The sequence below is a fragment of the Paraburkholderia podalyriae genome (assembly GCF_014397785.1).
In the GTDB taxonomy this organism is placed as follows: Bacteria; Pseudomonadota; Gammaproteobacteria; order Burkholderiales; family Burkholderiaceae; genus Paraburkholderia; species Paraburkholderia podalyriae.
Map to the genome: position 1 here is coordinate 1 of NZ_VZQQ01000044.1, position 49,682 is coordinate 49,682.

General features: G+C 62.1%; 31 protein-coding genes and 9 pseudogenes. 23 read left to right on the forward strand and 17 right to left on the reverse strand.

All coding sequences use genetic code 11. The features are described 5' to 3' along the window. The first annotated feature begins 790 nt into the window (after positions 1-790). Entirely contained in the window at positions 791-1,216 is a 426-nt protein-coding gene (locus tag F6X42_RS31630) for an OmpW/AlkL family protein (RefSeq protein WP_187637960.1), read from the forward strand. Positions 1,217-1,349: 133 nt separating this feature from the next. Here F6X42_RS31630 and F6X42_RS31635 read toward each other — a convergent pair whose 3' ends face one another. After that, a complete protein-coding gene (locus F6X42_RS31635) occupies positions 1,350-2,627 on the reverse strand; it encodes an ATP-binding protein (protein WP_187637961.1) in 1,278 nt (425 codons plus the stop codon). Further along, entirely contained in the window at positions 2,611-3,369 is a 759-nt protein-coding gene (locus F6X42_RS31640; protein WP_187637983.1) for a response regulator, read from the reverse strand. Before F6X42_RS31640 ends, F6X42_RS31635 begins: the two co-directional genes overlap by 17 nt. Positions 3,370-3,688: 319 nt before the next feature. On the opposite strand from F6X42_RS31640, the gene F6X42_RS31645 reads away from it, so the two are divergent. From F6X42_RS31645 to F6X42_RS31655, 3 genes are read left to right on the forward strand one after another with little or no spacing between them, the layout of a single operon-like run. After that, complete coding sequence (locus F6X42_RS31645; RefSeq protein WP_187637984.1) at positions 3,689-4,954, forward strand: efflux RND transporter periplasmic adaptor subunit; 1,266 nt, start codon at positions 3,689-3,691, stop codon at positions 4,952-4,954. Positions 4,955-4,966: 12 nt separating this feature from the next. Further along, positions 4,967-8,182 carry an efflux RND transporter permease subunit gene (locus F6X42_RS31650; protein WP_187637962.1) on the forward strand — a complete coding sequence of 1,072 codons (3,216 nt, stop codon included), beginning with the start codon at positions 4,967-4,969 and terminating at the stop codon, positions 8,180-8,182. Next, positions 8,179-9,606, forward strand: a complete 1,428-nt coding sequence (locus F6X42_RS31655) for an efflux transporter outer membrane subunit (protein WP_187637963.1) — start codon at positions 8,179-8,181, stop codon at positions 9,604-9,606. The genes F6X42_RS31650 and F6X42_RS31655 overlap by 4 nt, the downstream gene beginning before the upstream one ends. A gap of 196 nt (positions 9,607-9,802) precedes the next feature. On the opposite strand, the pseudogene F6X42_RS31660 reads toward F6X42_RS31655, so the two are convergent. After that, positions 9,803-10,741, reverse strand: a pseudogene (locus F6X42_RS31660) (IS1595 family transposase); the annotation flags it as partial. Positions 10,742-10,797: 56 nt separating this feature from the next. On the opposite strand from F6X42_RS31660, the pseudogene F6X42_RS31665 reads away from it, so the two are divergent. Further along, positions 10,798-11,673: pseudogene (locus F6X42_RS31665) on the forward strand (IS91 family transposase); the annotation flags it as partial. On the opposite strand, the gene F6X42_RS31670 reads toward F6X42_RS31665, so the two are convergent. Together F6X42_RS31670 and F6X42_RS31675 are read right to left on the reverse strand one after the other, a co-directional pair. Then, positions 11,626-12,741, reverse strand: a complete 1,116-nt coding sequence (locus tag F6X42_RS31670; protein ID WP_187637985.1) for a histidine kinase dimerization/phospho-acceptor domain-containing protein — start codon at positions 12,739-12,741, stop codon at positions 11,626-11,628. The pseudogene F6X42_RS31665 and the gene F6X42_RS31670 sit on opposite strands and share 48 nt — an antisense overlap. Beyond that, the gene (locus tag F6X42_RS31675; protein ID WP_187637983.1) at positions 12,725-13,483 is read right to left on the reverse strand and encodes a response regulator; all 759 of its coding nucleotides are present in this window, start codon (positions 13,481-13,483) and stop codon (positions 12,725-12,727) included. The genes F6X42_RS31670 and F6X42_RS31675 overlap by 17 nt, the downstream gene beginning before the upstream one ends. 264 nt (positions 13,484-13,747) lie before the next feature. Here F6X42_RS31675 and F6X42_RS31680 point away from each other — a divergent pair, with 264 nt between their 5' ends. The 4 genes from F6X42_RS31680 to F6X42_RS31695 are packed head-to-tail and all read left to right on the forward strand — an operon-like array spanning position 13,748 to position 22,855. Next, on the forward strand, positions 13,748-14,944 hold the full coding sequence (locus tag F6X42_RS31680) for an efflux RND transporter periplasmic adaptor subunit (protein ID WP_187637964.1): 1,197 nt from the start codon (positions 13,748-13,750) through the stop codon (positions 14,942-14,944). Then, positions 14,941-18,051: an efflux RND transporter permease subunit gene (locus F6X42_RS31685; RefSeq protein WP_187637965.1), complete on the forward strand. Its 3,111-nt coding sequence runs from the start codon at positions 14,941-14,943 to the stop codon at positions 18,049-18,051. The genes F6X42_RS31680 and F6X42_RS31685 overlap by 4 nt, the downstream gene beginning before the upstream one ends. Further along, on the forward strand, positions 18,048-21,353 hold the full coding sequence (locus F6X42_RS31690) for an efflux RND transporter permease subunit (RefSeq protein ID WP_187637966.1): 3,306 nt from the start codon (positions 18,048-18,050) through the stop codon (positions 21,351-21,353). Before F6X42_RS31685 ends, F6X42_RS31690 begins: the two co-directional genes overlap by 4 nt. Beyond that, complete coding sequence (locus F6X42_RS31695) at positions 21,350-22,855, forward strand: efflux transporter outer membrane subunit (RefSeq protein ID WP_246530312.1); 1,506 nt, start codon at positions 21,350-21,352, stop codon at positions 22,853-22,855. Before F6X42_RS31690 ends, F6X42_RS31695 begins: the two co-directional genes overlap by 4 nt. Here F6X42_RS31695 and F6X42_RS44375 read toward each other — a convergent pair. The 3 pseudogenes from F6X42_RS44375 to F6X42_RS31705 form a co-directional block, all read right to left on the reverse strand. After that, positions 22,818-22,994 (reverse strand): annotated as a pseudogene (locus tag F6X42_RS44375) (3-hydroxybutyrate oligomer hydrolase family protein); the annotation flags it as partial. The gene F6X42_RS31695 and the pseudogene F6X42_RS44375 overlap by 38 nt on opposite strands. Before the next feature lie 357 nt (positions 22,995-23,351). Then, positions 23,352-23,480 (reverse strand): annotated as a pseudogene (locus tag F6X42_RS46030) (zincin-like metallopeptidase domain-containing protein); the annotation flags it as partial. A 133-nt stretch (positions 23,481-23,613) separates the two neighbouring features. Then, positions 23,614-23,764 (reverse strand): annotated as a pseudogene (locus F6X42_RS31705) (TetR/AcrR family transcriptional regulator); the annotation flags it as partial. A gap of 214 nt (positions 23,765-23,978) precedes the next feature. Between F6X42_RS31705 and F6X42_RS31710 the strand changes: the two are divergent. Together F6X42_RS31710 and F6X42_RS31715 are read left to right on the forward strand one after the other, a co-directional pair. Beyond that, positions 23,979-25,271: an NAD(P)/FAD-dependent oxidoreductase gene (locus tag F6X42_RS31710; protein WP_187637968.1), complete on the forward strand. Its 1,293-nt coding sequence runs from the start codon at positions 23,979-23,981 to the stop codon at positions 25,269-25,271. A gap of 31 nt (positions 25,272-25,302) precedes the next feature. Then, positions 25,303-25,707 (forward strand): DUF3331 domain-containing protein, encoded by a 405-nt coding sequence (locus tag F6X42_RS31715; RefSeq protein ID WP_222945793.1) that lies wholly within the window; start codon positions 25,303-25,305, stop codon positions 25,705-25,707. A gap of 76 nt (positions 25,708-25,783) precedes the next feature. Here F6X42_RS31715 and F6X42_RS44380 read toward each other — a convergent pair whose 3' ends face one another. Further along, positions 25,784-26,128, reverse strand: a complete 345-nt coding sequence (locus F6X42_RS44380; RefSeq protein ID WP_246530313.1) for a hypothetical protein — start codon at positions 26,126-26,128, stop codon at positions 25,784-25,786. Continuing rightward, complete coding sequence (locus F6X42_RS31725; protein ID WP_187637969.1) at positions 26,125-27,318, reverse strand: tyrosine-type recombinase/integrase; 1,194 nt, start codon at positions 27,316-27,318, stop codon at positions 26,125-26,127. The genes F6X42_RS44380 and F6X42_RS31725 overlap by 4 nt, the downstream gene beginning before the upstream one ends. A 179-nt stretch (positions 27,319-27,497) precedes the next feature. On the opposite strand from F6X42_RS31725, the gene F6X42_RS31730 reads away from it, so the two are divergent. Then, positions 27,498-28,451, forward strand: a complete 954-nt coding sequence (locus tag F6X42_RS31730; RefSeq protein ID WP_187637970.1) for a DNA-binding protein — start codon at positions 27,498-27,500, stop codon at positions 28,449-28,451. A gap of 400 nt (positions 28,452-28,851) precedes the next feature. Here the strand turns inward: F6X42_RS31730 and F6X42_RS31735 are convergent, their stop codons facing one another. After that, positions 28,852-30,234, reverse strand: a complete 1,383-nt coding sequence (locus F6X42_RS31735) for a tetratricopeptide repeat protein (RefSeq protein ID WP_187637971.1) — start codon at positions 30,232-30,234, stop codon at positions 28,852-28,854. Between the two features lie 1,112 nt (positions 30,235-31,346). Between F6X42_RS31735 and F6X42_RS31740 the strand changes: the two genes are divergently transcribed. The 4 genes and pseudogenes from F6X42_RS31740 to F6X42_RS31760 all read left to right on the forward strand — a co-directional run bounded on the left by F6X42_RS31740 (position 31,347) and on the right by F6X42_RS31760 (position 36,371). Next, positions 31,347-34,217, forward strand: coding sequence for a Tn3 family transposase (locus tag F6X42_RS31740; RefSeq protein ID WP_187637972.1), 2,871 nt, complete (start codon positions 31,347-31,349; stop codon positions 34,215-34,217). Between the two features lie 130 nt (positions 34,218-34,347). Beyond that, positions 34,348-34,890: pseudogene (locus F6X42_RS31745) on the forward strand (IS30 family transposase); the annotation flags it as partial. 4 nt (positions 34,891-34,894) lie between these two features. After that, a pseudogene (locus tag F6X42_RS31750) lies at positions 34,895-35,185 on the forward strand (IS3 family transposase); the annotation flags it as partial. Between the two features lie 76 nt (positions 35,186-35,261). Beyond that, positions 35,262-36,371 (forward strand): ISAs1 family transposase, encoded by a 1,110-nt coding sequence (locus F6X42_RS31760; protein WP_222945794.1) that lies wholly within the window; start codon positions 35,262-35,264, stop codon positions 36,369-36,371. A gap of 563 nt (positions 36,372-36,934) precedes the next feature. Here F6X42_RS31760 and F6X42_RS31765 read toward each other — a convergent pair. From F6X42_RS31765 to F6X42_RS45355, 6 genes are all read right to left on the reverse strand, one after another. Then, positions 36,935-37,675, reverse strand: coding sequence for a FadR/GntR family transcriptional regulator (locus tag F6X42_RS31765; protein WP_187637973.1), 741 nt, complete (start codon positions 37,673-37,675; stop codon positions 36,935-36,937). A gap of 96 nt (positions 37,676-37,771) precedes the next feature. Then, positions 37,772-39,205 (reverse strand): NAD-dependent succinate-semialdehyde dehydrogenase, encoded by a 1,434-nt coding sequence (locus tag F6X42_RS31770; protein WP_187637974.1) that lies wholly within the window; start codon positions 39,203-39,205, stop codon positions 37,772-37,774. A gap of 65 nt (positions 39,206-39,270) precedes the next feature. Continuing rightward, on the reverse strand, positions 39,271-40,395 hold the full coding sequence (locus tag F6X42_RS31775) for a thiolase C-terminal domain-containing protein (RefSeq protein ID WP_187637975.1): 1,125 nt from the start codon (positions 40,393-40,395) through the stop codon (positions 39,271-39,273). Between the two features lies 1 nt (position 40,396). Continuing rightward, positions 40,397-41,170: an enoyl-CoA hydratase/isomerase family protein gene (locus tag F6X42_RS31780; protein WP_187637976.1), complete on the reverse strand. Its 774-nt coding sequence runs from the start codon at positions 41,168-41,170 to the stop codon at positions 40,397-40,399. A gap of 22 nt (positions 41,171-41,192) precedes the next feature. Next, positions 41,193-42,395, reverse strand: a complete 1,203-nt coding sequence (locus F6X42_RS31785) for a CaiB/BaiF CoA transferase family protein (RefSeq protein WP_187637977.1) — start codon at positions 42,393-42,395, stop codon at positions 41,193-41,195. 160 nt (positions 42,396-42,555) lie between these two features. Continuing rightward, on the reverse strand, positions 42,556-42,930 hold the full coding sequence (locus F6X42_RS45355) for a Zn-ribbon domain-containing OB-fold protein (RefSeq protein WP_187637978.1): 375 nt from the start codon (positions 42,928-42,930) through the stop codon (positions 42,556-42,558). Between the two features lie 313 nt (positions 42,931-43,243). Here F6X42_RS45355 and F6X42_RS31795 point away from each other — a divergent pair, with 313 nt between their 5' ends. The 7 genes and pseudogenes from F6X42_RS31795 to phaP all read left to right on the forward strand — a co-directional run bounded on the left by F6X42_RS31795 (position 43,244) and on the right by phaP (position 49,400). Next, positions 43,244-44,590 carry an MFS transporter gene (locus F6X42_RS31795; protein WP_187637979.1) on the forward strand — a complete coding sequence of 449 codons (1,347 nt, stop codon included), beginning with the start codon at positions 43,244-43,246 and terminating at the stop codon, positions 44,588-44,590. Between the two features lie 77 nt (positions 44,591-44,667). After that, on the forward strand, positions 44,668-45,849 hold the full coding sequence (locus F6X42_RS31800) for an LLM class flavin-dependent oxidoreductase (RefSeq protein ID WP_187637980.1): 1,182 nt from the start codon (positions 44,668-44,670) through the stop codon (positions 45,847-45,849). Positions 45,850-45,885: 36 nt separating this feature from the next. Next, positions 45,886-46,500, forward strand: a complete 615-nt coding sequence (locus F6X42_RS31805; RefSeq protein ID WP_246530314.1) for an NADPH-dependent FMN reductase — start codon at positions 45,886-45,888, stop codon at positions 46,498-46,500. A gap of 31 nt (positions 46,501-46,531) precedes the next feature. Next, positions 46,532-47,251 carry a 3,4-dihydroxy-2-butanone-4-phosphate synthase gene (ribB, locus tag F6X42_RS31810; RefSeq protein ID WP_187637981.1) on the forward strand — a complete coding sequence of 240 codons (720 nt, stop codon included), beginning with the start codon at positions 46,532-46,534 and terminating at the stop codon, positions 47,249-47,251. Positions 47,252-47,526: 275 nt separating this feature from the next. Next, positions 47,527-47,843 (forward strand): annotated as a pseudogene (locus F6X42_RS44390) (IS110 family transposase); the annotation flags it as partial. Positions 47,844-47,885: 42 nt separating this feature from the next. Then, positions 47,886-48,636 (forward strand): annotated as a pseudogene (locus F6X42_RS31815) (transposase); the annotation flags it as partial. A 248-nt stretch (positions 48,637-48,884) separates the two neighbouring features. Beyond that, positions 48,885-49,400 (forward strand): TIGR01841 family phasin, encoded by a 516-nt coding sequence (phaP, locus tag F6X42_RS31820; RefSeq protein ID WP_187637982.1) that lies wholly within the window; start codon positions 48,885-48,887, stop codon positions 49,398-49,400. The last annotated feature ends 282 nt before the right edge of the window (positions 49,401-49,682 follow it).

Genomic DNA, 49,682 nt, shown 5'->3' on the forward strand with positions numbered 1-49,682 from the left:
AACGAATCGTTCATCCGCGAAGGCGAACGCTTTTCAAAGGAGCGACGGTTGCCAGAATCTCTCCGTCCTGACCGAGAATTTGACCTGCGACAAATCCGGCATTCCCGGCCACACTCATGATGTAGTCGGGGTACGGGGAGTAACGGAACAGAAAACCCCTTTAAGCCTTCCAGTTATGTAGAAGCCTAAGAACATACCATCGGAGTGTGCTCGTCATCCATCCGGTCGAGAGTCATGCCCGATCGGCTCGTGTCCTTACATTGGGGTCTCCGTGATTTTGATGCCGTTTACCGGGCTACGCCGCTTCAAGCCCGACAAGGCATTGCGAGGCGGCCCCATTTAAATGACCATAAAAATCAGAGAGTTGCTGTTTGCCATGCCGGGGCGAGCCAGCGCCGAGAGCGCGTCGCGGACATCGGGCCGCGTCGGGCGAAAAGCCACGCTGCACAAGGCTTTGCGCCCGGTGGCACTGGTCCGGCGTGAACCGGAGCGGGCCGCTCGCACCAGCCTCGTCACGAGATTCGCATCCGGCGGGCAGGAATAGCGCACGATTCTCACGGCTAGAAAACCACTTTCCAGCCGGTTACCGGAGGGCGATCGGGGAGAAATGCCCTTATCACCGCGAAATGGCCCCGGTTCCGGCCTGCGCCGGGGCCGTCACATGGCTGCCGAAAAGCAAACAGGAAATCGATGATTTGGTTGAAGATTATTTAGGGGACAGAACGATGGGCCTTATCGCGCCTAGCTCCGACTACCCTTGTAAACGGCATCAAAATCACGGGGACCCCTGATGGGGGACAATTCGTTAGCGCAGTACGGAGTCGTCGGAAAATCGAAGCCACTCTCACCCGTGCTGGAACTCAGATACCACTTCATGCGCCCCGATGCCCGCTTCCGGCCGTTTGTGGGAATGGGCATCAACTACACGTGGTTCGTGGACACGCACATTACGAACCGGCAGTTTCTTGACGACTCGTGCGGGCCTGGCTGCACGACCGACTCGTCGCTCAGTCCGTCGTGGAACCCAACTTTCAAGGCAGGGTTCAACTTTGCGCTCAACAAACACCTGGGCATCAATGCATCGGTGACCTACATCCCGATGTCGAGCACGCTCACGACGGACGCAAGAACCGCCGCCGGCTCGCACATCGTGACGAAACTTCGCATCCATCCAGATCCGCTTATTACACAGCCGGACCTTGCCTACACGTTTTGAAGGTGCCCCACGACCGTCATCCGGACTCGAGCAGCATGCTCGCTGGATGACGCGAAACGCCCGGTGCTTTCCTAGCCGGCCCACCGTAGCGTCGTCCTGTTGGCACGAGGCGATGAGACGCGCATAGGGTGCTTCAACGTGTGGGGCTGCGCCTCGGAAACATCATCGCGACGACGAGGCCGCCATCGGACGCGTTGGAGATTTGAAGTGTGCCGCCGTGATGGCGAACGAGACGGCGCACGATGGCGAGACCGAGGCCGCTATGCGCGGTGCCACCGCGCGCGGGATCGAGCCGCACGAAAGGGCGCAGCACGCGGTCGAGGTCGGGCGCGGGCACGCCGGCACCATGGTCGCGCACCACGAGTTCGTAATGCTCCTCATGCGCTCGCGTGGATATCTCGACGGGCGGCTCGCCGTAGGTCAGCGCATTCTCGACGAGGTTCGACAGAATGCGGTCGACATCGACGATGGGCAGCATGAAGTCCGGCCCCGCGCGCAGGTCGAGCGTGACGAGCGCGTCTGCGTCCTGTTCGCCGCCAGGACTCAGCGGGTCCGCGTAATCGCAGCGGCAGTGCGCGTCCACGCTGATCTGCGGCGAGCCTTCGGGGCTCTCCCTGGCAAAGTCGAGGAACTGCGTGATGACGCGCGACATGGATTCGGCATCGCGCAGGAAACCATCGCGATCGCCCGGATCGGCAAGCAGGTCCGCACGCACCTGCATGCGCGTGATCGGCGTGCGCAGATCGTGCGCGATGCTCGCGAGCATCACGGCGCGCTCGCGCTCGACCTCGGCCAGTTCGCGCGTCATGTCGTTGAAGTCGCCGATCAGCTCGCGGAGCTCGCGCGGCCCGCGCTTGCGCACGTGGCTCAAGTGATGGCCCGTACGATGCTCGCGCGCGGCTGCGGCGAGGTCGCGGATCGGCCGGTTGAGTTGCCAGGCAAGCACGACAGCGACCACGATGGCGAACACCAGCGTGAGCGCCAGCACGCCGGTGAAACGGCTCAGCGGCACCTCCGCCTGCGGCAGCACGATGCCGCGCGAGCTGCCCGCGGGCAGGACGCGGAGCGTGCCTTCGCTGTCCAGCGCGACGTGGCTGCCTGCGGGCAGGACGCGCCTCAGACGCTGCTCGAGCGGCCCTATCGTGTCGTTGAGGAAACGCTGACCGTCGGCGGGCGGGAGCCCGTGAATGTCCACCAGAGAAATGCCGAGGATGTCCGCCACGGAACGTTCGTGCCCGGTGTCCTGCTGGCTCATTTGTGCACCGGCCTCCACAACGCGCGAGATATGGGACGCGGCGAGGCTCGCCCGTGTGCGGTCGATCAGCAGCAGCGACGTGAGGTGCACGAGTAGGAGCAGGCCAACCGTGGTGACCACGAGCCGGCCAAACACCGTATCAAGCGGATTCTTCATCGGCCGGGTTGTCGGGAATGAACATGTAGCCGACGCCGCGCATGGTTTGCAGCCGGCGGGGATTGGACGGGTCGTCCTCGATCAGCCGGCGCAGGCGCCACACCGGTACGTCGATGCCGCGTTCCGTGACTTCGGCATCCGGGCCGTGGAGCAGCTCGATGAGGCGCGTACGCGAAAGCGTTTCCATGGGGTGCGAGGCGAGCACTTCGAGCAGCGCGTATTCGCCGCCCGTGAGCTTCACGGGTTCGCCGTCGCACAGGAGCGTGCGCGTCGAGAAATCGAGTTCGAAACGTCCGAACCGGCACGGCGCGCGCTTCTCCGGCGCCGCCGTGGTCTGCGGCTGGCCCTGCCGGCGCAGCACCGCGTGGATGCGCGCGAGCAGTTCCTGCGGCATGAAGGGCTTGCCGAGATAGTCGTCCGCGCCGAGTTCGAGCCCGAGCACACGGTCCACGCCTTCAGCGCGGGCCGTGAGCATGACGACCGGAATCGTGTCGCCGCTGGCTCGCAGCTGCTTGAGCGCCGTGAGGCCATCCACGCCCGGCATCATGAGGTCCAGCACGATGACGGATGGGCGCTCGCGTTCCAGCCGCCGCGCCAGATTCGTGGCGTCGTGCAATACGGAGAACGCGATGCCGCGCTGCTGGAAGAACTTGCGCAGCAGATCGCGCAGTTCGGCGTCGTCGTCGACGAGCAGGACTTGCAGGGCGGAATCGGGCGTGGAAGGTGCGTGCACTTCAGGCATTCGGGGCGGCATGAGGACGGGGTTATCGTAGCCCGGAAAGGGCACGATTGGCTTTCGGAATATTACTGAGATCTGCGGTCGCTAACGCAAAGGCCGCGTCGTCCCGCGTTTCGTGCGCCGAACGCCCGAATCTCTTTCGCCGGTCTTGATGCGTCACTGGACAGTAAGTTTCCGTAAGCACGAAAACATGCGGCATCGGTAGCTTTACGCCTTGCCCAGCACCCGGTCCAGCTACGGCTTCCATTAAGGCTCCCGCCACGGCGCCCGGTGCGGTCCCGTTCTCGCGTCGCGAGGCATTGCGATGTCCAACAGGTCAAAGATGAAGACGCCAACCACCCTGATCCACGATGCGCACCACCGCCTGCACCGCCTGCGTTGGAGGCCGCGTCGGCTGTTTGCAGCACTCTCGATGCTCGCGATACTGGGCACCGCCGGCTGCAACAGGCAAGCAGGCCCACCCGCCGGCTTTCCCCCGCAAACCGCCCAAGTGGGCGTACTCACGCTCGCACCGCAGCGGATCGTAGAGACCGCCGAGCTCTCCGGCCGGCTTTCCTCGCAGAAGGTCTCCGACGTCCGCCCGCAGGTGAGCGGCATCATCCTCAAGCGGCTCTTCGTGGAAGGAAGCGACGTGAAGGCGGGCCAGGTGCTCTACCAGATCGATCCCGCCACCTACCAGGCCGCCTACGACCAGGCACGCGGCACGCTCGAGAAAGCGCGCGCCACGCTCGCCTCCGCGAAGACGAAGGCGGACCGCTACACGGACCTCGTGAAGATCAACGCCGTGAGCAAGCAGGACTACGACGATGCGGTTGCCGCCGTTCGCGAGGATGCCGCGGATGTCACCGCCGACGAGGCATCGCTCGAATCCGCGCGCGTGAACCTCGAATACACGCGCGTGCGGGCGCCCATTTCAGGCCGCATCGGCGCATCGACCGTGACCGAGGGTGCGCTCGTCACCTCGGACCAGACCACCGCGCTCGCCACGATCCAGGCGTTCGACCAGATGTATCTCGACGTCACGCGCCCCAGCACGGAATGGCTGAAGCTGCGCAAAGCGTTCGCCTCCGGGCGCCTGAAGAAGACCGGCAGCGACAGCGCCGTCGTCACGCTTGTGATGGAAGACGGCACGGAATACGCACACCCCGGCGCGCTGCAGTTCTCCGGCGTCACGGTGGACGCCACCACGGGTTCGGTCACGTTGCGCAGCACGTTCCCGAATCCCGAACGCGAATTGCTGCCCGGCATGTTCGTGCGCGCGAGCCTGGAAGAAGGCGAGAACGACAACGCGATACTCGTGCCGCAGATGGCAGTAACACGCGCGTCGGACGGCAAGGCAAGCATCTACGTCGTGGACGCGTCCGGCAAGGCCCAGCAGGCGACCGTGGTCGCCGACAACGCGTTCGGCGACCAATGGATCGTGACCTCGGGCCTGCACGCCGGTGACCGCGTGATCGTGAGCGGTTTGCAGAGCGAGCATGCGGGGGCGCCGGTCAAGGTGGTCGCCGATACGTCGCAGACGGGATCGAATGCACCATCGGATGCGTCAGCAGCAAGCGCGGCCCCGGCCGTGTCCGCGCAACGCTAGGCGGAGAACGACATGGCAGAGTTCTTCATCAAGCGTCCGATTCTCGCGTGGGTCGCCGCCATCGTCATCATGCTGGTGGGTGCCGCCGCGGTCACGAGCCTTCCCGTCGAGCAGTACCCCACCATCGCGCCACCCTCGGTACAGGTCACGGCGACCTACCCCGGCGCCTCAGCCGAGACCGTGGCGGCAACCGTCACCCAGGTAATCGAGCAGAAGCTGAGCGGCATCGACAACGTGCTGTACATGTCCTCCACGAGCAGTTCCGCGGGGCAGGGCACCATCACGTTGACGTTCAATCCCGGCACGAACCCCGACATTGCGCAGGTGCAAGTCCAGAACAAGGTGACGCAGGCCACGCCCACCTTGCCCCAGACCGTGCAGGAACAAGGCGTGCAGGTGGCGAAGGCATCGACGAACTACCTCATGATCGTCGCGCTCTCATCGCCGGGCGGCACCTGGAATTCAGTGGATCTCGGCAACATCATCGCCACCCAGATCGAAGATCCGCTCTCGCAGCTCAACGGCGTGGGCGACGTCACGCTGTTCGGCGCGCAGCACGCCATGCGCATCTGGCTCAATCCGGTGAAGCTGCGCAGCTACGGCCTCACGGCCTCGGACGTCACCACGGCGATCACCAATCAGAACGTCGAGCTCACCACCGGCCAAGTCGGCGGCGCGCCCGCAACGGACTCGCAGGCCATCAACGCGACCATCCGCTCATCGAGCCTGCTCACCACCGCCGACCAGTTCGCCAACATTCTGCTGCGCGTGAACAGCGACGGCTCCCGTGTGCTGATCAAGGATGTCGCGCGGGTCGAGGTGGGCGGCGACAGCTACGAGACCTCGGCGCGCCTGAACGGCAAGCCCGCGGCGGCACTTGCCATCAAGCTCGCCACCGGCGCCAACGCGCTGCAGGTCGCAAACGCGGTTCGTGCGAAGCTTGCCGAACTCCAGCCGCAGTTGCCGAAGGACGTGGCGTTCAGGTATCCGTACGACACCACGCCGTTCGTACGCATCTCGATCGAAGAGGTCGTGAAGACGCTGTGCGAAGCCGTCGTGCTCGTGTTCCTCGTGATGTACCTGTTCCTGCAGAACGTGCGCGCCACGCTGATTCCCACCATCGTGGTGCCGGTGGCGCTGCTCGGCACGTTCGGCGTGATGTCGATGATCGGCTTTTCGATCAACGTGCTTTCGATGTTCGCCATGGTGCTCGCCATCGGCCTGCTCGTGGACGACGCGATCGTCGTGGTGGAAAACGTCGAACGCATCATGATCGAGGAGAAGCTCGAACCGAAGGAAGCCACGCACAAGGCGATGGGCCAGATCACGGGCGCGCTGATCGGCGTGACCACGGTGCTCACCGCGGTGTTCATCCCGATGGCGTTCTTCTCGGGCTCCACCGGCGCGATCTACCGGCAGTTCTCCATCACGATCGTCTCCGCGATGCTGCTTTCGGTGATGCTCGCGCTCACGCTCACGCCGGCCTTGTGCGCCACGCTGCTCAAGCGTGCCGACGTGGAACATCACGAGAAGCGCGGCTTCTTCGGCTGGTTCAACCGCTGGTTCGCCAAAAGCAATGCGGGCTACAGCAGCAGCTCGCTCGCCCGCGTGGTCGCGAAGCCCACGCGCTACATGCTCGTCTACGGCGTGATCGCCGGCATCGTGGCGTTGCTCTACGTCACGCTGCCCTCCTCGTTCCTGCCCGACGAAGACCAGGGCTACTTCATCGTGTCGATCAGCGCGCCCGCAGGCACGCCGGCCTCGCGCGCGCTGAAGACGGTGGAGGCAGTCGAGCACTACGTGCTGAACGACGAACCGGGTGTCAAGCAGGTCATCGCCATCAACGGTTTCAGCTTCAACGGCCAGGGGCAGAACAACGCCATCGCCTTCGTGAGCCTCAAGGACTGGAGCCAGCGGGGCTCTCATGACAGCGCGCAGGCCATCATCGCGCGCGCCAACCAGCATTTCGCGGCGAACCGCGATGCGCAGATCTTCGTGCTGAATCCGCCCGCCATTCAGGAACTCGGGACGCAGAGCGGCCTCGACTTCGAGATAGAAGACCGCGGCGGCGCCGGGCACGACAAGCTGCTCACGGTGCGCAACCAGTTCCTCGGCATGGCGTCGAAGGATCCCACGCTCGCGATGGTGCGCCCGTCCGGCCTCGAAGATACGCCGCAGTTGCAGGTGGATATCGACCGCGAAAAGGCCAACGCGCTCGGGCTTTCCATCTCGGACGTCAACGACACGTTGCAGACCGCGTTCGGTTCGTCCTACGTGAACAACTACATCGACACGGGGCGTGTGCAGAAGGTCTACGTGCAGTCGGATGCGCCGTATCGCATGATGCCCACCGATCTCGGCGACTGGTATGTGAAGGCGAGCAGTACCTCGTCGAGTTCGTCTTCGTCTTCGTCGTCTTCGACAACCACCACGAGCACCAGTAGCAGCACCACAGGCTACGACTCCACCATGGCGCCGTTCTCGTCGTTCGCGAAGAGCCACTGGACGTTCGGGCCGCCGCAGATCGAGCGCTACAACCGGCAACTCGCCATGGGCATTTCAGCCGCCACGCAGCCCGGCGTGAGCACCGGCGAAGCGATGAACGCGGTCGAACAACTAGCCCGCAAACTGCCGCCCGGCTTCGCCGTGGAATGGACGGGACAGTCCTACCAGGAGAAGCAGGCCGGCTCCCAGGCCACGATGCTCTATGCGATCTCGCTCGTCATCGTATTCCTGTGTCTCGCGGGCCTCTACGAAAGCTGGTCGATCCCGCTCGCGGTGTTGCTCGTCGTACCGCTCGGCGTGCTCGGTGCGCTGCTCGCCGCGCATGGACGCGGACTCTCCAACGACATCTACTTCAAGGTGGGGCTGCTGACCACCATCGGACTCTCCACGAAGAACGCGATTCTGATCGTCGAGTTCGCCAAGGACCTTCAGGCGCAGGGACACAGTCTCGTCGACGCCGTGCTCGAAGCCGCCCATATGCGCCTGCGCCCCATCCTCATGACCTCGCTCGCGTTCGTGTTCGGCGTGCTGCCGCTCGTTATCAGCACGGGCGCCGGCGCCAGCGCGCGCCATGCGATCGGCACGGGCGTGACGGGCGGCATGATCGCCGCCACGGTACTCGCTATCTTCTTCGTACCTGTCTTCTTTGTCGTGGTACGCAGACTGTTCAAGGAACACGGCCATACCATGGATGCGGCGGAAACCAACGAGGGCAACGCATGAAACGCACACTGATCGCCCTTCTGTGCGCCGCCGCGCTCGGCGCCTGTTCGCTGGACCCGGCCTGGCAACGCCCGTCGGCACCCGTCGATAGCACGTGGTCCACCGCGCCCGCGCCGGCGCAGTCGAAAGCGGCAACGGCGGCCACCGCTGCCCCGCTCGCCGCTGACCTCGGCTGGCGCGACTTCTTCAAGGACCCGCGCCTGCAGAAACTGATCGAACTCGCGCTCGCGAACAATCGCGACATGCGCGTGGCCGCACTGAACGTGGCCGAGTACGAAGCGCAGTACCGCATCGCGCGCGCCAACATCGGCCCGACCATCAGCGCGTCGGGGTCGGCCACGCGCGAACGCGCGGAAGGCTCCACCAGCTTGTATAGCTCGAGCAGCGCGGGCGTGGGCCTCTCGTCGTGGGAAATCGACTTCTTCGGCCGCCTGCGCAGCCTGAAACGCCAGGCGCTCGAGCAATACCTCGCCACGGACGCCGCCCGCACGAGCACGCAGATTAGCCTGATCGCGACGGTCGCCACCGACTATCTGCAACTACTCTCAGACGAAGCCCTGCTGCAGATCACGCAAAACACGGTGGATGCGGACCAGCACACCTACGATCTGACGGTCAGCATGATGAAGATGGGCAGTGCATCGATGCAGGACGTGCGCCAGGCCGAAAACTCGCTTGCCGCCGCGCGTGCGAGCCTCGCCTCCTACACACGCGCAGTGGCACAGGACCGCAACAACCTCGTCGCGGAAATTGGCGCGCCGCTGCCCGCCGATCTGCCCCAGGGTCCCACGCTGATGGAGAGCGAGAACACGCTCGCGGACATCGGTGAAGGCGTGACATCGGATCTGCTCACGCGCCGCCCCGACATCGTCGAGGCCGAGCACACGCTCAAGGGCGCCAACGCGAACATTGGCGCGGCACGCGCCGCGTTCTTTCCGAAGATCGAGCTCACGGCGTCGGCGGGCAGCACCAGCAGCAGCCTCTCGAATCTCTTCAAGGCCGGCACGGGCGCGTGGACCTTCGCGCCGTCCATCTCGGTTCCGATCTTCGACTTCGGCTACAACCGGGCCTCGCTCGACGTCGCGAAGGTAGAGAAGGACATCGACATCGCCAACTACGAAAAGGCCATCCAGACGGCGTTCAAGGAAGTGTCCAACGCGCTTGCGGGGCGCACGACCTACGTATCGCAAGTGGCCGCGGACCGCGACTACGCGAACTCGGCGCAGCAGTACTACGATCTCGCGCAGGCACGCTACCGGGCCGGGACCGACAGTTTCCTGACCTTGCTCGACGCCCAGCGCACGCTCTACACGGCGCAACAGCAGCTTGTGACGGACATGCTCGCCAGGCAGTCGAACCTGATCACGCTGTACAAGGTGCTGGGCGGCGGCTGGTCGGAAACGAGCGCCGTGGCGCAGCAGTAGCCATACGTCCCATAAATTCTCGACATCAAGGGAACGCCGATCCGATGTACCAGGCAACCTTGATTACTCGAAATTGGGGTGTCCATTTAACCGGAGTTAGCGATTTGCCTCCACGGGCGACTCGGCGAAGGTCGCTGGGCGGATGTCCGCGTTGCCTCGGCGGCTTGGGAGGAACAGCCTTTGGGCTCTGGCTCATAACAAGGTCTTGGTAACGAACCGGTCCATGGGCCACAGCAAGCTCCAGGACCCGGTAGAACAGCATCCCTCGGCTACGTGCGCGGCGGCGGTTGAAACGGAACACGAACTCGTCCAGGTAACTGGGCAAGTGTGCAGAATCCACCGCTCCCTGGTGGGTGCCCAGTAGCCATCGCTTTGCAAGGGATGCTATTCGATGCACACCTGGCAGAAGTTCTCCGGGGTCCTCGCCCCGCGCCGATGCGGCCCGCTGGCTACGGCGGTCATGGATGTACCCGTTCTTCTCCAACCACCGGTAACCCTGCCAGGCATCGGTAATGACCGTCGCCCCCGGCTCGACGTTATCCAACACAAAGGAACGAAGCGATTCTGAGGAGGCATCCGCCACGGGCGCCATTCGACAGCGCCCGAATCCCTTCGGCTCCAGGATCTCGATCGCGATACACGTCAGGATCTTCTTCCCTTTGGCACGGCCTCCCGAGAGTCCGGATTCTTTGCCTCCGATGTAGGTTTCGTCAACCTCCACCTTCCCGCAAAGGCGCTCCCGATCGGGGCGAATCAGCACAGACCGCAGGCGATGAAGGATAGCCCACACTGTCTGGTAGGAGCCGATCTCCAGGGTCCGCTTCAAACTCAGCGCCGAGATCCCGTCTTTGCCGGTAGCAAAATGCCAACAGACCGAAAACCAAACCGTGAGGGGAGTACGGGTCCGCTCAAAGATGGTGCCTGCCATCACTGATGTGCGGCTACCGCATCCAGTACACATGAACCTGCCGTCCCCAAGCCGTCATCCTCGAGGATGACCACAGGACGGGCAGACGAAGCCGCAAGGCCATCGCAGCCATTCCAGGTAGTCCAGGCAGTCTGCATCAGTCGGGAACCAAGCCTGAAACTCCCCAAGGGACTTAGGATAGTGGGTGCTGGCGTGGGGACGTTCCATTGGCCCAGTCTACGCTCAACTCCGGTTAAATGGACACCCCAAAGGCACGTAATGGAGTGCACTCCATTACGTGCCGCAACCGGCACTGCCCAAAGTGTCAGGCTACTGCCGCGCGACGGTGGTTGGAAGCACGTCAGGAAGATCTCCTGCCCGTCGAGTATTACCACGTGGTCTTCACACTGCCGGCCGCGATCAGCGAGATTGCGTATTACAACAAGGCGGTGATTTATGGGCTGTTGTTCGATATGGCAGCCGAGACGCTGCGCACCATCGCGGCTGATTCGAAGCACCTCGGGGCGCAGATTGGCGCGACTCTGGTTCTGCACACATGGGGCTCGGCGCTCACGCATCACCCCCATGTTCATGGCATCGTTCCCGGTGGTGGCTTGACGGCCGATCGTACCCGTTGGGTGGCGTGCAAGCCAGGCTTCTTCCTGCCAGTGCGCGTACTCTCGCGGCTGTTCAGGCGACTTTTCCTCGAAGAGTTGGAGGCCGCATACCGCCGTGGTCAACTGCAGTTCTTTGGCGAATACACGGCGCTCGCCGATCCGGCAGTCTTCACTGAGTGGCTTGCCCCGATGCGCGCGTGTGAGTGGGTGGTGTATGCCAAGCGACCGTTTGCCGGACCGAAAGCCGTGTTGGCCTATCTCTCGCGCTATACGCACCGGGTCGCGATCTCTAACCAGCGACTGATCGCACTCGACGAGCGCGGCGTCACCTTCCGTTGGAAAGACTATCGTGTGGACGGGCGCACCCGCAATAAGACCATGACGCTCGCAGCGGATGAGTTCGTGCGTCGATTCCTGCTGCACGTGCTGCCCGGGGGCTTCCACCGTATTCGCCATTACGGCCTGATCGCGAATCCGTCGCGGCGCGACAATCTCTCAAAGATACGAGAGTTGCTGCATGTATCGCCTGCCGCGGTCGATCCTGTCAAGAAGCGAATTGCCGTCGCGCGTCAGGCGCGGACGCCGACCGCCGGAAGCCAGTTCTTCGAGCGCAACCAACTGGTGCTCGAGCAGCGTGTCCAATTCGGCGCGGTCCAGATCGATCTGGTCCGGCGCGTCCTTGATGAGCATCAATGTGGCGAATTCATGAGGGCTCAGCATGCGCGTCTCCTCACGATAATCGTATGTATGAGTTATAGAATCATCTGCGAACCGCGCATCCACGCTGATCTGCGGCGAGCCTTCGGGGCTCTCCCTGGCAAAGTCGAGGAACTGCGTGATGACGCGCGACATGGATTCGGCATCGCGCAGGAAACCATCGCGATCGCCCGGATCGGCAAGCAGGTCCGCACGCACCTGCATGCGCGTGATCGGCGTGCGCAGATCGTGCGCGATGCTCGCGAGCATCACGGCGCGCTCGCGCTCGACCTCGGCCAGTTCGCGCGTCATGTCGTTGAAGTCGCCGATCAGCTCGCGGAGCTCGCGCGGCCCGCGCTTGCGCACGTGGCTCAAGTGATGGCCCGTACGATGCTCGCGCGCGGCTGCGGCGAGGTCGCGGATCGGCCGGTTGAGTTGCCAGGCAAGCACGACAGCGACCACGATGGCGAACACCAGCGTGAGCGCCAGCACGCCGGTGAAACGGCTCAGCGGCACCTCCGCCTGCGGCAGCACGATGCCGCGCGAGCTGCCCGCGGGCAGGACGCGGAGCGTGCCTTCGCTGTCCAGCGCGACGTGGCTGCCTGCGGGCAGGACGCGCCTCAGACGCTGCTCGAGCGGCCCTATCGTGTCGTTGAGGAAACGCTGACCGTCGGCGGGCGGGAGCCCGTGAATGTCCACCAGAGAAATGCCGAGGATGTCCGCCACGGAACGTTCGTGCCCGGTGTCCTGCTGGCTCATTTGTGCACCGGCCTCCACAACGCGCGAGATATGGGACGCGGCGAGGCTCGCCCGTGTGCGGTCGATCAGCAGCAGCGACGTGAGGTGCACGAGTAGGAGCAGGCCAACCGTGGTGACCACGAGCCGGCCAAACACCGTATCAAGCGGATTCTTCATCGGCCGGGTTGTCGGGAATGAACATGTAGCCGACGCCGCGCATGGTTTGCAGCCGGCGGGGATTGGACGGGTCGTCCTCGATCAGCCGGCGCAGGCGCCACACCGGTACGTCGATGCCGCGTTCCGTGACTTCGGCATCCGGGCCGTGGAGCAGCTCGATGAGGCGCGTACGCGAAAGCGTTTCCATGGGGTGCGAGGCGAGCACTTCGAGCAGCGCGTATTCGCCGCCCGTGAGCTTCACGGGTTCGCCGTCGCACAGGAGCGTGCGCGTCGAGAAATCGAGTTCGAAACGTCCGAACCGGCACGGCGCGCGCTTCTCCGGCGCCGCCGTGGTCTGCGGCTGGCCCTGCCGGCGCAGCACCGCGTGGATGCGCGCGAGCAGTTCCTGCGGCATGAAGGGCTTGCCGAGATAGTCGTCCGCGCCGAGTTCGAGCCCGAGCACACGGTCCACGCCTTCAGCGCGGGCCGTGAGCATGACGACCGGAATCGTGTCGCCGCTGGCTCGCAGCTGCTTGAGCGCCGTGAGGCCATCCACGCCCGGCATCATGAGGTCCAGCACGATGACGGATGGGCGCTCGCGTTCCAGCCGCCGCGCCAGATTCGTGGCGTCGTGCAATACGGAGAACGCGATGCCGCGCTGCTGGAAGAACTTGCGCAGCAGATCGCGCAGTTCGGCGTCGTCGTCGACGAGCAGGACTTGCAGGGCGGAATCGGGCGTGGAAGGTGCGTGCACTTCAGGCATTCGGGGCGGCATGAGGACGGGGTTATCGTAGCCCGGAAAGGGCACGATTGGCTTTCGGAATATTACTGAGATCTGCGGTCGCTAACGCAAAGGCCGCGTCGTCCCGCGTTTCGTGCGCCGAACGCCCGAATCTCTTTCGCCGGTCTTGATGCGTCACTGGACAGTAAGTTTCCGTAAGCACGAAAACATGCGGCATCGGTAGAGTCAGTCTGCATTCGCCTTGCGATGACCGATCGTCGCGGCGCTCAACTTTTCGCTCATCCAATGCAGGAACTCAACGAAGTCAGTCAACACATCTCGACTCCGGTCAGGCATCCGCGTCGCAGGCGGGGGGCCGCCGTACTGCTGATTCTTGCGCTCATCGCGGCGGCAATCGGCTACCACGTCGTGAAGAAGCGGGCGCCGGCCGTTCACAGGCCGGCCCAAGTCGTGACGGTCGCCCCCGTCACACTCGGCGATATGCCCGAAACCTTGAACGAGCTCGGGACCGTTACCCCCGTCGCGACGGTGACGGTACTGCCGCAACTGAGCGGCTATTTGACGGCCGTCGCTTACAAGGAAGGTCAGGACGTCGAAAAGGGCCAGCTGCTCGTGCAGATTGACCCGCGCCAATACGAGATCGACAGGCAGCAGGCCGAAGCACAATTGGCAAAGGACCAGGCCTCGCTCGCGCAGGCCCGCTCCGATCTCGCTCGCTACGCCGAATTGAACGCGAAGAAATCGATCGCGCAGCAGACCTACGTCGACGAGCAGTTCACGGTGCGGCAGGACGAGGCCGCCGTGAAGTCCGACGAGGCCAGCATCGCGCAATACGATCTCGATCTGGCGTTTTGCCGGATCACCTCGCCGATTTCGGGCCGAGTGGGCCTGCGCCTCGTCGACCCGGGCAACTACGTGACGGCCTCGAGCTCGACTGGCGTCGCCATCGTGACGCAAATGAAACCGACGACGGTCGAGTTCACGGTCCCGCAGGATATGCTCGGGCAGGTGCTACAGCGCATGCAGTCGGGTGCAAAGCTGCCTGTCACGGTGTACGGCAGCAACGACAACAAGCAAATTGCCACGGGCACGCTGTACGCGGTCAGCAATCAGGTCGCGACGAGCACCGGTACGATAACGCTGCGCGCGATGTTCGCGAACGACGACGAAAAGCTTTATCCGAACGAGTTCGTCGACGTGAAACTACTCGTCGACGTCCTCCATAACGCCGTACTCGTGCCGACGGCGGCGGTGCAGACGGGGGCACCCGGCACGTATGTTTATGTCGCCAATGCCGACGGCACCGTTTCCGTGCACAAGGTCACGTCGGGGCCGACCGATGGCAAATACACGGCGATTCTCGCGGGGCTCACCGAAGGCCAGCGTGTCGTCACGGACGGCATGGATCGCTTGAGCGACGGCGCAAGGATACGCGTTGCGGGCGCCGGCGCAGGCACGGGTAACGTGCGCACCGCCCAATGAGTCTCTCCCGCCCATTTATCCTCCGGCCCGTCGCCACGTCGTTGCTGATGATCGCGTTGGTGCTGATCGGCATCGTCGCCGTCCGCTATCTGCCGGTATCGTCGTTGCCGAACGTCGACTATCCGACCATTCAGGTCCACACGTCGTATCCGGGCGCAAGCCCTGACGTGATGGCCACGACGGTGACTGCTCCGCTCGAAGTTCAGCTCGGCGAGATTCCGGGCTTGCAGCAGATGACGTCGTATAGCTCCGACGGCTCGTCGATCATCACGCTGCAGTTCGACCTTTCGATGAGCCTCGATGTGGCCGAGCAGGATGTCCAGCAGGCGATCAATGCGGCGAACAGCTATCTGCCGAGCGGGTTGCCGGCGCCGCCGACCTATGCGAAGGTCAATCCCGCCGATCAACCGATCCTCACGTTGGCCGTCACGTCGAAGTCGATGTCGCTGACGCAGTTGCAGGACTATGCGAACAATCGGCTCGGCACGAAGATTTCGGAGGTGCCCGGCGTAGGCCTCGTTACGACGGCAGGCGGCAACGTGCCCGCCGTTCGTGTCGAAGCGGACCCGCACAGGCTCGCGGCCTATAACCTCAATCTCGACGATCTGCGCACGCTGCTCGCCAACGTCAACATCAGTCAGCCGAAAGGCAATTTCGACGGCCCCGAGCTCGACTATACGATCAACGACAACGATCAGATCTCCGATCCGAACGATTACCTCGCCACGATCATTGCCTATCAGAACGGCTCGCCCGTGTATCTGCACGACGTGGCGCGCGTGACGACGGCCGCTCAGGACGTGGCGCAAGGCGCGACCTACAACCGGACGCCCGCCATCCTCCTCAACGTGCAGCGCCAGCCCGGCGCCAATGTGATCGCGACGGTCGATCAGATCATGAAGCGGCTACCGGCGCTCGAATCGACGCTGCCGGCCGGTGTCAACGTGACGGCCGTTTCGAACAGCACGGGCGTCATTCGCGCTTCGGTACGCGATGCCGCGATCGAGCTCGTGATGGCCGTCGGGCTCGTCGTGGCCGTGATCTTCGTGTTCCTGCGCAATGTGCCTGCCACGATCATCCCGAGCATTTCGGTTCCCGTCTCGCTGATTGGCACGCTCGCGGCGATGTACGAGCTCCATTACTCGATCGACAATCTCTCGCTGATGGCGCTCATCATCGCGACAGGTTTCGTCGTCGACGACTCGATCGTCATGATCGAGAACGTCGTCCGTTATCTGGAGGAGGGGGAAAGTCCGCTGCAGGCGGCGCTCAAAGGAGCAGGGCAGATCGGGTTCACGATCCTCTCGCTGACGGTATCGCTGATCGCCGTGCTGATTCCGCTGCTATTCATGGGAGGCGTCATCGGGCGTCTTTTCAGCGAGTTCGCCGTCACGCTCGCGGTGACGGTCGTGCTGTCAGCCGTGGTTTCGTTGACCGTCGTGCCGATGCTTTGCGCACGCATTCTTCGGGCGCAGGCCGAGCGTCAGCCGACCCGCTTCGAGCGCATCAGCGAAGGTGTCTTCGACAAGACGCTCGCCGCTTATGAGCGAGGGCTGCGCTGGGTGCTCGATCACCAGAGATTGACCCTGGCCGTCGGAGGCGGAACGGTCGTGCTCACGGTCGCCCTTTACATCGTTATCGCGAAGGGGCTCTTTCCGATACAAGACGTCGGCGTCATCCAGGGCATCAGCGTGGCCGACAACTCCGTCTCGTACAAGGCGATGGTCGAGCGGCAATCGGCGCTAGCCGATGCGATCCTGCGTGATCGCGACGTCACTTCGCTCACATCCTATGTCGGCATCGACGGCACCAACGTCACGCTCAACCATGCGCGCTTTCTTATCAATCTGAAGCCCGTCGACGAACGTTCCGATAGCGCGGAGGCCATCGCTCGGCGTTTGCAGCAAGAAGTTGCGAACGTGCCCGGCATCAAGCTCTATTTGCAGCCGGAGCAGGACCTGACGCTCGATACCACCGTTTCTCCCAATCAGTACCGTCTCGCCGTGCGCGGGCCGAATCAGGCGGCGCTCGCGAAGTACGTGCCCGAACTCGTCCAGCGAATGAAGCGCATCCGTTCGATCGCCGACGTGACGAGCGATCTCGGCAACGACGGGCTCGGCATCGACGTCGAAGTCAACCGGCAGCTCGCCGCGCGCTACGGCATTACGCCCGCGACGATCGACAATGCGCTTTACAATGCGCTCGGACAGCGAATCGTCTCGACGATCTTTCAGCAGTCCGATCAACATCGCGTCATTCTCGTCGCGAAGCCCGAAACGCTGCCTGACGTACAGTCGCTCGGCAGCCTCTATCTGCCGACACAGACGGGCACGAGCGGCCAGGTGCCGTTGAACGGCATCGCCACGATCAAGGTCGTCAAGTCGCCGCTCGCCATCAGCCATCTAGCCCAGTTCCCCGCGGTTACCGTGTCGTTCAACCTCGCGGATGGCGCGTCATTGAGCACGGCCGCGAAGCAGATCGAAGCCGCGCAGAAGGCGGTCGGACTGCCGTCGTCGATCACGGCGACCTTCCAGGGTGCGGCGCAGGCATTCGAGGATTCGCTCTCGAGCGAGGTCTATCTGATCGTCGCGGCGATCGTAGCCGTCTATATCGTGCTCGGCGTGCTCTACGAGAGCTTCGTCCATCCGGTGACGATCCTCTCGACGCTCCCGTCGGCCGGCGTCGGCGCGTTGCTCGCGCTGATGATAGCGGGCCGCGATCTCGATATCATCGGCATTATCGGCATCGTGCTGCTGATCGGCATCGTGAAGAAGAACGCGATCATGATCGTGGACTTCGCGTTGGAGGCCGAGCGAGAGCACGGCAAGCCGCCGCACGAAGCGATCTTCGAGGCGTCGCTGCTGCGTTTTCGTCCGATCCTGATGACGACGATGGCGGCCATGCTCGGCGCGTTGCCGATGCTCATTGGCAACGGCACGGGCTCCGAGCTGCGGCGCCCGCTTGGCCTCGCGATCATCGGCGGCCTCACGGTGAGCCAGGTCCTGACGGTGTTCACGACGCCGGTCATCTATCTCTTCTTCGACCGGCTTGCGCGACGCTTCGGGCGCGGGCCGAGCGCCGCGGCCGGCGGGGAACGGTCGTCGTGAACATCCCCGGGCTTTTCATCCGCCGGCCCGTGGCGACGACGCTGGTCGCAGTCGCGATCATCCTCTCGGGGATGCTCGCCTATTTCAAGCTTCCCGTCGCGCCACTACCCAACGTCACGTTCCCCGTCATCGTCGTGCAGGCACAGATGGCGGGGGCAAGCCCCGAAGTGATGGCGACGACGGTGGCCGAGCCGCTCGAGCGCAGGCTCGGCACCATTGCGGGCATGAACGAGCTGACATCGATGAGCTACGTGGGCATGTCGCGGATCGTGGTGCAGTTCGCTCTCGATCGTGACGTCAACGGCGCCGCGCGCGATGTAGAGGCCGCGTTGCAAGCCGCGCGCGCCGATCTGCCGACGACGCTGCGCTCGAACCCGACGTATCGCGAGTACAACCCGGCCGATGCGCCGATCATGGTGCTCACGCTGACGTCCGATACGCTCACGAAGGCACAGCTCTACGATGCGGCCGATTCGGTACTGCAGCAGCAGCTCTCGCAAGTGAGCGGCGTGGGCGAGGTCACGCTCGGCGGAGGCGCGCTGCCTTCGGTGCGCGTCGAGCTCGATCCGAACAAGCTCGCGAGCTACGGCATCGGGCTCGAGGACCTACGCGCCGCCATCAGCGCGGCGAACGCAGACAGCGCGAAGGGGCATCTCGACATCGACGGGCAGCGCTACGAGGTGCTCTCGAACGACCAGATCACGAGCGCTGCGCCGTATCGCGATCTGGTGATCGCCTATCGAAACGGTGCGCCTGTCATGCTGCACGACGTGGCCTCTATCATCGATTCGAATGAGAACATCCGCAACGTCGGGCTATACAACGGCAAATCGGCCGTCATCGCGATTCTTTACCCGCTGCCGGGCGGCAACATCGTCGACACCGTCGCGCAGATCCGTAAGGTGCTGCCGTCGATCGAGGCGACGTTGCCGAGCGGCGTTCACGTCAACGTGGCGATGGACCATTCAGAATCGGTCAAGGCTTCGGTGGCCGATACGCAGCGCACGCTTTTTATCGCCGTGCTGCTCGTTGTCGGCGTCGTGTTCGTCTTCCTGCGCTCCCCACGCGCCACACTTGTGCCCGCTGTCGCGCTGCCGCTCTCGATCGTCGGCACGTTCGGCCCGATGTACTCACTCGGCTATAGCATCGACAATCTTTCGCTGATGGCGCTCACGATCGGAACGGGGTTCGTCGTGGACGATGCCGTCGTCGTGCTCGAGAATGTCGTCCGCTATCTCGAGCTCGGATTGAGCCCGCGAGAGGCGGCGATCCGCGGGAGCGCCGAAGTCAGCTTTACCGTCGTCTCGATGAGCCTCTCGCTGATTGCGGTGTTCCTGCCGATCCTGCTGATGCCGGGCATCGTGGGCCTGCTGTTCCATGAGTTCGCGATGACGCTTTCGATCGCGATCCTCGTGTCGCTCGTGGTCTCGCTGACGGTGACGCCAGCGATGTGCGCCTATGTGCTGAGCCGCAAGAACGCCGTGCATTCCACGAGCCGCTGGGCACAATGGACCGAGGCGCGGTTCGAGCGCTTCAAGAACGCCTACTCGCGTTCACTTGATATCGCGCTCGATCACTCGTTCGTCGTCGTCGTCATTCTTGTCGCCCTGCTTGTGGCGAACGTGTTCCTCGCGCGGCTGTTACCGTCGACATTCTTTCCCGAGCAGGACAACGGCATCCTGATGGGTGAGATCGTTGCCGATCAGAGCATTTCATTCCCGGCGATGGCGAAGAAGCTCGCGCAGCTGCAAGCCATCGTGCAGAAAGATCCGGCCGTTGCCTCGGTGGCGGGATTTGCCGGTGGGCGAGCATTGAACACGGCGATGGTGTTCATCCAGTTAAAGCCGCTCATTCAGCGACGCGTGTCCGCGGCCGAGGTCGTCAACCGCCTTCGGCCGAAGCTTAATCGAGTGTCGGGCGCAAGGCTCTTTTTGCAGGCCCAGCAGGACCTGCGCATCGGCGGCAGGCAATCGGCGGCCGAGTACCAATACACGCTGACAAGCGACGATCCGAAGGCGATCTTCGAATGGACGCCGAAGCTCGTCGATGCTCTGCGCAAAGAGCCGCAACTGCAGGACGTCAATTCCGATTTGCAGCAAAACGGCCTGCAGACGTACGTCGACATCAGCCGCGCCACGGCGATGCGCTACGGCTTTCAGCCGAACCAGGTCGACAATACGCTCTATGACGCGTTTGGCCAGCGGGCGGTGTCGACGATCTACAACGCGCTCAATCAGTACTTCGTGGTGATGGAGGTGGCGCCGCAGTATTGGCAATTTCCGCAGACACTGAACCAGATCTTCCTCAGCGGGGCGGATGGCAATGCAAGCGGGACGGCGCAAACGCAGATGTCGTCGAGCACAGTGTCGGCCAGCAAATCGTTCGCGGCCGCGACGACAACGACGACGGCTTCGACCAAGAACGCGCTGAACTCGAGCGCCGAAGCCAACGCGACGACGAACAGCATCGCGAACAGCAAGGGAGGCGGCTCGACGGGCAGCGCCGACAGTACGGCGGCCGAGACGATGGTGCCGCTGCCTGCGTTCGCGAGCTACACGAACAGCCACACGGCGACGCAGGTCAACCATCAAAGCGGGTTCGTTGCCGCGACAATCTCGTTCAACCTGCCGCCGAACGGATCGCTGAGCGACGCCGCCGTCGCGATCAGCAAGGCCGCCGAAGAAATCCACATGCCCGCTTCGGTTCATGGCGCGTTCGCGGGCGCTGCACAAGCGTATTCGCAATCGATGAGTACGGTTCCGTTGTTGATTCTCGCAGCGCTGGGCGTCGTCTATCTCGTGCTCGGGATTCTCTACGAGAACACGATCCACCCGCTCACGATACTTTCGACGCTCCCATCCGCCGGCATTGGCGCCACGCTCGCACTGCTCATCTTCGGCACGCCGTTCTCGGTGATTGCGCTGATCGGCGTCATCCTGCTGATTGGCATCGTAAAGAAGAACGGCATCATGATGGTCGACGTGGCGATTCAGCTCCAGCGTCACGAGGGCCGCGACACCAGGCAGGCGATACATGAAGCAGCCGTGCTGCGCTTAAGGCCGATCCTGATGACGACGGCCGCTGCCGTCCTCGGCGCAGTCCCGCTCGCGATTGGCTTTGGACAAGGCGCCTCCCTGCGACAGCCGCTCGGCGTCACGGTGATGGGTGGCCTGATCCTCTCGCAGGTGTTCACGCTTTACACGACCCCCGTCATCTACCTTTACCTGGATCGGGTGCGCGCCGCGCTCGCGCGCTGGTCCACCCGTCTACCGTGGAACCGTACACCCGACACCGCCGCATGAAGATCAGATTACTCAGGATGCCTATCGTTATGGCGCTGGCGTTGGGCCTCGGCGCCTGTGCCGTTGGCCCGGACTATCACCGGCCGAGCGTCGCCGCGCCGCCCAAATTCAAGGAGCTCGAAGGCTGGACGCAGGCCGAGCCCGCAGCCGAGGAGCCGAAGGGCGATTGGTGGGCGGTGTTTCATGACCCGCTGCTCGACGAACTCGAGCCGATGGTCGCCGTTTCGAACCAGACCGTCCGGCAGAACTTCGCGAACTATCAGGAAGCGCTTGCCGAAGTGCGCGTCGCGCGCAGCTCGCTGTTCCCGACGATCGGGATCACCGGCTCGGCGACGCGCGAGCGATCGTCGAGCGGGTCGAACGTGTCGAATTCCAGCAGCAGCTTCGCGACTTCGCGTGGCCGTGTCTTCAATTCCGCTTCGCTCGAAGGTGACGTAAGCTGGGCCCCCGACTTGTGGGGGCAAGTCCGGCGGACGATCGAGGAAAATTCGGCGAGCGCAGAGGCTAGCCAGGCGACGTTAGCCAATGCGACGCTTTCGGAGCAGGTTACGCTTGCCACCGCTGTCATCGATCTGCGCGTGACCGATGCCAACATCGATTTGCTGCAGCGGACCGTCGAGCAGGACAAGGAATACCTGCGCGTCGTTTCGGACCAGCAACAGGCCGGCACGATCCCGCCGTCCGATCTGATCACCGCGCGGACGCAACTCGAAGGCTCGCAGTCGAGCCTGATCGCGCTCGGCGTCTCGCGCGCGCAGTACGAACACGCGATTGCTGTGCTCGTCGGCACGAACCCTGAAGAACTGAACATCGCTCATAGCACGGCGTTACCGGTGCTGCCGTCGATTCCAGTGGGCGTGCCGTCGACGCTGCTGCAGCGGCGCCCCGACATTGCCGTGGCCGAGCGTCAGATGGCCGAGGAAAACGCGGCGATCGGCGTGGCCATTTCGGCTTACTACCCGTCGATCTCCCTATCGGGAGTCGCCGAGTTCACCCAGTCGCCGCTCGCGGGCCTGCTCAACATCCGCAACTATGTCTGGTCGCTCGGCGCCGATGCCAGCCAGACGATTTTCGACGGCGGCGAGCGGAGCGGCAAGGTCGCCGCGGCAAGGGCCGCCTACGACGCCGCGCTCGCCAACTACCGCGGGACCGTGTTGACGGCGTTCGAAGACGTTGAGAACGATCTGGCGGGCCTGCGTATCCTCGCCGAGCAAGCTAAAGTGCTCGACGCCGAAGTCAGCGATGCGGCGCGCGGCGCCCGGATCGCGCTCGATGAGTATCAGGCCGGCACCGTCGACTACACGACCGCCGCGACCGCACAGACGACCTCGCTGAGCGCACAGGAAACCGCGTTGAGCGTCCAGCAGACGCGGCTCGTCGATGCAGTGTCGCTGATCGGCGACCTCGGCGGCGGATGGTCCGCCGCCGAGCTCCGCGATCCGCGGCAGGCGAAGTGCGATCCGTCTAGTGCGGCACGTTCACCACTCCATGCTTCACGCTGATCGAATTGCTCTCCGGGTTCTCCACGATAGGGGGCAAGTTCGCGACCGTCAGCGCGGGCGCCGGGCCAGGAGCACCGCCACGTGGCAAGGTGCGAATCACCTGCGACGGCGGCAGCGGCGTGCCGTTTTTCAGGTGGCTCCTGGCGATCCGGCGTCCGCCGAAAAGGTTGCTGTCGTATGGAGCGAAAACCGCGAGCGTGCGCTGGCGATTGAGGGTGGCGACCCGTCGGAGATTGGGCGCTCCGGAGACACCAACCACTCGCTTTCGCTCAGTTGGTGGAAAACGTTCAGCGCGACGACCTCGACCCGCCTTCGTGTCCGAGCACCTGGCGCTGATCGACGGCCCGGAATTCGTTCGCGAGCTGGCCGAGAAGCGCGAGATCGGTTTGCGGACGCTGTACTGATGGTGGCCCGCTGGACGAAGTCGTGGGTGAAGCCTCGAAGGGGGAGCGGCCCGAGGTGGCGCAGTCGAATGACCGCCGCCCGCGTTATTTCTTCCGTCGCGCGCAAGGCGCTTTTCGCCTCCGGTCCAGTGCGTCAATTCGTGAATGGCGACGTGATAGAAGTTCTCTTGACTGTCGAAGCGCACGCGCTCGGGGAGGTGTATGGAAATCGTGAAAGACATGGAGCGCAAAGCGCGCGAGAACTCGGATCCCGTCGAGCGCCGCGCCCGCGCGCGCCGGGATCGCCCGCTCGAGGGGGACGCGGATCTCCGAGAGACGACACCCAGATTTTGCACGAAAAGGACGATCGCCCCCCTCCTTCGACTCGAAGTAGTTGTAGAGCGTGGCCTTTGATACGCCTGCCCGCGCCGCAATCTCGGATATCGTGCTCGAACCCCAATTCACTGGACACCTCAAACGCGGCGTCAACGATCACCTGCCGCTTTTCTTCTGTTTTCACCCTCATCTTCAAGGCGCTCCTCCGGTCTGCACGACCGATCAACGACATGGCCGGCGGCGGCGACGCCCCTGACCGGCCTTCGACTTTCAACGTTGTGATCTTACCATACCTGAACCGTACAGTTTGTGTATGTTGACATCGCCGACTTCTATAACTAGACTGATCAGTATTGCAAAAGCGAGCAAGGGAGCAGGAAATCATGCAAGAGAGATATTTGACAATGCGCCAGACGCCCCGGATCGTCATCGTCGGCGGCGGCATCGCTGGACTTCTGCTCGCGACCAGGCTGGGCAACACGCTTGGCCGCAGCGGCCGCGGTCAGGTCACGTTGATCGACAAAGGTGCAACCCATATCTGGAAGCCCATGCTGCACACCATCGCGGCAGGCACTCGCGATGTCCAGCAACAGCAGGTCATCTATCTCGCCCACGCCCGCGACCACGGCTTCAACTATCAGCCGGGCGAAATGGAAGGCCTGGACCGCAATGCGCGCATCGTGAAGCTGGCTGCGCTGCGTTCGCCGTCGGGGGAGGTCGTGATCGGGCCGCGCACGGTCGAATACGATGTGCTGATTCTTGCGTTAGGCAGTCGCGCCAACGACTTCGGCACACCAGGTGTACTTGATCATTGCCATTTCATTGACAGCCAGGCACAGGCTGAAGTCTTCAACGAAGCATTGCGAATCCGTATATTCCAGAGCGTTGTGACGAATAGCCCGTTGCGCGTGTCTATCGTCGGCGCCGGAGCGACCGGCGTCGAACTGGCAGCGGAATTGAGCCGCTTGCTCGAAGTGGCGTCGAGTTACGGCGACCCAGGCATCCGCTCACGTCTGAAGCTCACCCTTTATGAAAGCGCACCGCGCGTACTGGCGGCATTTCCGCCGGCGGTGTCGGAGTCCAGCGAGGCCCAGTTACGGCATATCGGTTTCACGGTACGAACAGGCACGCGAGTGACCGCCGCCGAATCCGATGGATTCCGGTTGGGCGACGGCAGCAAGCAACCGGCGGATTTGATGGTATGGGCGGCGGGCGTCAAGGCCTCTGATTTTCTAGGCAGACTGGATGGGATAGATAGCAATCGTTCCAATCAGATCACCGTCAGGCCAACCCTGCAGGCACAGGACGACGACACACTATTCGCCCTCGGCGACTGCTCGACGTTGACGCTCGCCGGCAATGAACGTCCTCTCGCACCCACGGCGCAAGTCGCCACGCAACAGGCACAACACCTCGCGAAGCACTTGCCGGACTGGCTCGGCGGGGGATCATTGCCCGACTTTGCATTTCACGACTTCGGCGCGCTCGTGTCGCTGAGCGACTACAACGCTTTTGGGACGCTCGGGCAGTTCGGGTTCTTCCGCGGCGGGTTTATCAAGGGCCGATTCGCGCAGCTCAGTCACGCCATGCTCTATCGACAACATCAGCAGGCTTTGCACGGTTTTGGCAAGGCCATGATGCTGTGGACTGCCGAGCGGATTAACGGCTTCGTGCAGCCGAAGATACGGCTGAGCTGAACGCCGCCTCACTTTTGACGGGAGTACTGCCATGGATCAATGCGTGACGGCCGACACTGCATGGCAGCGCACAGTCGGCCAACTCGATTTGGGATGCGCGCAACAATTGGCGGCTCGGGTCAGGCATATAGTCGATTCGCGTGGATCGAGCAGTCTGCCCGTCAAGAATGGCGACGTTGCGATCGTGCTGCTCGATCGACCCAGTCCACGAACGGCCACCGTATCGTGGAGCGACCCTCGAGGTTGCAAGTACGGCGAACAGCTTTGGCGCCTTGAAACAGCGAAACGACCGGGTATATGCGCTTTGAGCGGACAAGGCATCGCCGCAGGCGATCTGATCTACCGCCCCACAAAGGTCGAGCCGCCTCCCGCAAACGCGGCTGCCATGATGCTCGCAACATTTGTCGAGCTCGCCTTTACCGATCCATCTTGTTGATTTTCGCGGGCGTGTTTCGCTGTTGATCCTTCCCGGATCAACACTGCGCGACAGCGCAGTCGCTGCCCGCGACCGATCAGTCAACTTGTGTCTTTGAGCCACATACAGGACGTCGCCGATGCGCGCGAATGTCGCTTAACAGGTGTGCAAGGGACGTTTGCAAATCTTGCGCGAACGACTCGAAGTGGCCGCGAGCCGCCTGACGCCTGATCGCATCGTCTTCGGTCAGATGGCAGCTCGTCAGATCGTGTTCATCGAAAACGACTTCTTCCGCCACGTACGGCGGACCTCGATACCAGTTCGGGTCGTCGCGGTCCAGCCGGATCGCCAGGATCGTGCGCGCGCCGACATCCGTGCAACGCCACCGGAAACCGGCGGAGCCAAGGAATTCGAGGCCAATATGGAAATCCGGATGCTTCATGTCGGTCCCAGTGAGGATGATGTGGTTTCGGCTGTGTCGATCGGCACTGATCGGTCCGCCTCGCCGACCGTCTCTGCGTGGCGCCGGTCATCCTCCGCATGCAGATAGATGCCGGTGGTCTCGATCGACGCGTGCCGCAGATTCTTCTGGATGAACCGCAGGTCCGTGCCGGCGTCGGCCTGATGCGAGGCCGCGCTATGGCGCAGCCAGTGGGTCGACGCACGATGCAGCGTAGCCGCGCCAGCGGGATTGGTGGACTCCAGGGCGTTCGCTGCCCGCCGGAACACTTCCTTGACGATCAGGTAGACAGCCGCTGGCGTCAGGTGCCGCGTGTCGTCGCCGGCGATGCTCATCACTGCGGGCCCCGCCTCATTGGCGGACGGCACTGGCGGCAGGCCATGAAAGATCCGATAGCGCGAAAACTCGCTCAACAGCGCGTCGCTAACAGGCACCTCGCCCTCGGCGCCGCCCTTGCCAACGACGTGCAGCCACCATTTTCCCCGGCGCTGATAGAAGTCGGCCGCTTTTGCGTGGGCCGCTTCGGAGACGCGCAGGGCCGCGTGATACAGCAGGCGGATCAACCAGCGGCTGCGTTCGTAGTGCTGCTCATCGCGTTCGGTCAGACGCGGCCACTGCTCGACGCTCGCGAGCACGTGATTCCACAACGCGTGATCGAGATAGCGCTCGACGCGGCGTGAGCGCTTGCCTGACGTCGTGCGCCTTCGCCGCAACGCGAGCGGATTGCCGGCCAGATAACCGGCGCTCACCAGATACGTCAGCATGCCCGAAAGGATGCCCAGCACCTGGTGCTGGCTGCGCTCCGACAGCGGCCCGTCGAACAGCCGGCGCGTGCGTCCTCGTCGTGGCAATTCAGGATCGGCCCAGTCGCCCGTCGGCGCCACCAGGAAGCGCTCGTACAGCAGGAAGTCCTCGCGCGTGAGGCTCGACAGCGGCTTGCCCAGCGTCTGCGTGGCCCACAGGAGCAGGCGTACGGCCTCCTTGCGGTAGCTGCGCAGCGTGTGCGGCGACGCGGCGTATTCAGCGAGCCAAAGGCGAACGGCCTCGACATCGGTGTCGGCGGCGATCTGTTTGTGCGGGCCATGAGCCCGGTTCGTGCCGCCGCTGCCATCGAGCGCGGTCGGTAGCGTGATCGCCAGGGTGGGGTCGACGGGGACGACGGCGGGGTTCATGGTGTGACGCGGTCAGGTATCGGATTTTCGCAGCGTACAGCAAAGTTACTTGCGATTATGCGGATTATCATAAATTTCAATCTCTTATCGTTATATATATAACGTAATACATGGATATACGGTTATACTTTCCGCCAGAATGCCGCTTCCCTGACCATTTCCACGCCCCGAACCTACTCATGAGCCGCATCAGCGATACCCGTCTGCGTACCCGTCAGGCCGCCGCCAGTCTCGTCGCCGCCGGCCGGCGCCCGCACGAACTCACCGTCGACCTGATCTACGCGGAGATCCGCCAGGGCAGCCGCACCACGATCAACGACGAACTGAAGCTGTGGAAGGACGAGCAGGCGCGCATCGATGCGTTGAGCGCCGCGCTGCCGCCGGCGGTCGCCAGCGCGATGCTGTCAGTGTGGGCGCTCGCCATCGAACACGGCGAAGCGGTTTTCGCACAGCGCGGCGAAGAACTCGAGCGCGAAGCCGCCGACGCTACGGCACGCGCCGGGGCGCTCGCGCCCGCCAACGCAACGCTTCAGGCTGATGTGCAGACGCTGCGCGCCCAGCTTGACGATCAGCAGGCGCGGCTCGCTGCGGCGCTGACCGAGCGCGCGCAGGCCCAGGCCGGACATGACAGCGCCCTGCGGCAGGCCGAAGCCGCCGTGGCCGAACGGGACGCCGTCCGCGTGCAATCGGAACAGGCGCTGCGCGACGTGCAATCTGCCCATGCCCGTGAACTCGAAGCGTTGCGAACCACCCACACCGGGCATGAATCGGCCTTGCGGGCCGAGGTCGGTCAGGCGACGGCCCGGCTGGAAGGCGTGCAGAAGCGCGTCATGCTGCAGACCGAGGAGGCACGTGATGCACAACGGCGGGCGGAAACCGCGCTTGCGAAAACCCGGCAGCGCAACGAGCAGCTCGTCGCCGACGTCCAGCGGCTCTCGGCCGACGCCGCCGAACAGCGACGGCTCGCCGAACGGCACGAGAAGCAGCTCGCCAGCGTCATGGAAGAGGCCCGCGACCTGCGGCGCGAACGTGATGCGATGGCCCAGCAGGTCGCATTGCTGCAAGGCCAGCTCAAGGCCCGGGGTGAAACCACGCCGGCACGTACAGCCAAACGTTCACGTCAGGTAACCTGACAGTGCGTCGTGCGATCCGGACCGATGACGCCGTAGTAACAGGAGGGACTTGTGCGTATTTCGGGCGCTCGTGCACAGCGACCTCGGAGTTTCGTGAGCATCCGTTCCGGTTCGTGATGAACAGCTGAAACGGTGTTCAGGAGCATCGTTTCAGCATGCAACTCTAGTAAAGGTATGTCGCTCATCCGTTCGACTCACGCACATCGGTCGGCAGTCGGCCAATTCCAGCCAATCGCGCAGAACAGACGAATTGCCCGAAAGCCGACATTCAAAGTGCGAACTTATTGGCCGCCGGACGCGGTAGGTTCATGGAAAGACTATCTGGCACCTGACGGCACCGGTCCGTCCCCGGCGGGAAGCTGCGGTATCGGCTGCGGGATCGTTTCTGGGGGAGTGTGCCTCACACCGCCAATAGCTCGTCCCGATGCTGGCGGGCGGCGGCGGCAGCGCGGCGATCCCCTGTGGCGTCCAGCGCAGCGGCGTATCTGGTCCAGTTACCGAGGCTGCACGGCCGCAGCGTAACGCGCTCGGACAGCAGGGCACGCGCCAGCGATGCCCGGCCGCCCCGCAAGGCCGCCTCAATCAACATCAGGTTGAAGATGTCGCGCTGTGAATGGCTTGCCCCCACGTCGGCCAGCGCCCGGCGTATCGGGGCAAGCCGGTCAACGACGGCTCCGTAGTCGCCCTCCACCAACGCGACGATCGCCTCACTCAACTGCAGCCCGACCGACTTCATCGTCGTAGCAGCGTCACTGGGCGATGTCTCGGAGAATCCCCGCAGCGACGCCAGCAGTCGTGCTGCCGCGTCGTGCCGTCCGCTCGCGGCGAGCGCCATCATGAAATGCAGATCGGTGAACGGAAGCACGTGGTCGCCGATGCGGGCCTCCGCCAGGTCGGCCAGTTCCTGCCAGCGCTCGCCCACGTCCACATCGAGCAGTTGCAACCGCAGCAGCAGCGAAGCAGCGTTCTGCACGTCGAGATAGAAGCCATTGGCGTCGACCCGGATGCTGCGGTCGTACAGAGCCAGCACCTTCTCGTAGTCGCCCCGCTCCAGCGGGAAGAGCGCCGCATGCCACCACAGGTGATCCTTGAATGGGTTGCGGTCGGCCCAGGCATCCGGCGCACGGTCGAGCCACGCCATGCCTTCGCCCAGACGCCCCTGCATCTCGAGCACATGGGCGACCGCGTGGACTGCCCACAGGTCGTCGGGGCTGATCTCGAAGGCTTGTCGTCCGAGTCGCTCTGCGGTGACGTAGTCGCCGCACTCCTCATAGCCAAACGCCAGCATGCTCAGTACATTGCCGAAGCCGGGCATCGATGACTCCCACGCACCCAGCGCGCAGGCCGGCAGGCTTCGCAATCCCTGGCTGTCTCCAAGCCAGAAACTGTTGAAATGATGAAGCCGCAGCGCCAGCAGGTCGGTGGGATGGTCGATGACGATCTGTTCCAGGATACGCGCCACCTGTCGCGTATTGCCGCCATACCACGCTTCCAGCGCCGCCACATGCCGCGCTTCACGGGGCGAGACGTGCGGTAGACCGGCCCGGGCAGCGGTCAGATGCGACAGCACCCGGTCGCGCGTGGCAAGGGTCTGGAAGGTCATCAGCAGACAACCGGCCAGGCAATGCCCCATCACGAAATTCGGGTCCGCCTCCAGCGCGTGTTTCACGTCGTCCGCAGTCGCCAGGCGGTATTCCAGGTAATGCCTGATCGCGGCATCGAAATGCCGCACGGCGTCGGCACTGTCCGTCGTCAGCGCAAGCCCTCTTTGGTCGGGGTACATCGCGTCCTCCTTGCGGCAAGTCGTCAGGCGGGGGCGAGGCCCGCCTCAAGAAATCGCCTGGCCAGTGGGTTGACCCGGCCGGGTCGCAGCCGTCGCGGGAGCAGCCGGTAGCCGGAATTGAGCGAAGCCCGAGTCATGCGTTTGCTGGGACATCTTTCGTCAACTGTCAGAGGAGAATGATGGGACGCTCGACGCCTTACGTGTGTTCTGTGACGACAGGGAAGCGGTTGAGGGCCGCCTCTCCACCGCGCGGCGGCGAACCGCGTGTTGGCGCGGACGGCGCAATCATTGCATTCCGCGTTGACACAGATTGCAGCAAAGATCCGGTCAGCGCTAACCCGATGACAAACCCAACGACAAGGAACAGGGGCGTTGCAACGGACTCATGCTTCCGTCAGATGTGGAACGGAACGCATCATTACAAATACGGAAACCCGGCAGGCCTGCCTACGCAGCCAGTCCCCTACTGGGTTTGTAGTCGCTCGTGATGAAAAAGGCAAACGGGACCCTGGGCATGTCGAGTCAGTCCGAGCGTCGGCTTCACCAGGACTCGAATGTCAGCTGTCGGGCGATTCGAAAGGCCGCTTGGGGTCGACAACGGTCTCCGGTTAGGCTGCCAGTTCGACATTCACGCTCACCGATCTCGATGATCGCGTTGCCGAACTGGGTGATCGCGTTTACCGATATACGCAGACTTGCCCATCTGACGGTGCTAATGGATCGGCTCGCTGCGCTGCTCGAGGATCTTCGCACTCGCAGACGAATTGAGCGCTATCCACCGGCACGCGAGCCTGGGCGGGGGATTTACGAAGTCACAACTTTGTGACATTTGTGATGTGTGCGCCAACGGCCATGAAACACTTCATCTGCACATCTCAATGTTCGTGCGCTAGAATTTTGCGCTCTATCGCCACCCGCATTGCGATCGCGCCATGAACCGAAACTGTGCGTCGAGCCATCACCGAACTGGCAGTCCATGTCTCGAGATCTTCTCGGGAATTGAGGCATTTCCGCTCACCGACACGGACAGGCTCATGCGCGATCAAGACCTTGCTGCTACCTTGCTATCCGGCGCAATCAGACTTCACCAACGCTAACGGCGAACGCCCGGCGTGCCGGTCAGTTTCGTCACCACCGATCAACGGGACGGCTATGGTCGCTATGACGGCTCACCGTCGCCGGAAGAGCTGACCCGCTATTTCCATCTGGACGATGCGGATCGCGTGCTTATTGGGCGGTGCCGCGGCGCTCATAACCGCCTCGGATTCGCATTGCAACTCTGTACGGTGCGATTTCTCGGCACCTTTCTCGACGATCCGGTCGCTGTACCCGACACGGTGATCGGGACGCTCGTGCGTCAGTTGCATATCGATGAGGTCGATCTGGCCGCCTACCGTGACGGCAAGCAGCGCTGGAACCACACCGCCGAGATCCGCCAGCGTTCCGGCTACCGCGCATTCTCGGATGCTGTCGTTGGTTTTCGGCTTTCGCGCTGGCTGTATGCGTTGTGCTGGACAGGCACCGACCGGCCCGGCGCGCTATTCGAGCGCGCAACCGGGTGGCTGCTTGCTCACAAGGTGCTGCTGCCTGGCGCGACGATGCTCGAACGCTTTATCGCACGCGTGCGCCAACGCGTGGAGACACGACTGTGGCGCATGCTTGGCAGCGGTCTGAGTTATGAAGCACGCGCGAATCTTGAGGCGTTGCTCACCAGCGCGCCCGGCAGCCGGAGTTCCGTGCTCGACCGGTTGCGTAGCGGCCCGGTTGTCGTCAGCGGACCTTCGCTGGTACGCTCGCTCGAACGTCTGGAGGCGGTGCGGGCGTTGGGCATCCGCCTGCCGATAGCGGCTCATATTCCGCCGACCCGGATTGCCGCGCTGGCGCGCTTTGCCAATACCTCGAAGGTCACAGCGATCGAGAGACTGCCGCCGGCGCGACGTCTCGCCACGCTCGTGGCCTTTGCCTACACACTTGAAGCGAGCGCGCAGGACGATGCGCTGGAGGTGCTCGAAGTCCTGCTCAGGGAGTTGTTCAACAATGCACAGAAAGCCGACCAGAAATCGCGCCTGCGCAGCCTGAAAGATCTCGACGCCTCGGCCATCAAGCTCGCTGGCGCCTGTACGTTCCTGCTTGATACCGACCTGCCGGCGAACAAGGTGCGCGATGCGGTGTTCAAGGAAATTCCACGGGATGAACTCCTCAACGCCCTGCAGGAGGTCAGCACGCTGGTTCGTCCGCCGCAGGATGTGTTCTATCGTGAATTGCAGGGACGTTACCGCTCCGTGCGACGCTTCCTGCCCGCGCTGCTTGAGCACATACATCTTGATGCAGGTCCAGCCGGGCGGGCGGTGGTTGAGGCGCTCAAATACCTGCACGTGATGGAGGTCGATCCGAAACGGGATGCCGAGCCTCCAATGGCGGTCGTGTCGAAATCCTGGCAGACGCACGTCGTGCCGAACGAGGGCGAGGTGGATCGGCGGGCCTATCTGTTCTGTACGCTGGATCAGTTGCGAGTCGCACTGCGTCGGCGTGACGTGTTTGCGGCACCAAGCTGGCGGTACGCCGATCCTCGCAAGGGTTTCCTGACGGCGGTCGAGTGGGACGTCGCCCGCCCCGTCGTTTACCGCTCGCTCGGGTACACAGCGAATCCGTCGGCGATGCTGGCTGCAATGGCGCAGGAGCTGGATCAGACCTACCGCGCCGTCGCGGCGCGCCTGCCTGACAATCCCTTCGTGCGTATCGAGGCCGATGGCGACAAACACGAACTGATATTGACGCCGCTGGACAAGATCGAGGAACCCGAGTCGCTTATCGCACTGCGTGCCATCGTGGCTGAACGGCTGCCGCGCGTCGATTTGCCAGAAATCATCCTGGAAATTGCTGCGCGTACGGGTTTCAGCAAGGCTTTCACCCATATCAGCGAGCGTGAGTCGAGGGCCGACGATCTCACGACCAGTCTATGCGCTGTGCTGATTGCCGAGTCGTGCAACACCGGGTTCGAGCCCCTGGTCCGGCAGGATATGCCGGCGTTGCGTCGCGACCGGCTCGCGTGGGTTGCCCAGACCTATATTCGCGACGAAACCCTGTCTGCCGCGAACGCCATGCTGGTCGCAGCGCAGAATCAGATCGAACTGGCGCACATCTGGGGTGGTGGCGAAGTTGCGTCGGCCGACGGCATGCGCTTCGTGGTGCCGGTGCGAACGGTTCATGCGGGCCCCAATCCGAAATACTATGGCGTCGGCCGCGGCGTCACGTACTACAACATGGTATCGGACCAGTTCACCGGCATGCATGGCATCCCGGTGCCGGGCACGCTGCGCGACAGCCTGGTACTGCTGACGGTGGTACTCGAACAGCAAACAGAACTGCAGCCGACACAGATCATGACTGATACCGGTGCCTACACCGATATCATCTTCGGGTTGTTCCGCCTGCTCGGATATCTGGACGACATGCTGCGCCTCGCGGGCTCCCTGAAGCTGGGCAGGGTATCAGCCGCCGGTATCATGCGCACGTTGCAGGTCGGCGACCGGCAGACACAGTTGGCAAAGGCACTGGCCGAATTCGGCCGGATCGAGAAGACGCTGCACACGCTCACGTACATCGACGACGAGGCAAAACGCCGAAGCACGCTGATCCAGCTAAACCGGGGCGAAGCGCGCCATGGGTTAGCCAGAACCGTGTTTCATGGCAAGCGTGGCGAATTGCGCCAGCGGTACCGGGAAGGACAGGAAGACCAGTTGAGCGCGCTCGGACTGGTCGTCAACGTGATCGTGTTGTGGAACACCATCTACATGGAGGCCGTGTTGAAGCAGCTTCGCAGTGAAGGTTACCCGGTGCAGCACGAAGATGTTGCTCGCCTGTCGCCGCTCATCCATGACCACGCCAACATGCTCGGCCGATATTCGTTCGCCGTGCCGGAAGCAGTCGTACGCGGAGAGTTAAGACCACTCAGGAAGCCCGGCGACGATGCGAACGTCTGACGGGCCGTCAAGGCTCGCAGTTTTCGAGGCTGGCCGTTTGTTCTTGCCGTCGCCTTATTCCGTGGAACGGGACTTCCGCAGATTTGTATAACTTTAAAGCTTAAAGGGGTTTTCTGTTCCGTTACTCCCCGTACCCCGGCATTGGGAGGGCGACCTGATCATCGGCCTGAACCGATCTGCTATTGGGACGCTGGTGGAGAGATCAAGCCGTTTCACCATGCTCGTACACCTGCCTCGGGAGAAAGGCTATGGGCTGACTCCCCGGATGAAGAACGGCCCCGCGCTGGCTGGCTATGGAGCTGTCACGATGGCCAATGCGCTCAAGAAGACCGTGACTGACATGCCTGCCCAGTTGTGGCGGTCATTGACTTGGGATCGTGGCAAGGAACTATCCGATCACGCCCGCTTCACCGTCGAGTCCGGGGTAAAAGTATTCTTCGCCGACCCGCACAGTCCCTGGCAGCGCGGCACCAACGAGAACACGAACGGCCTTCTGCGACAATACTTTCCAAAGGGCACAGACCTATCCCGTTGGAGCGCTCGAGAGATCCAGGCCGTTGCCAATACACTGAATGCCAGGCCCCGGAAAACGTTTGGTTGGAAGACACCTGCCGAAGCCCTGGACGAATATCTAAAATCTGTTCAACAATCTAGTGTTGCGACGACCGGTTGAATCCGCCCAGTACTGCGCCCACGCCTATCAGGATCTGCTCAAACAGTTCAGCATGCAGGCATCAATGAGCAGACGTGGAAATTGCTCCGATAACGCACCCATCGAATCATTCTGGGGCTCACTGAAAAATGAACTCGTCTATCATCGCAAGTTCGCGACCCGCGATCAGGCCAGCAAAGAAATCACGGAATACATCGAGATCTTTTATAACCGGCAGCGCACACAGGAGCGTCTGGACTATCTGTCGCCGGCCGCTTTCACGCAGCGATTCCATTTGAGTAAAATCGCTGCTTAACCCGTTGGCGTCCACGGATTCCGACCGACCTCAGGACGCCTGCCTGCTGGGTTGGGTAGGTCAGGTATGTCCGGATTTGCACACGCTCATCTCGATCGATGGCAAGAGTGTGCGAGGCTCGGGCTGGGCGCACATGGAGCCGTCGATCTTCGAGACACTGGATAAAGGACACGGTCGCATTGAAACCCGCCACTGCGTGGCGGTGTCAGCGCCGGACTATATGAGCGAACTGAATCGCTGGCCCAGACTGAAGAGCCTGGTGCGCATCGAGCGCACACGTGACATCGGCGGCCAGGTGAGTGTGCAGACGCAATACCTGATCAGTTCAGCCGCACCTGACGCCCGGCACCTGCTTGAAGCGAGCCGCATGCACTGGGCCATCGCGAACGGTTTGCATCATTGTCTGGACGTGACCTTCCGCGAGGACGCCAGCACCGTGCGCCTGCGCAATGCGCTGACGGTATTGTGGGAAGCAGCCGACAGGATTTGCGGCAAGCGACTGAAGGCGTTGATCCCGAAGCTGGTTGATGCCATGGAGCGGCACGGCCATCTCGACCTGGATCCGGTCGTCAAGGCCAAACTCCTTCAGGTCAGCGCGGCGACCATCGAGCGCATGCTGGCCAATGCGCGTGCGCACATCGATGGGCAGCGTAAACGGCGCACGGGGGTGGGCTCGGCCATCCGGCGCAGCATTCCGGTGCGTACCTTCGCCGACTGGCGCGATCCACCACCGGGCTTCTTCGAGATCGATATGGTCGAAAAACACTGCGGCGGTTCGAAGATAGACGGTGAGTTCGTCCACACCCTCACGCTGACTGATATCGCCAGCGGCTGGACAGAATGTGTGGCCATGCGAGTACGCAACCAGAGGCTGGTGATTGAAGGATTTGAGAAAGCGGCTGCCGATCTGCCATTCGCGATGCTTGGAGTGGACTCGGATCATGACAGTGCGTTCATGAACCAGAGCGTCCTCGACTACTGCAAGGGCCGCGGTCTTGTGCAGACGCGCTCGAGGGCCTACAAGAAGAACGATCAGGCCTGGGTGGAGCAGAAGAACGGCGCCGTCGTGCGGCGGCTGGTCGGTTATGGCCGGCTGAGCGGTGTGTCGATGCCAGGAACGCGCTGGCGCAGCTGTACGCGTCATCGCGGCTATACATTAACTTCTTCCAGCCTTCGTTCAAGCTGAAGACAAAGACGCGTGACGGCGCGCGCGTACAAAGAAAGAAAGCGAAACGACAACAATCCGTCGGGTAACATTCCTTCGTGAGGCAACACGACCGGACAAGTTCATTGTCGCCGTCCACACGTGTTGTTGACACCCCATAAATCGCAATCGAAATCGAATCGCGGAACTGCGCGATAACGGACGAGACACTCGTGCGACGGCTTCGCCCTGTGAGCGGCCGCAGGTGGCGGCGAAACCGCTGGCGGCGTTCAAGCAACGCATCCGGGAACTGACCGGCCGTTCAGGCGGGCGCAGCATGCCGGAGGGATGAAGTGGCGGTCGGACTGTTGGGTCTAACCCTTGTCGGCTGGGAAAAGACGTTCGCAGGCGTTTTAATCGAATGGCAGCAGCACGTTGCAAGGCAGCCGTTGCTTCGGGGATTCGGCTTTCAGATTCCTTCCATTCACGCGCGCGTTCAGTTCAACTACGTGATTGGCGCGAGCCCGTTGGAAGCGCATCGGCACACGGTCGATCTGCAGCCCGCCGCGTTGGTGTGTGAGCGAAGCAGCGGATGCGTGGGCTCGCTAACCGAGGGAAACCTCGCGTGGGGCAAGTCCGGCTAACGTACCGGCGTAGGCATTTATATGTCGGGCCATGCGGCGGAAGGCCTTTTCACTGTCCTGCGCTTCAATGGCCTCGAGAATCCCGCGGTGCGCTCGTAGCATGCCCCCTCGCAAAGCTTCCGAGCCATGATCCTCGATAACCGACGCGCGTAGGCACGCGTCTGCCATCGACTCCATGAACGTTGCAAGCAACTCGTTATTACTCGCCGCGGCGACCGCGAGGTGCCAGTCGACGTTGAGTTTTGCCGTTTCCCCGCGTTTATCGGAAGAGGCATTTTCAAGCGCCTCCGTCAAATTTCGCAAATGGAGCAACTGTTCGTCTGTTCGTTCGCGCGCAGCAAGATAGGCAAGCATTGGCTCGAGCGCCTGACGTGCCTCAAGCACCGCCTCGAAGCGGATTTTTCGGCCTTTTATGAAGAGGTCGACGAGCCGTCCTAACACCCCTTTGCCCTGGTGCTCTACGACGGTCCCGCCATATCGGCCGAGCTTTATTCGCACAAGGCCTTCTGCCTCGAGTACCCGTAATGCCTCGCGCACGGAACTCCGGCTCAACCCGGTTTGCGCCACCAGCTCCCGCTCCGCAGGCAGGGCGGTGCCCTCAGGGAATTCGCCCGAGAAGATCTTCTCACGTAGGACGTCAGCCAGTGCCCCATATCGGTTTGGCACCGTTATAACATCGAGTTTTGGGGAGGCGTCGGTCATCTGCTGCTCCGGATATAGGTCCATCGTGTGCCGATGTATATTACCATATCAATGGTCTTACCCTAACAGTCGACGCCTCCCCGCCCAGGAGGGCATTTACGCGGCGGTTTTGAGTTGGATGTATTTCAGAGTGGTAAAGGCGTGCAATCCCTCGATCCCGCCTTCCTGACCTAACCCGCTGTCCTTGACCCCACCGAAGGGTCCCTCGGGCTGGGACGCACCAAAATGATTAACTGACAGGAGGCCTGCGTCCAAAGTACGCGTCAGCAGGTCGATGTTGCGCGCCGAATCCGTAAACGCGTAGCTCGCGAGGGCGTACGGCACTGCGTTCGCAGCGGCGATCGCCTCTTCCAGTTCGTCGAACGCAAGCACGAGTGCAATGGGGCCAAAAGGCTCCTCATGCAGTGCACGTGAGCCGGGCGGTACGTCGGCCAGGATCGTGGGTTCGTAGTAGTAACCCGGGCCCTTCCGGCGTGTGCCGCCGGCAACGAGTCGCGCACCGCGCCCGATCGCATCGGCAATCAGGGAATCCACAGCTTCGACGCGCCGTTCGGTCGCCAGAGGTCCCATCTGGGATTGGGGATCGCTTCCTGGACCGACTCGTAGAGAGCGCGCACCGTCAGCGAAGGTTGACAGGAAACGCTCGTAAAGCGAACGATGTACAAAGAAGCGGGTGGGGCAGGTGCAGATCTGTCCGGCGTTGCGGAACTTGGCCATGACCGCGGCACGCGCTACCGTTTCAGGGGCTGCATCCGCACAAACGATGACTGGAGCATGTCCACCAAGCTCCATTACTGCAGGTTTCATCTCTGCCGCCGCCTGTGCTGCAACAAGTTTGCCGACGGGAACCGACCCGGTAAGGGTCACCATTCGAATCACGGGCGAAGCGATCAGGTATGCTGAAATCTGTGCAGGGTTTCCGAAAACAAGGTTCAGCGCTCCAGCTGGAAGGCCCGCCTCTTCGAAGCAGCGAACCATCTCGCAGGCAGTCCCAGGAGTCTCTTCGGCGGCCTTGAGAATGACGGAGCAGCCCGCGGCCAGGGCGCCGAGCTTGCGCGCCGGAATCGAGGCCGGGAAGTTCCAGGGCGTGAAGGCTGCGACAGGGCCGATCGGCAAGCGAACTACCGAATTTGCCATACCCGCGGCCCCGGGGATGATTCGGCCGTAGAGTCGGCGGCCTTCTTCGATATCCCACTCCAGCAGTGCCGCCGAGCGTAGCACCTCTGCCGTGCCTTCAGCCGTGGGTTTTCCCTGCTCCCGGCTCATGATCGCGCCGATGGTCTCGGCGCGATCTCGCAAAAGACTGACTGCTTTTTTCAGGATGGGTGTGCGTCGATCGACGCCCATCGCGCTCCACGCGTCGAAGCCGCGCTGCGCGGCTGCGAGCGCGGCGTCGAGGTCAGCGACACTGGCATGAGGCACTCGACCGATCTCCTCGCCTGTGGCTGGATCGATGATCGGGGCGGATGTGGCTGCGTCGCGCCACGCGCCATCGATGTACAGGCCCAGGCGGGCGTAGGACTTATCCATAACGTGCTCCATTTCCATGCTCAGATATGTGACTTTATTCCGGCGCTTACCGGAAGACGTTGACCTCATTGACTGAGGATTAGCGTTGCGTGTGTCGTCATGACGCCGCCTTGATTACTGACGATACAGGTCTTTGCGTGGGGGACCTGCAGATTGGCCTCGCCCCTCATCTGACGGACGCCCTCGATCACGAGCTGCAACCCGGGCATTCCGGTTTCCGATAAAAGCCCGCCTGAAGTATTGATGGGCAGGGCGCCCCCAATTTCGATTCGGCCGCCGGATACAAAAGCGCCTCCTTCTCCCTTGCGACAGAAGCCATAGTCTTCCAGTGTCATCGGAACCGTGATGGTGAAGCAGTCGTAGATCTGTGCCACATCGATATCTTTGGGCGTCAGTCCAGCCATTTCGAACGCCTTCGCGCCAGAGACAACAGCTTGCGTAGTGGTCAGCACGGGACGCTGCGCGACGGACCAGGATGTATTGCCTTGCCCGAAGCCCAGAATGGGCACTGGGGCGCGCACCTGAAGCTTTCGCGCCCGCTCGGCGCTCATGACGATGACCGCGGCCCCGCCGTCAGACACCAGGGCGCAGTCGTCTCGATGGAGCGGAGTGACAATTGCGGGCGAGGCCAGGTAGGTGTCCAGGTCAAGTGGGCGCCGCAGCTGTGCATTGGGATTGGCCGCGCCATGGCGGCGGGCTGCGATCGCGACCGCCCCGAGTTGCTCGCGGGTGGTGCCGAAGTCGGCCATATGACGGCGAGCGATCATCGCGTAACCGGCGGGTGTCCCATACCAGCCGTGGATCGCATCCGCGCCATGCGGGCGGCTGTAGTTGTGGCGACTTCCGGACTTGGGATTGTCGGCGAAACAGACCACTGCTATTTCGCACAGACCCGCCTCGATCGCCAACGCCGCCTGCGAAATCAGGCCAATGTTTGCTGCGCCGCCCTGATCCCAGACGCCTCCGACCTTTGGCTGGATTCCGAGCGCCTCCGCGACCTGCTGGCCGAACATGAACTCGGGCTTCGAAGTCGGAAATTTCACCATCACTGCATCGATAGCCTCCTTGTCAATGCCCGCGTCACCCACGGCCATGGCCACTGCCTCGACAATCATCGACAGGGGAGTTCGCCCTTCAAGCTTGCCAAAGCGGGTATGTCCAACGCCTGCAATCACTGCCTTGCCGCGCATCTCATTCTCCAGTGAACAGGGCCCGACGCTTTTCGACAAAAGCTTGCCGACCCTCGGCCGCGTCGCGGGTATGGCGCAGAGTCCGCGCCATGGTTTGCTCCAACCGCAGACCGGACGAGAGGTCAACGTCATGGCTACGGGTCGCAAGCTCCTTGGATGCCTGAACGGCAAGAGGCGCGTTTGCGGCAATGCGTTCGGCGTGCGCGCGCGCGGTCACCATCAGCTCAGCGGGCGAAACGACGGCGTTGATGAGGCCGAAATGGGCTGCACGCTCTGCGCTGATAGCGGTGCCCTCCAGCAGCATTTCCATCGCGATGGCGTGAGGGAGCTGCCGTGCGATGCGCTGCGTTCCACCGTTCGCCGCGATGAGGCCGCGCTGCACTTCAGAAAGGCCGAAGGTTGCAGAGGGCGTGGCAAAGCGCAGGTCCGTGGCTAGCATCATCGTGAGACCTCCGCCCAGGCAATACCCGTTGACGGCCGCGATGACCGGCTTCCAGACTTCAAGTCCTCGATTCAGAAGGCTTTGACGCTGCGTGAGCCAGAGATCGGCCCAGCCTCGCGTTGCGGGGTTGTAGCTCTTCAGGTCGGCACCCACACAAAAAGCCTTTTCTCCCGCGCCCGTGATGATTGCCGCGCGGATGTCATCGTTGTCTCTGACTTCGATCCACGCCGCAGACAAGGCGGCGTAGTGATCCTCGTCGAGCGCGTTCAACCGCTCGGGACGATTCAATGTAATCGTGGCGATATGATCTTCGACACTGAAATTGACGGACATTTGGCGATCCCTGAAAAAACGGCTATGCAATGACAACGCGGGTGGCGATCAGCCGGTCGATCTCGGTACCCGAGAGACCGAGCCCCTCGAGGACGGCGCGGCTGTCCTCGCCCAGTCCGGGCGGGCGCGTGCCAACATCCCGCGGGATACCAGCAAAGAGAACCGGGTTTGCCACCCCCTTCAACGGACCGAGGCGCGGATGCACATACTTCTGGACAAGTTCGCGCGCTTTGGTCTGTGGGTGATCCGCGGCCTGCAGCGCATCATTTAACGGAACGCAAGGCACGCCAAGTTCTGTCAGGCGCGCAACCCACTCGTCGATCGAACGCTGACTGACAATCTCCTCAACGATCCTGTTCGTCTGATCGGCGTGACGCACGCGCTCGGCGTTGGTGCTGAAACGCTCGTCGTCAGTGAGCTCTGGCCGGCCAACGGCGTCACAGAACTTTCGCCAAAGCGAGTCGTTTGCAACTCCGATCAGCACATCACCGTCCGAAGCGTTAAACACCCGGTAAGGGCAGAGAGATTCATGCCCTGTGCCGGACTTTGCAGGCGCCGTGCCCCGCGTCCAGCTTCGCTGAAGGTTGAATCCAAGCAGGGCTATCGCGGTCTCGAAAAGTGAAACCTCCAAAAAAGCGCCACGTCCGGTTTTTTCCCGCTGATATAGCGCAGCGAGAATGCCAGACTGCGCGTTGAGCCCGGTCGCCTGATCGATGGGGGATAGGGGTACCCGAACCGGTGATCCACCAGGCTCTCCGGTCATCGCCATCACGCCGGTGAAGGCCTGGACGATCAGATCGTAGCCCTTGTTGTCCTTCAGTGGCCCGCTGCGGCCAAAGCCGGAGATTGAGCAATACACAAGACGTGGGTTCTCAGCGCAGAGGCTCGCGTAATCAATCCCGAGCCGTTCGACTACGCCCGTCGCGTTGCTCTCGATCAGCACATCGGCCGTGCGAGCGAGTCTGCGCAGCACCGCGCGACCTTCATCTGACTTGAGGTCAAGGCCGAGGCTCTTCTTGTTTCGGTTCACACTGAGAAAGACGGTTCCCGTTTTCTCGCCGCCATTTGCGTCGGTGTGGAAGGGCGGCCAATGGCGAGTGTCATCTCCTTTGGGACTTTCCACCTTGATCACTTCAGCACCCAGATCGCCCAGGTACTGCGCGCATAGCGGCCCTGCGAGGACCTTGGTCAGATCGAGGACGCGTATTCCGTCGAGAGGTTTCATGTCAGATATTCCGGGCTTGGATCTTTGAGCTTCAGCCAGAGTGGAGGCGGTTCAATCGGGTGCAAGGGGGCGCAAGGCGCCTGGCAAAACCGCGCAGCAATCGACCAGTGATGATTGCCGAAGACCCCTGCATCAGTCCGAACGGCGCACGAAGCCATGGTCACCCCTCCGGCAGAAAGGTCGTTGCGGCGACTCCGCGGCGTGGTGAGATTGAATACGTCAGTCGCTGTCCAATGCAAAACTTTTCCGGATCCGCCATGCCGGCGAGGCGACTGATCAGCCGCGGTCCTTCTGATAGCTCGACAATGCCGACCGCATAGGGAACCTCGTCCGCAAGCGTGTCGTGATATGCATGATGAAAGACCACAAAACTGACCAACGTTGCGCCACCCGACGCGGGCGCCCACTGCCAGTTGGCACCTAGGCACTTCGGACAATGCGTGCGCGCTGAAAGCCAGGCGTGGCCGCAGTCCTGACACGCCTGATAGCAAAGTTGACCCTGCTCCAGTAGGGCTTGATGCGCTTCGATGGACACGAGGTTCCCCCATTTTGATCCTTCCGGCGGTCAGCCTGCGCAGTTCCGCGGACTAACAATGATTTAACGGTCGGGCCATTAAACCATAAGTGCAAAGAGAGAGGCGTCAGTAGTTTCCCTGAGAAGACGGCATGATGATGTCCGGCTGGCCGTCGCAGCCCCCGGAGTCGACGGCCGGGACTCGATCAGGGAAAGTACCGACTTGCGCGGAACGGCACCCGCTATGATTTAATGGACCGACCGTTAAATTATATGAGCGAAATGTGGAGGGCGCCCAAGAGGTCCTTCCAACTTTTTAAATCGGGAGAGAGAGATGGAGAAGATGATCGGATCCACGGCGGCGGTCCCCGTGACTACCGCCGCAGCCCCTACCGCCGGCGCGGACGAGCTTTTGTTTCGCAAGGTCGCCTGGCGAATCGTTCCCTTTCTGTTCGTGTGCTATGTGGTGTCCTATCTAGACCGGACCAACATCGGTTTCGCCCAGTTGCAGATGAAGCACGACCTGGGCTTCAGCGACGCGATCTATGGCCTGGGTGCCGCGACGTTTTTTGTCGGATATGTTCTTTTTGAAGTACCGAGCAACTTGCTGCTGGCGAAGTTCGGCGCGCGTCGGACTTTCACGCGCATCCTGCTGTTATGGGGACTCGCTTCCGTCGGAATGCTGTTCGTCTCAACGCCCCGCAATTTCTATGTGCTGCGCTTTCTGCTCGGCGTATTCGAAGCTGGCTTCTTCCCGGGAGTGGTCCTGTACCTCACGTATTGGTTCCCGCCGAACCGGCGCGCCGGCGTGCTGTCGGTGTTTTTCGCCGGCTTGACCGGCGCCGGCGTATGCGGGGGACTGGCGTCAGGCTGGATCATGCGTGATATGAGCGGCGTGTTGGGTCTTCTGGGCTGGCAATGGTTATTCATCATTGAAGGCTCGCCTGCTGTGCTGCTGGCGTTCGTCGCGCCGTTCTGCCTCGTGGATAAGCCGAGGGATGCGAACTGGCTTACGACTCACGAAAAGCAGTGCCTTGAATTGCTGCTCGCGGGCAGCGGCGAGGTGAACAGCGGCGCGCATGACTCCAGCGGACTGCTCGCCGTGTTGCGCAACCCGCGTGTCTATCTCTTTGCGTTCGTCCATTTTGCGTTGACTTGCGCTACGCTCAATCTGGTTCTCTGGATGCCACTGATGATTCGCGATTTCGGGATCGTAGATGTCGTGGCGATCAGCCTTTATACCGTCGTTCCGAACGCGATCGGCGCGATCGGAATGATCCTCATCGCACGCCACTCGGACCGGGCACGCGACCGCCGCAAGCATTTCTGGTTTTGCGTGTTCGGTGGCGCCGCCGCGCTTGCTGCGCTCACGCTGCATTTGCCAAGCTTTCCGGTGATGCTCGCACTGCTGTCGATATGCACCACGCTGGGTTTTGCCGCCTTCCCCGTTTTCTGGGCGGTGCCGCCGACCTGCTTGCCAGGCAAGACGACCGCGCCCGGCATCGCTGCTATCAGCAGTATCGGTATGACGAGCGGTATCGTGGGCCCGTGGTTAATCGGCCAGATCCGAACCACGACCGGCAGCATGGATCTTGCACTATACCTGCTGGCTGCGCTGCTGTTCCTGAGTGGCATCGCGTTGCAGTTGGGCGTGAGGCTGAAGGCGGATCAGTCCGACTGATGAGCACCGGAGGCGCACCGCGTACCGGGTACCCGACTCGCGCCGGAGTCGGAAATTAACTGACGATAGGAACCATCATGCTTGGACAGAACCTCCGTAGTGGAATTTTTCTTGCGCCCTATCACACACCCAACGAAGACCCCACTCTGGCGTTGCAACGGGACCTTGAACTGGTAGAACATCTCGACAAACTCGGCTTCGAGGAAGCATGGATCGGCGAGCATCATTCAGCGGGCTACGAGATCATTTCTTCTCCGGAATTGTTCATTGCCGCGGCCGCAGAGCGCACAACGCGGATCAAGTTGGGAACCGGTGTTGTGTCGCTGCCTTATCACAACCCGCTTATGGTTGCAAACCGCATTGTTCAGCTGGATCACATGACCCGTGGTCGAGTGATGTTGGGGGTAGGGCCCGGCTCCCTGAATTCGGATGCGATGATGCTTGGTATCGAGCCAGGTGCGCTGCGCGATCGAATGGCGCAATCGCTGGACGTAATCATGCGTCTGCTGCGAGGGGAAACGGTGACGGAGACCACGGACTGGTTCTCCCTGGTCGAGGCCAAACTTCATTTGAGGCCTTTCACCTGCCCACATCCCGAGGTTGCAGTTGCAAGTTCTGTGACACCCTCAGGTGGTCGTGCGGCCGGAAAATACGGCTTAGGTATGCTTTGTGTCACCGCGACCGAGGGGAGCGGCTACGACGCCCTGGCGACGAACTGGCAAGTGGCTCAGGAGTTGGCCGCCGAGAACGGACACCATGTCGGACTTGACAGACTTCGCCTCGTTGCGCCGATGCACATTGCGGAAACTCGTGAAAAGGCATACGAGAACGTCCGATACGGGATCCAGGAATTTTTAGCCTACAACGACGTCATCTTTCCGGCCCGTTACCGGGATCTTCGCGGTCGCGACCCCGTGCAAGCGCTGGTCGAAAGCGGACGAGCTGTTATCGGCACGCCAGCGGATGCCATTGCGATGATTGAGCGATTGCATAGAAAGCAGGGTGATTTTGGCGCGTTTTTACATTTGGCAACAAACTGGGCTGATTTTGACGCAACCAAGCGGTCATACGAGCTATACGCGCGTTACGTTGTGCCACATTTCAGAAGGTCGAATACGTCGCGTCAGTCTTCATTCCAATGGGTCAGTGAAAATTGGGATAAGTTAGATGTACTGACGATGCAGGCCAGGCAGGCCATGTTCGACAAGCATTCAGCTGAAAAGGTGAGCCGGGAAAAAGCTCTCTCAAATGAAAATTGACCCAGGTGCTGCACGAAATATAGGAGTGTCATGGTGATGAAGCGACCACTTATCGTAGGAATGGGGGGGACGACCCGACCGGGATCCTCGTCCGAGCAGTCACTCGCCATCGCGTTGCACAAAGCACAACAGTCTGGCGCGGAGACCATGTTGTTTCGTGGCGCAGACCTGATATTGCCATTGTACGAGCCGCAATCCAAGGTTCTTGCGCCGGATGCGAAGGCTCTTATTGATGCCTTGCGAAGAGCGGACGGCGTTATTTTTTCTTCGCCCTGTTATCACGGCGGTGTCTCGGGGCCGCTCAAGAATGCTATTGACTACACCGAGGAAATGAGCGCTGACGAGAGAGTGTATCTGGATGGTCGAGCTGTAGGGGCGATCTGCTGTGGATTTGGGGTGCAAGGGCCCATGGCGGGTTTGAACGCCCTCCGTGCAATAACCCACGCCCTGCGTGGGTGGCCCGTACCCCTTGGCGTAGCCATTAATTCAGCAGCGGTCAAGTTTCGCGACTGCGGTTGTGACGACGAAAAGACTGTGCAACAGATCGAAGCCATGGCAGATCAAGTCCTTAACTTTGCGGTGATGTCAATCCAGGAAAGAGCGAAAGCAAGGGCGCGATCCAGTTTGAAGTGCAACACCTCCCTCGTGTAAGGTGCACGCAACTTTTGCGATGAGCGTTCATATGTCCTTTACAACCTTTCCTGCACCGGCCACGTTTGTTGAAAGTGCGTTCGCCGATCTCCCGCTGCTTGCCACCGAAGCTGTCCCGCCCCGTATCGCCACTGCCTTGCAGGCGATGCGCGATGGCCGCGCCGTCGTCCTGCAGGACGATCACGACCGCGAGAACGAGGCCGATCTGATCGTCTCCGCCGAGCGTCTCACCAACGAGACCATGGCGCTCCTGATCCGCGAATGCAGCGGCATCGTGTGCCTGTGTCTGCCCGACGAGAAGATCCGCTCGCTCGAACTGCCGCCGATGGCTGCCAACAACGGGAGCCGTCACGGTACGGCGTTCACCGTTTCGATCGAGGCGCGCGAGGGCGTGTCGACGGGCGTGTCGGCCGCTGACCGTGTGACGACGATCCGCGCCGCGATCGCTGACAACGCGAAGCCTGCTGACCTCGTGCGCCCTGGCCACGTTTTCCCGTTGCGGGCGATGCCGGGTGGCGTGCTCGCGCGCCGCGGCCATACGGAAGGCACCGTCGATCTGGCGATTCTCGCGGGTCTGAAGCCGGCCGGCGTGCTGTGCGAACTGATGAATCCGGACGGCACGATGACGCGCGGCGCGGACGTGGAGCGCTTTGCAGAGCAGCACAAGCTGCCGATGCTGACGATTGCGGAACTGGTTGAGTTTCGTGAAGCGCTCGCGGTGGCGCGTGAGTGCTGCGCAGACGCAGCGTGAGCCTGCACGGACTCGCGCATGGCGGTGCGCGGGTCGGTTTGTCTGCGGTTTGGCGAGGGGCGGTGCCCGCCAGTTCCTCGGCGGCGGTGTGGCGCTCCCGCGCTGTTACCATCCGTCGCCGCCCCGTTGCAGGAAGACGTCGATGGGGTCGATGCAACTGCGACGACTGCACGTCGCCGAACGGGCTCTGATGTGATGGACGACTCCCGCCCTTCGGGGTTCGGCATATGCCAAAGTGGAGAGGTCGTGACTTCCACGACGAAGGAGCGTTCATCATGAAGATAGCCACTGTCGGACTGGATCTTGCAAAGACTCTATTCAGGTTCATGGAGTGGATTCGCAGGGACATATTGTCGTACGCAAGCAGCTGCGCCGCGCTGACGTACTGGCGTTTTTCGCGAAGCTTGAGCCGTGCGTGGTCGGCATGGAGGCATGTGGGTCTTCGCACTATTGGGGCCGGGAACTCACGAAGCTTGGACACACGGCGTGCCTGATTGCCCCGCAGTTCGTTCGACCTTACGTAAAGAGCAACAAGACCGACGCAGCCGATGCTGAGGCAATCTGCGAGGCGGTAAATCGACCGCACATGCGCTTGGGGGTGCGGCAGAAATCTTGGACTACTTGGAGGTAGTCCATGTACTCGTACGAAGACCGCATTCGAGCGGTTGAGCTTTACATCAAACTCCGAAAGCGCGTCGCCGCGACCATTCGTCAGTCGGGTTACCCGACAAAGAATGCTCAAAAGCTGGCATCGAGAGTACGAACGATGTCATGATCTGCCGGCGCGCTATGTGCGTTCAAGGCCGAAGTACTCGGCCGAACAGAAGAAGGCGGCCGTCGAACACTATCTGAACCATGGTCACTGTCTTGCTGGAACTTTGAGGGCATTGGGATATCCGGGGCGCTAGACACTCGCAGCCTGGGTCGACGAGTTGCACCCCGAAACCAGGAAATGCGTTGTCGGCAAAGCCGGGGGCGTACCGCAGCCCCGAGAGTTGAAGCAGGCAGCAGTCATCGAGCTGTGTACTCGAGAGGAAAGTGCGCGCGTGGTGGCACAAAGGATGGGCGTGAGCAGGCCGACGTTATACAACTGGAAAAATAAGCTACTCGGTCGTGAGGTTCCGGCTTCCATGAAACGTCACAACGATTCGCCGCAAGCCCCTGAGCAGGCAGAACTTGAGCGGCAGGTCGCATCGCTTCGACGCGATATCCGGCAATTGCAGCTTGAACACGACATCCTGAAGAAGGCCAATGAACTGCTAAAAAAAGACCTGGGCGTCGACCTGCAGCTCCTGACCAACCGGGAGAAGACGTTGCTGGTTGATGCCCTGAAACAAACCTACGCGCTGTCAGAACTACTAGCCGAGCTGGGTCTTGCGCGCAGCTTGGACGGCGACAATGAACTTGTCCGGTGTAGCGGCGATCATCTTGGCCGGTAGTGAGGAGTCGGAGGCGGCGTAGCCGCCGGAGACGACGAGCTACCGGCGGCGCTGGTTCGGCGGAGGCTAGGATGGGCTGACTGAAACCAAGAAGAAGCGGTCAGCCCCATGTCTGGAACCCGCATTACCGACCAACAGGTCCGCCTCTACATGAACAATCGCAAATTTCTGCCGTACAAAAAGCCCGTGCAGAAATGCTTTTCAAGTTAACGGGCAAGTTTTTCGATGGATTTGAAAAGCTCAGTCAACTCAACCTTCAAGTGCTCAACGTAACGATGCCTGAAGGGACCGAGATGTTACAAAAGGCGAGGGACGGTCAAAACCGTGTCGGGTTCTTTGATCTCCAGACCGAACGTTTTGCGCAATTTCCGGAAAAGGTAGCCGTCTACAATCGACATCTGCGCGCGATATTTTTTTCCACACAGGCTGAAGTCACACGCGAAGCGCAACGCCAATATGAGAATTTCGGTGGACGAGTACAGGACCTTCTCGGGAGCGTTGCGGATAGCGCATCAGCGGCATCCGAGAAAACTGCCTTAGCATTGAGGTCGAGGATCATGGAAGCGCCGGAATCTTCCTATGAGGCGGCGTTCAAAGCAACGGAGGAAACGAGGGAAGCGGTGCAAAGTGACGTGAAAGCAGCGAGTGACACCGCATCGCAAGCTTCGACGCAAACTCCAGCACAGCCGAATACGCCGCAGAAGCGTTAAGAACGGTTCCTTCAGAGCAGAATGACTTTCTAGGCTCGCAAAACTACCCGCCTATTGCGGGTTTTTTCTTATGACGATCCATTTGTTATGACGATCCATTTCTGCGGGCCGGGTCCATTAAACCAATTAATCAAACAGCAATCTGATGAAAAAAAAGTAAGCGGCTCGCGATGGCCGTTGTAGACGGGCGCAAGAATCGGCATCAAAGTGATGTCCATCATTTTCGAAGTGGTGGACACCATTTTGTCAGAGCCAACTCAGAGGCCTGGCAGCCGTAAAGGC

What these genes read in the sequence shown, in the direction of transcription:
- F6X42_RS31795 (WP_187637979.1), top strand. Translation starts at nt 43,244, where the DNA reads ATGGAGAAGATGATCGGATCCACGGCGGCGGTCCCCGTGACTACCGCC.
- F6X42_RS31695 (WP_246530312.1), top strand. Translation starts at nt 21,350, where the DNA reads ATGAAGATCAGATTACTCAGGATGCCTATCGTTATGGCGCTGGCGTTG.
- F6X42_RS31655 (WP_187637963.1), top strand. Translation starts at nt 8,179, where the DNA reads ATGAAACGCACACTGATCGCCCTTCTGTGCGCCGCCGCGCTCGGCGCC.
- F6X42_RS31800 (WP_187637980.1), top strand. Translation starts at nt 44,668, where the DNA reads ATGCTTGGACAGAACCTCCGTAGTGGAATTTTTCTTGCGCCCTATCAC.
- F6X42_RS31635 (WP_187637961.1), bottom strand. Translation starts at nt 2,627, where the DNA reads ATGAAGAATCCGCTTGATACGGTGTTTGGCCGGCTCGTGGTCACCACG.
- F6X42_RS31640 (WP_187637983.1), bottom strand. Translation starts at nt 3,369, where the DNA reads ATGCCTGAAGTGCACGCACCTTCCACGCCCGATTCCGCCCTGCAAGTC.
- F6X42_RS31735 (WP_187637971.1), bottom strand. Translation starts at nt 30,234, where the DNA reads ATGTACCCCGACCAAAGAGGGCTTGCGCTGACGACGGACAGTGCCGAC.
- F6X42_RS31685 (WP_187637965.1), top strand. Translation starts at nt 14,941, where the DNA reads ATGAGTCTCTCCCGCCCATTTATCCTCCGGCCCGTCGCCACGTCGTTG.
- F6X42_RS31775 (WP_187637975.1), bottom strand. Translation starts at nt 40,395, where the DNA reads ATGCGCGGCAAGGCAGTGATTGCAGGCGTTGGACATACCCGCTTTGGC.
- F6X42_RS31680 (WP_187637964.1), top strand. Translation starts at nt 13,748, where the DNA reads ATGCAGGAACTCAACGAAGTCAGTCAACACATCTCGACTCCGGTCAGG.
- F6X42_RS31785 (WP_187637977.1), bottom strand. Translation starts at nt 42,395, where the DNA reads ATGAAACCTCTCGACGGAATACGCGTCCTCGATCTGACCAAGGTCCTC.
- F6X42_RS31780 (WP_187637976.1), bottom strand. Translation starts at nt 41,170, where the DNA reads ATGTCCGTCAATTTCAGTGTCGAAGATCATATCGCCACGATTACATTG.
- F6X42_RS31730 (WP_187637970.1), top strand. Translation starts at nt 27,498, where the DNA reads ATGAGCCGCATCAGCGATACCCGTCTGCGTACCCGTCAGGCCGCCGCC.
- F6X42_RS44380 (WP_246530313.1), bottom strand. Translation starts at nt 26,128, where the DNA reads ATGAAGCATCCGGATTTCCATATTGGCCTCGAATTCCTTGGCTCCGCC.
- F6X42_RS31645 (WP_187637984.1), top strand. Translation starts at nt 3,689, where the DNA reads ATGAAGACGCCAACCACCCTGATCCACGATGCGCACCACCGCCTGCAC.
- F6X42_RS31670 (WP_187637985.1), bottom strand. Translation starts at nt 12,741, where the DNA reads ATGAAGAATCCGCTTGATACGGTGTTTGGCCGGCTCGTGGTCACCACG.
- F6X42_RS31675 (WP_187637983.1), bottom strand. Translation starts at nt 13,483, where the DNA reads ATGCCTGAAGTGCACGCACCTTCCACGCCCGATTCCGCCCTGCAAGTC.
- F6X42_RS31710 (WP_187637968.1), top strand. Translation starts at nt 23,979, where the DNA reads ATGCGCCAGACGCCCCGGATCGTCATCGTCGGCGGCGGCATCGCTGGA.
- phaP (WP_187637982.1), top strand. Translation starts at nt 48,885, where the DNA reads ATGCTTTTCAAGTTAACGGGCAAGTTTTTCGATGGATTTGAAAAGCTC.
- ribB (WP_187637981.1), top strand. Translation starts at nt 46,532, where the DNA reads ATGTCCTTTACAACCTTTCCTGCACCGGCCACGTTTGTTGAAAGTGCG.
- F6X42_RS31770 (WP_187637974.1), bottom strand. Translation starts at nt 39,205, where the DNA reads ATGGATAAGTCCTACGCCCGCCTGGGCCTGTACATCGATGGCGCGTGG.
- F6X42_RS31805 (WP_246530314.1), top strand. Translation starts at nt 45,886, where the DNA reads ATGAAGCGACCACTTATCGTAGGAATGGGGGGGACGACCCGACCGGGA.
- F6X42_RS31650 (WP_187637962.1), top strand. Translation starts at nt 4,967, where the DNA reads ATGGCAGAGTTCTTCATCAAGCGTCCGATTCTCGCGTGGGTCGCCGCC.
- F6X42_RS31765 (WP_187637973.1), bottom strand. Translation starts at nt 37,675, where the DNA reads ATGACCGACGCCTCCCCAAAACTCGATGTTATAACGGTGCCAAACCGA.
- F6X42_RS31725 (WP_187637969.1), bottom strand. Translation starts at nt 27,318, where the DNA reads ATGAACCCCGCCGTCGTCCCCGTCGACCCCACCCTGGCGATCACGCTA.
- F6X42_RS31630 (WP_187637960.1), top strand. Translation starts at nt 791, where the DNA reads ATGGGGGACAATTCGTTAGCGCAGTACGGAGTCGTCGGAAAATCGAAG.
- F6X42_RS31715 (WP_222945793.1), top strand. Translation starts at nt 25,303, where the DNA reads ATGGATCAATGCGTGACGGCCGACACTGCATGGCAGCGCACAGTCGGC.